Source organism: Enterococcus sp. NBRC 3427 (assembly GCF_007996925.1).
GTDB lineage: Bacteria > Bacillota > Bacilli > Lactobacillales > Enterococcaceae > Enterococcus_B > Enterococcus_B lactis.
The window spans coordinates 1-45,378 of sequence record NZ_BJLL01000017.1 but is presented as its reverse complement, the minus strand read 5'-3'; the positions used below and the strand labels follow the sequence as shown (position 1 = coordinate 45,378).

Below are 45,378 nucleotides of genomic sequence, written 5' to 3'. Positions count from 1 at the left end.
TTTTGCCGTTTTTTGAGCTAATATCGAGGAGTTGGCAGGAGAACACAGAAAGGGACTGTGACACGATTTTTGTCACAGTCCCTTTATTTGATGGGTCTTTCCTGAATATCTTCAAAATAATCGGGGTAATTATGAATTACGTATTCTTGCTCTTCGATAATCATATGTAAATGCATCGTACAAAGAAACCCGACTTCATCAAAATTATGATCAATCATTGATTGAAGCATTGTCTGATGTTCATCTAATACTCGCCCCCAATCTAATTCTGAAATCGTCAAACGCAACCATCTGAAACGGTTCAAGTGCGTACTATAACTTTCCAGCCAGTCCCAAATCTCTCGTTTTCCAGCAATTTCATAACAAATTCGGTGGAAATCAGTATCCAAATCAAAAAAAGCTTTTTTATTTTGAGCGATCACTGCCTGATCGGTTTGTTCTAATATTTTTTCTAGTTTAGCTTGATCTTGCGCTGTCATTTTCGCACTACATTCTTGCAGGATCGGCTTTTCCAGCTTTTCCCGCGTATAACGGGCTAATGAAGCAGATCGGATATCGATTTTTGAAACATAGGTGCCGGACTGTGGAATGGTTTTTACAAGTTCCTGATTACGAAGCTGGATCAGTGCTTCCCGAATCGGTGTGCGTCCGATAGCTAGTTGTTCTTCTAACACTTTATCGGAGATTTTACTTCCAGGTGCTAACTCGGAATAAATGATCTGTTTACGGATAGATTCATAAGCTTGCTGCTGCAAATTATTGATAACCATTAAAACTTCCTTTCTGTGTAGGTATAATCTATTATAACATAAATCGCTTACAAAACGTGTGGATGCAAAGACGTATTCTTCAAAAAAAGCCCTGATAGGGCATGCCTATTAGAGCCTCGAAAAGAAAATACTGAATCAATCTGGTCGTACCTCTTGGATCGGTTTGACACGACCGCCGATTCTTTTAGCAAAAGCTTCGGATTCTTTTTTGTCTTTGAAAATGAGCAGATTGTCTAAGTTTTTTTCCCGAGTGCGGCAGCCAGTTTTATCGATGTAACCGTGCATTACTTTAACGACATACATGGGGATCACCTGCTTTTTTCTTTTCATTATACGAACTACTCGACACAATACAAGAAAAATGCTTAGACGGTTTTTTATTAAGAAATAGCATTATCCAGAGAAGCGTACGCTTGGAATAACTGATCTAGCTCCGGATTGACTTTGCTCAGCTTCACTAATCGTTGCGAATCAGAAAGTAAGAAACAATGTTTACTGCTACCAATAGTTTTTAATTTTTTGTCTTCAGTTCCCACAATTTCGTAGCTAAAATCCAAACGTGTCCCCGTATATTTTTGGATAGTTGGATGGATGCTCACTTTTTCTCCGTAATGGATCATTTCTTTATAGCTGCAATTTACTTCCAGAACGGGGATAATGATCCCAGATTCTTCGATTTTTTTATAGGGAAACCCTAGATGTACCAATAAGGCTACCCGAGCCTCTTCAAACCAGCGGATATAATTGCTATGGTGAATAATCCCCATTTGATCTGTTTCATAATAAAAAGGTTCTCGTACATAACCTGTAAAATTCTCCATGATTCATGCCTCGTTTTCCATTGATTTTTTACAAAAATAATTCATCCACTTCGGAAGTGCTTCGCTGATCTGTGTAGGCAAAACGACATATTGTTCTTTTGCTAGCTGGTCTCCGATGAAACTATGAAGATAAACAGCTGCCGCAATCGTTTGGTCATTTTGAGGGAATTGGGCGAAGAATCCTGTGATCATTCCTGCTAAAGTGTCACCCATGCCGCCTGTTGCCATAGCAGCTGAACCTAAAGGATTGGTGTAGAAGTGTTGGTGACCATAAATTTTTGTCTCATGACTTTTCAAAACGACCGCAGCACCGATTTCCTGTTGCTTCTTTTTGTTTTCTTCATCTCGCTGTTCTTGTATCGGTAGAGCACTCAACCGTTGCCACTCCATTTGATGAGGTGTAAGTACTGTTTGTTCGGGATAGGGTAGCGAAAGATGGTTAGCAGCCAGTAAACTTAAAGCAGAGCCATCAATCACCAGCCATTGTTCTTTTGATTGGTTTTCTAGTACTTGTTTGAAACGTTCCAAACTCTTGGAAGAAGTGCCCAATCCGGGACCAATCAAGAGTACATCTGCTTGCTTTATCACGGAAAGAAACTGGTCAGTATCCGTCCAATCTACGATCATTGCTTCTGGCAGATGACTGTGAAGGGCACTCCGATTTTTTTCATCCGTTACTACTGTCGTGAGACCTGCTCCACTGTGTACGGCAGCTAAAGCACTCATGATGATTGCCCCGCCGTATTGTTCATTGCCGCCAATCAAAACGACACGTCCAAATGTTCCTTTATGTGAAATTTTTGGACGAGGTGTGATGACTCTTTTCATTAGTTGTTCGTCTATCAGCATCAAAAAACCTCCTTTTACTCATTATAACGTATATTTTTTTTAGAGAAAAACAGATAAGAAAAGGAATTGTCAGATTTTTTGAACTATTTTTTTCTGTAATTTGTGGTATCATGAACACGAAGACTTAAATAAGTGGAGGATTAACTTTATGACAATTGATTGGCAAAAAGAAGTAGAAGCACGTAAAGAAGATTTGCTTGAAGACTTAAAAAATCTTTTACGTGTCAACAGCGAGCGAGACGACTCAAAAGTAACACCAGATGCACCATTTGGACCTGGACCTCGCGACGCATTGAAACATATGTTAGCTTATGGTGAACGTGATGGATTTAAAGTAAAAAATGTCGATAACTATGCAGGGCATATTGATCTTGGCGAAGGAGACGAAACACTAGGGATATTTGGACACATGGATGTCGTTCCTGCAGGAGATGGCTGGGACACAGATCCTTATGAACCAGTAATCAAGGATGGAAAGATCTTTGCACGTGGATCAAGTGATGACAAAGGCCCAAGTATGGCAGCTTACTATGCGATGAAAATCATTAAAGAACTTGATTTGAAACTATCGAAAAAAGTGCGTTTCGTAGTCGGTAGTGATGAAGAAAGCGGCTGGGGCGATATGGCTTATTATTTCGAACATGAAGAAGAACCAGATTTTGGTTTCTCGCCAGATGCTGAATTTCCGATCATCAATGGTGAAAAAGGAAATGTTTCTTTAGCTTTACGATTCAAAGGCGACAATGCAGGAGATTATGTATTGAAATCTTTTGTTTCCGGACTTCGCGAAAACATGGTGCCAGGAACAGCAACTGCAGCACTTCAAGTACCAAGTGCAGATGCAGCTATCGCGATGGAAGAAGCATTTTACCAATTCATCGAAGCAAATCCAGTAAGCGGAACGATTGAAGCAGACAATACGTATGTAAAAATCGAATTAGTTGGTAAAGGTGCACATGGTGCAAGCCCACAATCAGGTATCAATGCAGGTTCTTTCTTGGCATTGTTCTTAGATAACTATGAATTCTTAGGATCTGCTAAACAATTTATCCATGTAGCAGCAGCTTATGTCCATGAAGATTTCTATGGAGAAAAACTAGGTGTCGCTTATGAAGATGAAAAAATGGGCAAATTGACAATGAATGCTGGACTATTTGCTTTTGAAGAAAATGGTACAGAAGAAGCGAACTTCATCAATATGAATTTCCGTTTTCCAAAAGGTGTAACAGTAGACGGATTGCAAAGTGACATCGAACAAACAGTGAGCCAAGAAGGCGCAACAGTTACTCGAGGTGCTCGCGTAATGGAACCACATTACGTACCGATGGATGATCCATTGGTGGCTACATTATTGCAAGTCTATGAAGACCACACTGGAGAAAAAGGCTACGAACAAATCATCGGTGGCGGAACTTACGGACGTTTGTTGAAACGTGGCGTTGCTTATGGAGCGATGTTCCCAGGATATACTGATACAATGCACCAAGCAAACGAATTTATGAGTCTTGATGACTTGTTCAGAGCAACAGCAATCTATGCAGATGCTATCTATCGTTTGGCGAAATAAAAATACTAAAAAACTCCGGCTATCTCTGATAGCTGGAGTTTTTATGTTTAAAAATGAATCAGTACATCGGTCTTCCTAAAAGTAATTCAGTTCGTCTTTTGATTTCTCAGGAGGGATCAAAAAGGCGAAAGCACTAAGTATAGCAAAACTTGTGATGATTTGCGTACGATACGTAAACCAATAATGAATCTGTGAGTGATTAGCTAAAATGTTGTACCAAATATACGGCGTTACAGCAGCTAAGACAAACAAAACTAGAAGTTGGAACGGACGCCAGCTATTTCGTTTACGATAAGCAAAATAGAGAAAAACAAGACAAGTAATCAATAGCAATAATATTGCTACTTTTGGATACATCAATCTAATATTGCTTTTCAGCATCTCTAATCGATGCAACGGGTATTTGTCGTTTCCTTCCGTTCGAAAGAGGATTTGGTTGATTGCATCTTTTACAATGTTTTTGTTCAATATGATCGATGATAGGATCCATTTAGTCACCCATGTCAAACCATAGCCTAATCCCCAAAAGATACCGGTAAAAACAAAACTGCCTACTTGTTTGCTCAATGAACTGCGTTTATCCATTAAATACTTATTTGTTACATAGTAAATAATGATCACGGGTATCCCCCAAGAGATGACCGGTGTTGTCAACAAGTCAAAAAAGTTAGCTAAAGAACCAATGACAAAGAAATACAAGAATAATTGTTGATTGGTCTTGAACAATTGCGGTTTTGTTAAAAATAGTAATACAGACAATAATGTCAAAATCCAAATATTTGAAAACTGCATACTGAAGAAAAAGATTGCGGCATTTCCTATAACAAGCGAGATTAATAAGGCTATCGCTAAATAGATGTCGCTACGCTTGATTAAAAAGTAGCTCGTTAACCCAATCAACAGAAAAAGAACAGCTGCGTAGATCATCCGAATGCTACCTAAACTCATCACTAGCAATAAAGGTCGCAAAAAGAGCTGATAACCATGCCAATAACGAGGATAATCCGCCATAGACATCGCATTCTCCAATGGGTTCAATTCAGGGTCTGCTTTTGTTTTTCGTATCATCAAATGATCAGTAAAGTTATCTAACCGAGTACCTAGCATATTTCCTTGATTGATAGAAGGATACATCCCTTCTTTTTCAACCATCTGTAGAGATTTTTCTGCATTTGATTCAATAGAATGCTGCGGAATGACAAAAGTAATTGTCAGCAGTACGCAATAGCTAGCAATCAAGAAAACAAAAGCAAAAAATATCTTTTTAAATAGTTTCATGAGTATCTCCTATATCTGTTTTCATTTTTTCTCTTTTATCTAGTAAAAAAGGAGAGAGGATATAGACAGGCAAACCTAATGCTAAAACAAACACATACCGTAAACTAAAAGCCACAGGAGTAGCAATCATAATAGTAGCAAAAACAAGCATACCGGGAAGAAAAAGGAGTAGATACCGATGTTTCTTCTTAAAGATTGCTAAAAGTGCACTGCCGATAGCTAACCACAGTAATGTGCCGGAACCAAAGAAATCACTAGCATCGATGATTCTTTTCATTCCTGACAATCCAGTAAGATGTTCAATCAAATCTACTTGTTTTATCCCATAATTATTCGTATTTACACGAGTATCTAAAAAGCCGTAACTATTTTTTGTACCAGGTACCCAGAACCCGAACGTTTCTAAAATATAAGCATCTGTATAAATTTTTATATTACTTGGTAAATTTCTTGCCCATAGTGATAGAAATTCTTTTTTATGTGTATTCAAAAATTCATTGTTAAAATTTTTATGCCACTTGATTGAGTCTGCGAGACTAGGAGAATACGCTTCATAATCTTTTATCGGGAGTAGCTGATTCATGAATGCTTTATCTTTCTTAGACAAGTCACCATCCATAACAATAGTTCTAGAAATTTGCTGCAAAGGAATACCTAATTGTTCAGCAGTTTCTGTAGGAATAGCATAACGAGCCATCAACGGGTGGATGAGTAGTCCAGCAATCACTGTATAACCGAGTACCACTTGAAAGAATGCTTGATACCTTTTTTGTTTCAAAACAATCAAGCCGCAAATCAAACCTGTGGCGATTACTACATAAATCCCATTATTTCTTAGATAGGTAGTCAGTAAAGCAAGGATGATTACGTAAATCTGATTGAGAATCGTTGGCTTTTCTTGTTGAAAAATAAAGTCAAACACCGCTAAGGAAAATAAAAAGCAAGCGATAGAGAACAAAGTATCTTTTTGCATGTTCAAGGCGTAAATTGGAAAAACCGGTGCAAATGCAAAATAGCATAAACTAATGAGTACCGGAAAAAAATGGATGTTTCTTTTTAACAGCCAGCAAAGAGAATAGCTTATCGCTGAAGCTGTTATCAATGTTTGGAAAATAGAAAATAAAAATACACCGTGATTGATCGTATCAGTTGGTAAATCATGAACAAATAGCTTGACCAGCAAGGTGAATAAGACGGGATGATGATTGCTTATAGGAACATCACCCATAGATTGGGCGACCGAACTTAACGAATCAGGCAAAACCACTCCAGGATACAATGCCAACAGATAAGGAAGCCAACACAGAACTAAAAAGACAGTAAAGAATAAAAAATATTTTCTTGAAGAGAAAGCCTGTGCGTTTTTAGCAGTAAAAAATGTTTCCAGTTTTGGCATTGATAAATAAATCGATTGTAAAAATAAAAAAGAATACACAAAAACGGAGAAAAAAACAAGAAAGTAAAAAATACTTCCATCAGCAATCGTTGTCTTTGTATAGTTTGCTGAGACATACTGAAATTGTATCTGTCTGCCAATAGAAAGTGTAAGAGCAAAAGCTGCAGAAAAAAACAATCGGGCAATAGCTGCCACTTTGTTTTTTATTGAAAACAACTCTATTCCATATTGCTTAAAAGCAAGTAGCAAAACCATGGCTAAACCAATGATTACTGCTGGATTCAAAGTTCCTAAACCATAAGAAGTAAAAAAAGCAAAACCTGACGCAAATAAAGTTGCAAAAAAAGCAGGAAATAGATTCTCCTTTTTCTTATGCATAAAAAAGGCCTCCTACTTCATTTCTTTATTTTGATATTCGTGGTAGACATGGTATAAATTCAATTCATATTCTTTCTTGGCATTTGTGACGACCGTATCCAAAATCAACCCTGTTACTAATGAAAGAAGGGCTAAAGTCATCAATCCCGTACTTAAAATCGCAGAAGGGATGCGTGTAATAAAGCTTGTCAGCATATATTCACGAATCACAGGAATCCCTGTGACCAATCCAAATAAAAAGAAGAAGATAGTCCAGATCCCAAAGAAAAGCAAAGGTTTATAATCTTTGCACATTTTGATGATCATCATGATCACTTTGAATCCGTCAGAGAATGTATTCAATTTTGATTCGCTACCTTCAGGACGATCGCGATAATCGATTGGAATCTCAACGAACTTGAATTTTTTATCTAAAGCATGGATCGTCAATTCTGTTTCGATTTGAAAACCAGAACTCATAATAGGGAAGCTTTTGACAAAAATTCGATTGAATCCTCGATAGCCGGTCATGACATCGCGAATTTTTGTTTTATATAAGTAAGTAATTGTATTTTTAACCAGATTATTCCCAAAATCATGGAAAGGACGCTTATTTTCATCAAAATAGGTTCCATTTGATAGACGATCGCCAATGACCATATCTGCTTCGCCAGAACGTAATTTCTCAAGCAAACCATGTGCAGCTTCTGCAGGATAAGTATCATCACCATCTACCATCAAATAATAATCGGCATCAATATCAAAAAACATTTGACGGATTACATTTCCTTTTCCTTGACGTGGTTCTTTCTTTACGATTGCTCCACCTTGAACGGCCAATTCGTATGTTCGATCGGTAGAATTATTATCATAGACATAAATGTCTGCTTCTGGTAATTCCCTTTTAAAATCTTCAATAACAGTTGAAATTGTCGCCTCTTCGTTATAACAAGGAATGAGCACGGCAATTTTTTCACGTGATTCCATTTGTCACTCTCCTTATATAATAAAACTAATCTTATTTCAAGAATACCGTATAATAACTATAAATACTAGCTATTCCAAGAGGAAATAGCCCTATTTTTGTAAAAACCACCCACTATAAAAGAAGGATAGGATACCTCTCTTTTAGATAGTGGGTGCGTATTCGTTATTTCATTTTTGACGTATTAATCTATTGCGCCCTTTTTTCTTGAAATGTCTAATACGGTTCCTGTATGAGCATCTGCTAAAAATTCATAATAAACAGTTTCGCCATCTTCTATCCGGGAAAGCCCACCCCGATAAGCACTCGACCGAACGGCGAATTTCCTAATAGGTTCTTTTTCAAAAGAGATCCAAGAACCTTCGATTGCGCCTTCTTTTAAAAAAGATGTTTTGATATTTTCAAGCACTTGGTCTGCTGATAACACTTTTTTGCGATGATACCAAATCGTTGAAGCTACCCCGCTCAATAATCCTAGACCGATCCCAACGGCTAACCCGCCTTTAAAATAGCTTAATTCGCTTTCTTCATACATGTGGATATACCTCCTTCTTCTCACTTGCTACTCCTTGTGCTTATTTTACCACACTCTCATATTTTCTTTGAAATAAATAACCGCTACCAGAAAAAATAAGCTATAATAAATACGATCGGTCTGCAGAAAAAATCATATTTTATCCGCAGATCAATATAAGTCTGAGAGGAGTTTAGTCTGAAATTTAGACGAATAGCATATGGAAGAAAAAACATTTCAACGAATCAAAGAGTTAACAGAATTACAAGGAACAAGCGGTTTTGAACAAGATATTCGCGCTTATATGGAAAGTCATATGGAACCGCTGGTAGATGAGTTACAGTTAGATGGTTTGGGCGGCATTTTTGGGCTGCGCCACCATGAAGAAGCGGATGCACCTCGTGTAATGGTCGCAGCACATATGGATGAAGTCGGATTCATGCTGACACAAATCCAAGAAAACGGGCTTTTTAAAGTCGTACCTCTAGGCGGCTGGAATCCTTACGTTGTTTCTGCTCAACGTTTTACACTTAAAACCTCTACTGGTAAGAATTACCCATGTATTTCTTCTTCCGTTCCCCCACATTTATTGCGAGGAACAAGCGGACAAAAATCAGTAGAAGTAACAGATATTTTGTTCGATGCTGGGTTTGAATCAAGAGAAGAGGCAATGAGTTACGGTGTCCTTCCAGGAGACACAATCGTTCCTTACGCTGAAACAATCAAAACAGCCAACGGAAAGAATATCATCAGCAAATCGTGGGACAACCGCTATGGCTGTACAATGGTATTAGAAGCTTTAGAAGCGTTACAAAATGAAACATTAGGTCATACATTGATTGCAGGCGCGAATGTCCAAGAAGAAGTAGGCTTGCGTGGTTCTAAAGCTTCTGTCAATAAATTCAAGCCAGATCTGTTCTTTGCAGTAGACTGCTCTGCAGCAGATGACACAGTGACGAAAAATGGCACATTCGGACATTTAGGAGAAGGTACATTGATGCGTATCCAAGATCCAGGTTTGATCATGCTTCCTCGTTTGCGTGAATACTTGCTGGATATCGCTGAAACAAACAATATCCCTTATCAATACTTTGTTTCAAAAGGCGGTACAGATGCAGGTGCTGCTCATACACAAAATGAAGGAATCCCAAGTACAGTGATTGGCGTAGTGGGACGTTATATCCATACGCATCAAACGATGTTCAGTATTCGCGATTTTGAAGCTGCACGAGAAATGTTGATTCAAACACTGAAAGGTTTGGATAAATCAACAGTGAATACGATCGTATACGGAAAATAACGCGATAGTGAAACTATAAAATCTGGCAAAAGAAACCTTTTGTCAGATTTTTTTTATAAAAAGAGGATCAATGTTTGTTAGTTCGTAAGAAAGGTGTATAATTTAATTGAAAAATACATAAAGAGAAAGTAGAGGACAAAGAATGATTATTCCAAATAGTTTAGAAGAATTAGCAGGCTACGTAGAAACTGGAAAGAGTATATTTTTCTTTACTGCCGGCTGGTGCGGAGACTGCCGTTTTATCAAACCGCAAATGCCTGAAATCGAAAATGACTTTTCTGATTGGCAATTTATTGAAGTAGACCGTGACAAGTACATAGATGTAGCCGCTGAATGGAACATTTTTGGTATCCCAAGTTTTGTCGTGATCCAAGACGGAAAAGAATTAGGTCGTCTAGTGAATAAAGATCGTAAAACAAAACAGGAAATTGAATCGTTCCTAGAAAGTGTAACAAAAGGCTGACATCTGTTAGGAGGGGTCAAGATGAATCAAGAATATAAGAACATTTTAGTAGGTATCGACGGTAGTGAACAAGCACTTGCTGCTTTCAAAAAAGCGGTAGAAGTGGCTCGCCGTAATAATGGGAAAGTATATGTAGCAAATGTAATCGATCAGCAATTTTATAACTTTATGGGCTATGCTCCTATTGATCAAAATCTAGTCGATCAGCAAACTGAAACAGCCAAGCAAATGATCGAAGAATGTAAAGAATATGGGAAATCTGTTGATTACACAAATATAGAAGGAATTATTGCCTACGGCTCTGTTCGTGAATCCATGGCAGTCAAATTGCCAAAAAAATATGCAATCGATCTAATCATGGTTGGGCAGTCTGGACTAAATGCAGTCGAACGCTTTATGACAGGAAGTGTAGCCAGCTACGTCATACGTCATTCACCTTGTGATGTCTTGATCGTTTCTGACGAAGAAGAACAGCCAAGTAATTAAGCAAGTGGAATTTGTATAACCTTTTTAATCAATTCACTAAAAACAGTAAAGGGACTGTGACAAAAGTCTTGTCACAGTCCCTTGTTACGAATAAATAGTGTTCCAGAAGTAGCTTCTTCGAAAAATAAGCCGAAATTTCACAAAAATTCGAGAAGCAATTTTCGTAAATTCCTTCTTATTTCTTGAAGCTGCCCACTTCTGTTACAGTCTCTTCTATTTTGTGAAAACTAGGAAATAAAGCATGAAAAAAATCTCATGCAGTGAATGCAATTTTTTGTTAAGATAAATCTCAGCAAAGGATAATGGAGGAAAGAACATGATTTTTGCTTATAACAAAGCACACGTCGGAGACACTTTGATGGTTATCATAGCCGACGATAAAGGAACAGAAAACACTGTTGAACGTAAATGGAATGTTGCTCGGATCAAAGATGAACAAGGTCAAGTTGTTGCTTGGAACTTTTTCCATATCTCCGATCATCTAACAATCGAAGGGAACGGCCAAGTAAGCTTAACAGATGAAGAATTAGCGAAATTGAATCGATTGATCAAAGAAGCAGGATTCGAAGAACAGCTTGAAGCTGACCATGAACCGAAGATCGTTGTCGGGTATGTCAAAACATGCGTTCCACATCCTGACTCTGACCATTTATCGATTACTGAGACAGAAGTAGACAATGGTACAGTATTGCAAATCGTTTGCGGTGCACCAAATATCGAAGCTGGACAAAAAGTTGTCGTTGCAAAACCAGGAGCCATGATGCCGGATGGAATGATGATCTGGCCAGGAACTTTGCGAGGGGTAGACAGCTATGGAATGATCTGTTCCGCTCGTGAATTGCATTTGCCAAATGCTCCAGAGAAAAAAGGAATTTTAGTATTGCCTGAGGATGCCGCAGTCGGAGAAGCATTTCCAAAATAAAGAGGTTGTGAGTCTGCCTTTTCACTCTGAGTCACAAGGAGCAATTTCAAAAAACAACTTCTCATGTTTGTTGAATATTGTGACTTGTGACCGAGGAGTTGGCAGAAGAACACCATTTAAAAAAGAGGTTGTGACAAGTCTTTGTCACAACCTCTTTTTTATTAATTTTCACTATTTTGATTTTGTTTTAATGCCGATTGATCGATCGTCAATTCAACAGTAGTTGTTTTTTCTTTCGAGCCTTCATAGTAAGTGATTTTGACAGAATCTCCCACTTTTTTCTTATACAAAGCAGATTGAAGTTCTACGCCAGAAGAAACTTCTTTGTCATCGATCTTAGTAATGACATCATATTGTTTCAATCCAGCTTTTTCAGCCGGTGTAGCTGTTTGGACATTTGTCACGATGACACCGTTAGTTACAGATGAAGGAATCTTCAAGATTTGTTCTTGTTGCTGAGTAGAAACGGCAGATAAGTCGACCATTGTGATACCTAGAGCTGGACGTGTCACTTTTCCGTCTTTTTCCAGTTGATTGATGATATTCACTACATCGTTACTTGGGATGGCAAATCCCATTCCTTCTACATTTACGTTAGAAGTAGATTCAGAAGTACTTGCGATCTTACTTGAGTTGATACCGATAACTTGTCCTTCGATATTCACTAAAGGACCACCAGAATTTCCCGGGTTGATCGCTGCATCTGTTTGGATCGCATTGATATTGACTGTTTCGTTCGATTCATTCGTACTTGTTACTTGTCGGTTCAAGGAAGAAATGATTCCTGAAGTGACAGAATTCGCATATTCAGATCCTAATGGGGAACCAATCGCAATCGCAGGTTCACCAACCTTCAGAGCACTTGAGTCACCAAAAGAGGCAACTGTTTCGACTTTATCTGAATTGATCTTCAACACCGCTAAATCTGAATAAGCATCTGTTCCAACTAATTCAGCTTTTACCTTCGTACCGTCTTTCATCAAGACTTCAAGACCTTGCTGTCCATCTACTACGTGGTTGTTTGTGACTATATAAGCAGTATTTCCGTCTTTTTTGTAGATCACGCCGCTTCCTTCACTATAAGCTTCCAAATTACTATCATCTGAGCTGCTACTTTCTTCTTGCTGCCCGAATAGTCCGCCAAAACCGCTTGATTGGTTTTGACTTTGTAAGTTGATAACAGAAACGACAGCGTCTTGAACTTTATCTACCGCTTTGGTGATATCAGAATCTACATTGACTTTGACATTTTCCACAACTGTTTCACCGGCAGAATTCTGATTGCCGCTTGTAGCAGTAGAACTATTGTTGCCAGTGCCCATCGCTGCATAAAAAATGCCAGCTGTCAGTAGTCCTCCAACGATCCCTCCAACAAGCCCCAGACCTAACTTACGCCAGAGGCTATTATTTTTATTTTTTTTCATCTTTGGTGTCACATTTTTTCTATCCATGTGTTCCTCCTCCAATTACATTCATTTATCTACTGTTAGTATAGTCTTATTTGTTGACTTTAGTCTACTTTGAGACTGTGAACTTTTTATGAAAAACTTTAGGAAAAATCATTGTTTTCAGATGAAAATATTTGATTTTCTTTTTCCACAGATACTGTGTAAAACTACGCGGATAGGATTGGAAAAATAAGGGATAAAACATATCCACAGCCTGTGTATAAAGTGGATAAATTTTTATAAAACGTATGTTTGCCTAATGAATGTGATGAAATAAGGTAAAATAACACTGTTTTCTGTGGATAAACCTGTGGATGTTGTGCATAACTGTTGGGGAAATCTTTTTAACAAAAATAGCCAAAATAAACATATAGACGAAAAAATTGATTATAATAAACAAAGTGAGCGTGAAGATCAAAGGAGAGAAAACATGAATATCAAAATTATTTCAGTAGGAAAATTAAAAGAAAAATACTTGATTCAAGGTATCAATGAGTATGTCAAACGGCTGAATGCCTATGCAAAAATCGAATTGATCGAAGTTCCTGACGAAAAAGCCCCAGAGAATTTAAGCGAAGCGCAAATGAGACAAGTAAAAGAAAAAGAAGGAGAACGGATCTTAGCGAAAATCAAAGAACAAGAATACGTCTATGCCTTAGCAATTGAAGGGGAAAATCCCACAAGCGAATCTTTTGCTAAACAAATCGACCAATTAGGTATCCAAGGAAAAAGCCACCTTGTTTTTGTTATCGGCGGCTCTTTAGGACTCAGCGAAGCCGTCATGAAAAGAAGCAATGCTCAGATCTCTTTTGGAAAAATGACGTATCCACATCAATTGATGCGTCTGATCCTTGTCGAGCAAATCTACCGTGCCTTCCGGATTAATGCGGGGGCGCCGTATCATAAGTGATGATATTTTTTAGAGACAGGGAAAAAATAGTAAAACAGAGGAGTAACAAATGAGTGAACTTAAAAAATTTTCTACGTCTACTTTAGCTGAGTTGCAAAAAGACGAGAAACATCTTTACTATGTCTACTGCTTGGTTGATCCTAGAAACAACCAGACTTTTTACATTGGAAAAGGAAAAAAAGATCGTATTTTTGCCCATCGCCAAGCGGCACTGGGTACGCTGAGAAAAGACGATTTACTTGAAGAAAATGAAACAGCTAGAACCTTGAAAATAAGAACCATCCAAGAAATAAACAGAATGAATCTACAAATACTAAGTTACATACTTAGTTATGGTTTAACTGAGAGCGAGGCTTATGCCAGTGAGAATGCATTGATCAATTATGCTCAACTGGTTCAAGGACTTTCGTTGACAAATTTGGTAAAAGGGCATGGTTCTAAGGCAATGTTAGTTGAAGAGATAGAAGAACAATATGGATTCCAAGAGATGTCTATAAGTGAAATAGCGACAGATGAGTTGATTTTAGCGGTAAAAGTGAGAGATGCTTTTAATCTTTGTAAAGATGAGTCAGAAGAATATCCGATTGACGACAGATTTCGTGATGATAATAATTTAAAATCTCGTACGCTAGGTAACTGGGTAATTGGGCGCGATAAAATACATCGAATTCGCTATGTTATAGCTGTTAATACAGGAGCAGACAACGCGGTTGTTGCTGCGTATAAAGTTTCTTCTCAATATTCGGAGTCGAAGAAGTTTGAAAATGGCCGAACACGCTATGCGTTTCAGGCATTATCTAAAAGAGAGGATACTTTGCGAGAACTTAATTTATATAAACGATCTTTGCCAGATATCAAATTTGGTAGTGGGAGTGCAATTGCTTATATTAATAATTAGAACGGTGTTTCAACTATAACTTAAAATTAAAATAGTATTAAGGAAAAACTTTAATAATAAAGCTTACTTATAATTGATATTTTAAGAAAAAAATCTTATAGGTAATAGATATTAATGAAATTTACAAACAGAAAGAAGAAATGATTTGGAAAAAGTATTGCTAGGGATATTTGCTGTCTATAGTTCTTTCAACATATCTTTATTAACCTTAATTCGAAGGTTCTAGTAAAATAATAACTCAACGATTTCTGTTGATGATTTTATCCTTTCCTTCTTAATATAAGAATTATACCTCCAGAACTGATAACTTTATGATGGAAAAGCGTCGAATGATCTTCAACGTATTGCGATTCAAACCAAAAGAAATAATATCCGTTCATATTATGAAGATTGTGCTCGTGAAAGACTAGGATATGGTGGAGATATTGTCGCATTAATAGAATCTCAAATTTATTCATTTGATTCGGAACAATTATTGAAAAAAGTGTTGCTTGATTTTATTTTCGATCAAACCCTTGAAGGTGGAATAACACAAACTGCTCCATTTATGGGTATCCAGACGTTTGGACCTAGTAATAACGCTGGTTCGTTAGGATGGCAATTAGTGCTTCCGATCATTGTCTTAAAATATATGAAATATTATGGAATGTCCATTATTGAGGACAAAAGAATTTCAGTATCTTTGAATAGACATCTGAATTATCTTTTGAAATTTGATTATGAGTACATTAAGTATTGTTGTTTGGGTGATTGGGGTTCTGTAGATACTGTTCTTATTAATAACAAAGAAACACCGCCAGATAAAGAATTTTGTTCAGCAGCAATGTATTTAATAGTATTGCAAAGCTATCAAAAATTAGCTGTGTTTACCAAAGGAATGAGCTTTGAAACAGAAAAGTTAGAAGAAAAAATCAGGTATGTAAAAGAAAAACTAATAAAGGAATATTACAATTCTAAAGGTTATTTTCAAGGTGGCAGCCAATCAAGCTATATTTTTTCTCTCAAAGCTGGATTAGATAAAGAATTCCCAGAATTATTACAAAAATTCAAAAACCAAATTAGGGAAGATGATGGTGTCTTTAAGATGGGGATTTTTGGCATGGCGTGGTCATATGAAATTCTAGATGATCAAGATTTAATTTATCAATGGCTCACAAGGAAAAGTTATCCAAGTTTTTATTCTATGGTATCTAATAATAGTGGAGCGTTGGGCGAGTATTTTAAAAAAATGGATGGATCTTCTTTAAATCATGCTATGTTCACATCATACAGTCAGTGGTTTATCTCTGCTTTATTGGGAATCAAATTTGATCAAGAGACACAAGAGTCTACTGATTTATTAATTGATCCTTATATTCCTGATGATATAGAATTTGCAGAAGGGACTTTAAGAACGATTCATGGAGAAATTGGAATAGGATGGAAAAAAACGCAAGAAAAAACGATGATAAAAGCCCAGATTCCTTCAACTATTAATTATAGATTCTCAAAAGAATTTAAAGTAAACTCGAAAACAATCATCGATAGCAGTTGGTTAATTGAAGCCATCAAAAGATAATTAAGTAATAGTGTACAATCATTATTTTTGTTACAAAATTTGTATGGTTGAAGCAACTAAATATATTTCACTCTTATAAAAAAATTCGAAAAACAGCATAGTTTTTCAAGAATTTTTTCATCTATTATTACCGAAAAAAGGGGCTGCGACAAGATTTTTGTCACAGCCTTTTTCTATTCAAGGCATGATTTTCTCTATGTGATCATTCAGTTTCTGTAAGAGTTCTAATAATTCTTTTTTAGAGTACTTGTAATTGCTTTCTACCCACCGATTGAGAACGGATAGACAACCTTGGACGTGGTACGTAGTGAAGAATCTCATTTCTTCTGTGATAATCGTTTTCTTGTCTTCATATAGCCATATGCTCAGATAGTTTTCTTCAATAACTTGTTTAACTTTCTTCTGAAACGAAATATCACCATGGTTGAGGATAAACAAGCGATATAAAAAAGTATTTGCGTAAACATAGTCGATCAAGCGAGTGTATAGTTCCTCATAGCTATGGGCTGGATCATAAGAGAGAATTTCAGTTAGATCCCGAAAAAAGTTGCTTTCTAATTGATCATATAGATCATAGATATCCTTATAATGTGTATAAAAAGTCGAACGATGTACGTCTGCCGTTTCTGTTAGCTCGCGTATAGTGATTGCTTGAATCTTTTTATTTACTAATAATGTGGATAGTGCTTCAGCCAAAGCTTTTTCTGTTTTTTTGACGCGTCTATCTGTCTTTTTCATTTACCTATCTCCTTATCCGACATATCAAAGCAAAGCTGTCGCTTAATCGACAATCTTATAGATGATTGATTATAGATAGTAGACACTGTGTCTATTATAATGTAAGTATAACACAATCATTGAAGTTAAGGAGGCGAAATGATGAAACTAACTTTTAAACCCTTAGAAAAGAAAGATTACAAAAAAGCGATCTATTTTGCTGTTGAAGGAATGAACTTTGAGAGATATATGGGAAATGAACTTCTGCTGAATCTTTACGGAAGATATTTTTTGTATATGGAGTTGAATCGAGCTACTCAAATTCTTGCTTTGTATGCAGAGGACGAGTTGGCAGGTGTTTTGCTGGCGGAGATAAAAGGAGAAAAAAAGAAACATCGTTCTTTTGGACAGCAAATATATGTTAAGATATTCGATTTTTTACAAAATATATTTGCTAAAGAAAGTAAAGGAGCTTACGAGACAGCAAATGAACAAATGCTTGCAGCATATTTAAAAAAGCATTCGCCAGATGGAGAGATCATTTTTTTAGTTGCAAATCCTGATTTGAAAATAAAAGGCATCGGCACCAAGTTGCTAACAGAATTTGAAAAAAGAGAGAAAGGAAAAGAAATATTCCTTTTTACAGATAGTGGCTGTACGTATCAATTCTATGAACGACGTGGATTTGAAAGACTAAAGGAAAAAATTAGCAAGATAAAAATCTTAGATAAAGAAATAGATCTCCGATGTATGCTGTACAGGAAAATCATTCAATGAAAATTTCGATAGAATCGACAATAGTTGGCAAGAACACTTTTAGTGAGTCTTCTTGCTAACTATTTTTTTGTAGTGTATTCTGCCAAAAGAAAACCGCCTTTTTGACTAAACTTGATAGTGGTCAATTTTTTATGATGGATAAGTATCTATACTTAGTCTCGTAAGAACGAAAAGGAAAAGAGGGAGAAAGATGAAATTTCAAAAGTGGATCCAAGAGCATCGAAATCATATTACCGCCTTATCAGCTGTGTTGATTATTTTTGGTTTTATCGGAAAATTTACTGGATTTGTCTTGTTCTATAACATTGCTCTAGCCATAGCTTCTATTATTGCGGTCATACCTATTATGATCCATGCGTATCAGGCAGTAAAATTCAAAGTTATCTCAATTGATTTACTCGTTACTATTGCTGTGCTTGGTGCCTTTATGATCGGAGAATACAAGGAGTCAGCTATCGTTACATTCTTGTTTTTGTTTGGTAGTTATCTGGAACAAAAAACATTGACCAAAACGCGGGAATCAATCAAGGCTTTGACCGAGATGGCCCCATCGACTGCCAGCGTTGTCCAAGAAGATGGAACAACCGAAGAAGTGGAAATCGATGACGTGGAAGAAGGCGATATCGTCTTAGTAAAAACTGGTGGAGCTATTCCTGTGGACGGACGAGTCATTGACGGGAAAGGGTATGCGGATGAAGCCGCAGTGACGGGTGAATCACGACAAGTCGTCAAAATCAGTGGAGATGACGTATTTTCTGGAACGATTTTAGCAGATGGCTACGTGACGATCGAAGCAACTAAGGTTGGAGATGATACGACCTTTGCCAAAATTATCGAATTAGTAGAAGAAGCACAAGATACCAAATCCCATGCAGAAAAATTCATTGATCGATTTTCTCAGTATTATACTCCAACCGTTTTACTTATTGCGTTGCTTGTTGGTCTGATCAGCCGTGATTTTCGTTTAGCAATCACTGTTTTGGTTCTTGGTTGTCCTGGCGCTTTAGTCATTGGTGCGCCTGTTTCGAATGTAGCAGGAATCGGTAATGGAGCAAAACGGGGCATCTTAGTCAAAGGCGGTGAAGCAATGGATACTTTTTCCAAAATCGATACTTTTGTCTTTGATAAAACCGGTACATTGACCAAAGGAACTACTGCTGTATCCACTATCAAGAACTATACAGAGGATGAAGGTGACAGCTTAGCTTTAGTGGCTCGATTAGAAACGTTATCCGATCATCCTCTGGGGCGCGCCGTGATCCATTATGCTCAGGAGAAAGAAATTGATTTTCAACAATTAGTAGTCAAAGATAATCAGACAATCAAGGGACAAGGAATCACAGCTGAGATTGATGGTCATGCAGTTTGTGCGGGCAACACCAAATTGATTGCCGCTCACAAACTTTCTCTCACACCAAAGCAAGTACAAGATTTACATCAATTACAACAAACAGGCAGCTCGGTCATTATTGTAGCAATCGACAAAAAAATCACTCAAATCATTGGTGTGTCAGATGTGATTCGACCAGAAGTCGCTGAACAATTAGCTGAGTTGAAACAAGCAGGAGCAAAACATTTAGTGATGCTGACAGGTGATAATCAGATGACTGCTGATTATGTAGCTGATATGTTAGGTATTGATGAAGTCCATGCTGAATTATTACCAGACGAAAAGGTTCAATTTGTGAAAAAATACCAAGAACAAGGATTGCGCGTTGCTTTCATTGGAGATGGAATCAATGATTCTCCCTCTTTGGCTGCGGCTGATATCGGGATTGCTATGGGATCAGGAACGGATGTCGCTATCGAAACGAGTGACGTTGTCTTGATGCAATCTAGTTTTGGATCGTTGGTTCATGCCTACCGTTTGGCTAAGAAAACTGTTTTGAATACCCGTGAAAATGTAGTGATTGCCATTGGTGTCGTCTTATTTTTACTCATCGGCTTATTTGCCGGGTTTATTTACATGGCTAGTGGGATGTTCGTTCACGAAGCTAGTATCTTGATCGTTATCTTTAACGCGATGCGTTTATTGTATTTTGGTCACGAAAGCAAAGAAGAAAAATCGTAAAACTTGATAAGAATCAATTTTTTTATGGAAGCTGTAATCTAGAATAAGACTATCAAGAAAAAGGAAGGAAGAACTACGATGAAAAAAATTATTATGCAATTAGATACACTAGCTTGTCCAAGCTGTATGCAAAAAATCGAACATGCGGTTTCTCAACAGCCTGGGGTAAGCAATACGAAAGTTTTGTTTAATGCAAGCAAAATCAAAGCAAACTTTGATCCAGATGAAGTCCACCCTGAACAATTAGCTGCAGTTGTGGAAAAATTAGGTTATGAAGTCCAATCAACAAAAGTAAAAGAGGCGTAAATCAATGAATATAGTGGAAGAAAAATTTGCTCAAGAAACAAAACAAGCAGATATCGACCATCATAAACCAACTGCTGGCGCCATGGTGGGGCATGTATTAGCAAATTTTAAATTAGAAGAAATGAAATTGATCCAAGCACAATTGTATGTTTTGGGTACATCTTCGCAAGAATTAAGTACCCTTTTTTCGGAATATGCTGATCAAGAAGCGAGATGGTTCAATAAAATCTCTCATGAGTTAGTGATTGATAATGAAATCGTTCCGTCTACTTTAGAAGAAGTCATGCGTTATGGAAAAATTTACGAACATGGTCAAAACAAATATTTACCAGCTTCAACAATGTTGGAAAACTTTGCAAAAGATTTTGATTTCCAAAATGTCTTTATCACACGGGCAATCAAGTTAGCTGAAAAAGAAGAAAAATATGGCTTGCAACAATTGCTTGTTGAACTTTTAAGTTTCAATAAAGAAATCATCTACCAAGTACAAAGACTCCAAGGAAAAACTGTCCGACAAGATTTGGATGAGGAAGACGATGATGACTAAAAGTCTATGTTTCTTCAAATACAAATATAAAGCGTGAGAAAAACAGAAAAAAACACGAAGTTTTGTCTTAAAAATAAAATAAAAAGAAGCACCCGCTGATGTTGTCTATAAGACATCAGCGGGTGCTTCTTAGTGTTTAAATGGTTTAAAAGATGGATGAGAAAATACAACAAATCAATAAAATCACATTGCTTATTTGATAGAATAAAGAAGTGGGGGAGTAATTGAAAGGAGTTTTTTAATTGAAAAAAAGGATTTTATTAACAATGGGTCTAGCTTTTTTGTTAGCTGGTTGTACCAACGGGAATGATCCAAGAAAAGAATCAACAAAAGAAACAGCGAAAACAACAATTGCAACTACTACAACGACTAGCACAGAGAGCAAGTCAACTGCAACAAGTACAGAAACAGTAGATACCTCTACTTCGTCAGAGTCTTCCAAAACGACTGAAACAACTCAAACATCTACTTCAAGTTCTTCTGTAGAGGCTTCATCTTCCTCTTCAGAAAGCAGCGAACAAGTCGAACAAACACTGTGGAATGCAGACAAAGCCGCACAATTAGAGGCATTTATGACCACATGGGGCCAAACAATGGGACAACAATACAAAAGTTATACGAATCAAATGAGTGTGGACTTATATGGTCTTAAAGTCCCTCAAGCTATTTTGAATGGGGAGTGGAAGATGGCTATTGGTGGAGTGCCTGTTTCTGCAGAATGGTCAGAAAGCGGGACAGGTCAAGCAGATTATCAAATCACAGCCGTCTATTCCGATGCAGAGACAGAACCATATCTGAAAAAGCACGTCTATCTATTCGGGTTTCAGCAAAATCAGCCAAAAGTATTGGTTACACAACAAAATCAGGGGAATCCCGATAATTATCTTTACTTCAACGAGACAGCGAATAATGAATTGAAAAATGGCTTTAATCAAATCATTTATGGGTAAGTAAACCAGTGAGAGTGAGAGAAAGAAGAGACTCAGTGGAAAATATTAATTGATTGCTATGTCTAAGAATTAAGATGAAGGATGAAATTTCTAGTTTCATCCTTCATCTTAATTACGTTTTACTTGGATAACTTTAATAATATAACGATAAATAGTTTTCTCTCGACTTCTTTAGAGATTGAATAAACCCTCCAATACTAAAATTGAATGTTGTAAGAGCATGAATTGCCAATTATATTATTAGAATTTTTAGAAAATTGCACCTTTAGTTTCTTTAGATAAAATGATACAATGATTGTTAAAATTGTGAAAGGGTGGTCATTTGTTAGAGAAGTTTTTGGATATGTCGTTAGTTCAACGTATTGTTGTTGGTATTTTAGTCGGAATATTGTTTGGTATCTTTTTCCCCACGTGGACATTTATTTCAATATTGGGGACGTTGTTTGTCAGTTGCTTGAAAGCAATTGCGCCTCTTCTAGTTTTTTTCTTGACGATGGCTTCAATTGCCAAACATAAAATAGGAAATAAGACATTTGTGAAGCCTATTTTAGTCTTGTATTTAGTAGGAACATTGCTTTCTGCACTTGTAGCAGTGATTATAAGTTCAATTTTTACTGTTCCTATTACTTTACAAGAAACAGTATCTGAACAAGCACCGCAAAATTTGGAAAGTGTTTTATCTACGATGTTGACAAATGTCACACAAAATCCTGTTCAATCGCTCATTGATGCGAATTATCTTGGTGTCTTATTCTGGGCTGTGTTGTTAGGTCTAGCTTTTCGAGCCCGTTCAGAATCGACAAAAGAATTGGTGGATCAAATATCTGTAGCATTATCACAAGTCGTACAAGTGATTATTGCATTCGCTCCGATAGGGATTTTAGGATTGGTTTATCAATCGATTGCCACGACTGGAATCGCTGGATTGGCAGAATATCTGCAGCTTTTACTTGTGTTGATCGGCACGATGCTGTTTGTCGCATTAGTTGTGTACCCGTTCCTCACGTTTTTGTTTATTAAAGAAAACCCCTATCCATTGATTCTCTTTTGTTTGAAAGAAAGTGCGCTTCCCGCTTTCTTTACCCGAAGTTCTGCCGCAAATATCCCGATAAACATGATGCTGGCTGAAAAATTGAAATTGACGAAAGAGTCTTATTCCATATCGATCCCATTAGGTGCTACGATCAATATGGGCGGTGCTGCGATTACTATTTCCGTGATGTCATTGACGGCTGTACATTCCTTAGGGATTGAAGCACCATTTGTTTTGAAAGTCCTTTTATGTATTTTGTCTGCTTTAGCTGCTTGTGGGGCTTCAGGTGTTGCGGGCGGTTCACTGTTATTGATTCCATTAGCATGTAGTTTGTTTGGTATCTCTAATGATGTTGCGATGCAAATCGTCGGTATCGGATTTATTATCGGTGTTATCCAAGATTCAATGGAAACTGCCTTAAATTCGTCAAGTGATCTGTTGTTTACTGCAATAGGAGAATTAGGCGCGCGTAAAAGAAGTGGAGAAAAAATCAAATTGAAAGACCGATTAGACGGATTAAATGAACGTTGAACATTAGATATTTAGGGATGAACCTTAAGACGATTCAAATTTTTAATGAGTTATATAGATGATCCTGTAAAATAGAGGTTCCTGTTAAATCGAGATAAAGTCGTTTATAATAACAATTAAAAGCATAGGTAATTGTTATTGGAGGCGCATCATGGATTTTTTACGTAAATTTGGTTTTTTCTTTTTACTATTAGGCGTGTTGAGTGATTTTTTGACTCCGTACGTATTAGGATTGTATTATCCTGAATTAGATCAAATGAAGAGTGTGATCAGTGTATTTGGAGAGATTTCCAGTCCTGTAAGAAAGGCGTTTCTTATTTGGTCAGTGGTTTCAGGGATTTTTTTCATCCTGTCATTGCCTGCATTGTATGCTGCATTTGCAAGTACATCTCGTGTGCTAGCTACCCTAGTTACAGCATCTATCGGTTTTTATGGTATAGGTGATTGTATCTTTACAGGTTTGTTCAGTATCAATACCCATGAATCTTCGTGGAATGTCTCGACATGGGTCCATAATATCGGATCAGGTTTAGGTTACAGTGGTTTTTTATTGTTTCCAATTCTTCTTTTCTTGATCTATCGAAAAAATGGGCAAATGGACGTAAGCCACTTATACCTTGGACTGTCTGTGATCAGTTTGCTTTTTGCGGCGATTTATGGTCTGGCAAGAATTCCTTCTATAAATTCTTGGCCATTACTGAATAAAATAGGATTTTGCCAAAGAATCAGTTTTTTCTTTAATTATGTGCCCATTGCCTGGTTGAGTATCTTGCATCTCAAACAGTAAAACTTGAGCCGTCAAATTGAACAGTCAGCGGACATTTCGTCCGTTGGCTGTTTTTTTGTTTTTCTGAAATAAAGTTCCATAAATTTCTTGTAGAGCTTTTGTTTTAGCGTATATTAACTGAGAAAGAGTAGTGTATGATTTCTCAGGTTATTTTAATCTTTTATTTGGTCTAGTTCTCCTTATAAGAAAAAATTATAGTGAATATAGAAGGTGATGGAAATGAGTGTAATACAATATCAAGAAAGCAAACTTCGAAGAGTAGCGATCCTGAACAGACTGTCCAATTTCGAGCATGTAAGTTACCAGCAACTTTCTGAAGAATATTATGTTTCCAGAAGCAGTATCGCAAATGATATTTCTTACATCAAATATGTATTTGCGAAAGAAGGGTTGAATCTCAGTTTTGATCGTTTCGGGACATATTTTGAAGGAAATGAAATACAGGTTCAGAAGGTACTAAAGCGTATGATCCTGAATCATTTTGATGAATTGGAGATCGTAAGAGAAATAGTGGATCGAAAGCTTCTAGCAATAGTCGAACGATCTTTTCGCGAGAGCATTGCAGACAAGCAAATTGAGATACCAGAAAGCTACTTTTCAAGTATCATTGTTTCGATCTTATTGATGATCCAGCGTTCAAGAGAAGGGAAGAAAATCAGTTTAAAAGGTAAAAATCAATATGGAAAGTATTTTTTAGAATTCAACAAATATCCCCTCGTTTGTGAATTGCTGCATCAGTTAGAGGAACAGCGTATTTACCAATTTTCGCAAGAAGAAGTACAGTATTTGACTTATGTTATTGTGGGAAGTGGTTTACGCTTTTTCATGAAAAATGAAACGATCCCTTTGGTATTTCGAGAAAAAATCCGGCAATTGATCCAAAAAGTGAGTAGAGGCATTCAGATAGATCTTACCCAAGATAGTCGTTTAGAAGAAGATCTGCTTGTACATCTGTATCAGCTACTTTTACGTATTGAGGCTCAAACGACCATCGTAAATCCTTTGATAGAGGAGATAAAACAAAATTATCCTTCTTTGTATGGTGTTGTCTGGTTTGCGTTAAATGATTTTCGCTGGCCTTATCAAGTAAGCTTGTCCGAAGATGAAGTAGGTTTTGTAGCTATCCATTTCCAAGCAGCAATCGAGCGTGTCAAACGATTAAATAGACTCTTATTCGTATGTCCCAATGGCATGGGAACCAGTTCATTTGTCTCTGCAAAAATCAGAAGAATCTTACCTGATATCGATAGTATCGAAACAGCATCTGTCGATAAATTGAACAGACTAGATTTGTTTGACGTAGATTTGATTATCTCCACTGTCGATATACCTAAACAAATTAGACCAGTAGTAAGAATCTCGCCAATGGTTACTGCTAGAGATATGAAACGTATCATGAATCATTATATCGATCTGGTCATAGATAACGAACAAATAAACATCGAAGGCTCGATATCTGAAAAAGTGAAACATCTTATTTCCTCTAATGTCTATTTTGATCACTTTGATTCAAAAGAAGCTGCTATCCGTTTTTTGGTTGATCAGCAACAGTTTGAGAATGAAGATTCGAAACAGCGATTTCTCCACTCTATTTTTGAGCGTGAGGAAATCCAATCAACATACTTGGAGAATGGTTTTGCTATTCCTCATGGCAATCCTAATGGCGTTAAACAAACTTCGGTTGCTGTATTGATAGCAGACAAGCCATTTTCATGGGGATATCAAAAGGCAGATATCGTTGTTCTGCTAATGATCCGAGAAGAAGATGTGAAAGAAGTCGAACCTGTGATGAAAATGGTCATGCAAGGAATAGAGGATAAAAATTGGTTTATTTCAAAAATGTTGGAGGTCAGAGAATGAGTAGTATCAATAAATTGCTGCCGAAAAATCAAATCCAAGTAATAGAAACGGCTGAAAATTGGATGAAAGCAGTCGAAATCGCTAGCAATCCATTATTAAAAAACAAAATGATAACGCATACGTATTTAGAAAACATGATCAGAAGTGTAGAGGAAAATGGACCATATATGGTGTTGGCTGATTATTTTGCGCTGATGCACGCAAAACCAGGTCTTGGAGTAAACGAGCAAAGTATGAGTCTTTTAGTCGTAAAAGATGCCGTAGATATGAAAGGGAAACCAATCCATATTTTTTTGGTTTTAGCTGCCAAAAACCACGAAAGCCATCTGGAGAGATTAAAAGATATCATGGAAATATTTATGGACAATGAAAAGTATCAAACGATTTTATCAGGAAATAAAGAAACAATCATTCAGTTATTTGCATAAGGAGGAAGAAAAATGAAAATTTTAGCAGTATGTGGATTTGGTGTAGGGAGTTCTATGGTTTTGAAAATGTCTCTTGATAAAGTAATTAAGGAGTTTGGTTTAAAGGCAACAGTGGAAAATACAGATTTATCCACTGCCAAAGCAACGATGGCAGATGTTTATTTTACAAGTCATGAATTACTTCCAGAACTAAAAGCTTCTGTAAAAGCGCCTGTTTATCCTATTAAAAAGTATATGGATACTTCAGAAATAAAGGCGCAATTGGAACAATATCTAGCTGATAAGGGGGAATAAAAGAATGAATTTCATTAGTGAACACATCTTGAAGAATCCGCCCGTCTTGTTAGGTTTGATTGCGATGCTCGGGCTGATCATCCAGCGAAAATCATTTTCAGAAACGGTTAAGGGAGCTTTGACCGCTGCATTTGGTATGGTTGCTTTGACCGCCGGAGTCAATATGCTGGTCGGTACGATTTCTCCAATCAATATAGCTGTCCAAACACAGTTGGGTGTAGAAGTGACAGAAGGACTATCTGATGTGACGTTTACTGCAGAATATGGCGGGACGGTCGGATTAGCTATGTTTTTAGGATTGGTTATCCATTTATTGATTGCTCGGTTTACACCTGTGAAGACGATCTTTTTAACAGGTCATATGCTTTGGTGGTTTCCTTTCGTATTTGTAGCAGCTGGTGTGGAAGCAGGACTGTCAGGGGGAGCATTGATTGGAATCAGCGGGATTTTATCGGCTTGTTATTGGTCTTTCATGCCGTGGATCATGCGCAAATATGTCTGGGATGCTACGGGAGATGATTCTTTCCTGATTGGTCATCCAACGGGTGTTTTGTCTTTAGTTTCGGGATTTGTAGCAAAACGAGTAGGAAATAAAGAAAAATCGACAGAAGATATCAAAGTACCTGAGAATCTTTCATTTTTCCGAGAAATCTCAATTACAGGTGCACTCGTCATGTTCTTGATGAATACCGTAGTTGGGATCATCGCACCTGTTTTGATACCAGAAGGGGATAATCTCCTGATGTTTTCGATTGAAGCAGGGTTGAATTTTGGTGCAGGACTACTCATTATGCTATATGGTGTCCGACTACTGATCAATCAAATCATTCCAGCGTTTCAAGGGATTGCAGAAAAAGTCGTACCGGGAGCGAAACCAGCATTTGATGTGCCTATTTTATTCAATTATCGACCAAATGCAGTGATTATCGGTTTTATCGTGGCAATGATCACTTCTACGATTTTAGTTGTTTTGGCGAATTCATTCCATCTATTCGGCGTGTTGCTTGTGCCATTAGTAATCACAAGTTTCTTTGAATGTGGTGGTGCAGCAGTCATCGGTGAAGGTCAAGGTGGCTTTCGTGGAGCGGTTGTCGGAACAATCGCAGCTTCATTTGTCATGGTCGTATTAGCTGGTTTTTCAGCTATTGTTTTTAGTACGACGATCCAAAGCTGGATATTGATTTTCGGCGGAAATGATTTGTCGTTATGGGGAATGATCGGTAGAGGATTCAGCGGTTTGTTTGGAGGGTTCTAGATGTTCAAATATATGGATAAAATCAAACAGTTATTAGATTTGGTTGAAAAGGAAGAAAAAAAGTCAATCAAAGAAGCAATCGATGTATTGACCCAAGCGAATCTGCAAAAAAGTTCGGTCTATATTTTTGGTGCTAGTCATGCTGGTATCTTAGCGGAAGAGATGTATTATCGGGCAGGTGGGATGATGACCATCAATGCTATCTTTGGACGAGAAGTAATGCTAGATCGTTCCCCTATCACCTTTACCAGTCAAATGGAACGTTTAGAAGGATATGGAACGAATTTAGCAAAAACAGTTTCATTTAAAGATCAAGATGTATTGATCCTTCACTCAGTATCGGGAAGAAACCCAATCATTATTGATTTAGCGTTAGCTGCCAAAGCGAAGGGCGTAAAAATCATTAGTTTGACGAATGTCCAATATTCACGATCGGTGACTAGTCGTCATTCATCAGGGAAACGATTGTTTGAGGTTTCTGATATAGTTATCGATAACCATGGGGATATAGGAGATGCTTGCTGTGAGCTGACAGGTATCGTACAAAAAGCTGGTCCTTCCTCTACTGTAATCGGTGCAGCCATCCTCAATACGATCATCGTGGAAGTTTGCGAACAGCTTATTGCAAATGGGATAAAACATCCTCCTATATTTTATTCGGCGAATTTAGATGGGGGCGATCTGCGAAACGCAGAATTATATGAGGAATATAAAGAAGTGATTCATTATGAATTCATGTAATTCATAATGGCAATTTATCTTTTAGAATATAAGTGAAATAAAATGGGACTGCGACAAAAGTATTGTCACAGTCCCTTATTCCGAACAAAGGGTGTTCCAGAAGTATCTTTTGGAAATAAACCCAAATTTCTTGAAGTTGCCACTTCTGACACAATTTCTTGAATTATTTAAAAGAAAATCGTTTTTTCAAGATAATAGTGAATAAGAAGATGATCCATCCAACGATAGTGAGTATCCAACCTGTCATTAAACCAGATGTATGATAGATCAGTTTGATTTGATGATTACCTGGATTGAGGAGTAATCCTGTATACATATAATTCGATTGGATAATTGGTATTTTCTTTCCGTTATCATAAGCAGTCCATCCTTTTTCATAAGGGATGGTTAATAAAAGCAGTTTTTCTTTTTCCAGATTTAGTTCACCAGATACTTCATTTGCCGAAAAATGAACATTCTGAAGTGTGTTTTCCCTTAATTTAGCTATTTCCGTACTTAATTGACTATAGTCACGCGTATATAACTCAATAGAATCAAATGTATAGACTCCTTGATTTCTAAAGCTGACTTGAATAGTTTGATTAGGTTGCACTGCCCCTAAATTAAGTAAGGAATTTTTGATCCCTACGTACCATCCTTGATATTGATTTCGAAAATTAAACTCTTTTGACAGTTGTCCATAAGTTACTTTTAAATACGTGGCAGTCTCAGTTGGAAGAAATAATCCTGGTTGTGTATTAGGATAATTTATTCCCTTAAACCGTAGAAACAAATAATTATTTGTCAAATCAGATGGAGCGTCTACAGAGAACGTAACAGTTGCATTGTTCTTAGAAACGATATACTGATTTCCTTTTATCTCTACTCCATCCGTTTGCTGTATATGATCGTTCAGTTTTTTGATTCCTTTATCGGTAATCTGATTTTTCTTTAGACCAGAGATATCTTTATTTACAATAACACTTTTTGTCATACTATCCATAATAGCTAATGAACTAGTTTGAGTATCATTTTGTTTGATATAGGAATCGTACGTATAGCCAAAAGGTAGGAAATTTGTATTCTGATAGATTTCTACATCTTGACCATTTTTATTGATTGTTTGTAAATAAGTATAACCAAAAGGAACATCTTGATTAGTGTCAGTTTTTAGTTTTGCGTAATATTTGCTATTTGCTAAAGTGCCTAATTCTGCACGACTATCTAGCCCATAATATTCATAGTCACTGTTGATATTGTTCTCAATAGACTTATTGAAGGAAAAAATATTTTTATTTGCTAAACTAAAATAAAAATTCGTACTATTTATTCCCCTTAACAAAGCATTGTTTTCTTCGGAACGAGGATTTCCAGTTTTAGACAATTCATACCGAGACCAGTCAGTATCTTTATTGATAATATCTGAGATAGCTGAACTTTTTGGTGCCCAATAATCATTTTCTACGATATTTTTATCAGTATAACTGTTAATGATAAGGGGATTGATTTTGATATTTGTTTGAAAGACTCCATAAACTAGAGCATTCAAAAATACCAGTATACTCAACGCGATTTTTGTTTTTTTCGAATTAGCAAACAATAAAAAGATAGTTGAATAGAGCAACAGGAAGATCAAACCGATATAAGGCGGTACATTTCGCTTATAGTTTGCAAAAGTGAAAAGGATAAAGAAAAAGAAAACAATAGAAGAAATATGCACAAACCGTTTTCTTTTTGATAAATCAGTTGCGGATTCAACTAAAACAGGTAAGTATTTTGCTGTTAGAAAAGCCCAAAAGAATGCATAACCAAACATCCAACGATTCGTGCTATAAGAGAATCCGTTGAAAAGACTACCAAAAAATGGAAAGAATAAGAAAATAGTCAACAAGCTAATGGCAAAAAGATCAAGTCTTGCAAAATTACTTTTTTGCTTAGAACGATATAAAATAACGGATAATACAAAAATGATGATTGGGAAAAAGGCTGTGACAGTTGAGGCTTCTCCTCCGTAAACTGGTGAAATAAAGTTTTTCACAAAATTCAAATAAAATGATTTCGTGTAAAAAGGTAAGAGCGTTGAATGAATCTCCCCGCGTCCAGCATTGAAAAATTGATTAATTACGGGAATGAAAATAACGGAGCCCATCATTATTCCTAATACGTAACTACCAATAGATTTGAATAAAAGAGAAAACAACACTTTATAGTCTTTTAAAGTATAAAGTTCAAAATATCTGTAAACAGCGTATAAAAAGATTAAGATAGAAAGCATATAAAAGAAATAAAAGTTGCTGATAACAGAAATGAAAATCATAAACGTAAAGAGTTTATATCCTCTTTTCTCGAAGATATACTCAAGCCCCAAACATAGCAATGGTAGATAAATCATCGGATTGATGAAGTAAGGGTGTTTCCAAGCAGAACTTAGTACGAAACCAGAGAATACATAAATGAATGTGGCGATAAAAGTTTGATAGTTGGCCATTTTCTTATATCGAAGAAAGATCGATATAGAGATTCCGGAAAAGAAAATGCGTAACATGATTGCTAATGAAAAGGCAAATTCTGCATACTTTGGTTTAGCAAATACTGCTAATAGTGAAAAAGGATCACCAATGATATAGTAATGTAATGTTCCTAAAATATCTTGACCATAACCAATACTAAAATCATAAGTTGGGATAGAAAAGTTATGATCAATCAAAATATTTTTGATTATTTCCCGAATATATTCGCCAAAATAAACAAATGAAACAAAGTGTTGGGATTGACCATCCCATAGCTCAACAGGGGCTTTTCCAGCAATAGGCCACCACATATAAAGACTAACGATAACGACCCATAAGCAGATGCTTAAAATAGAATAGTAAGTGAAAGCATCTTTTTTTAACAGTTTTTTCAAAACAAGTTCCTCCGATAATAGATTAAAGAATATATATCAAGTATAGACAATGAGAATTAGGAAAACTAGCATTATTTTAAAATGAGTATCTGAAAATCAAGGAGACATCAATAGTTTGCAAGCTACGCTATTTAGATTATGTTATACTCATGAAGCAAATAAATTGTAACTGATCATAAAGGAGTTAAATAAATATGAGAAACATCAAGTTGACAATCGAATATGACGGAAAAAGATATTCAGGCTGGCAAAGACTTGGAGATGACGATAAAACCATCCAAGGGAAAATCGAAAAAGTGTTGCATCAGATGACAAATGAAGAGATAGAAATTATTGGATCAGGAAGAACAGACGCCGGCACGCATGCGCGAGGACAAGTGGCAAATTTCAAAACAAACACAGAAATTGGACTGGCAGAAATGATCGACTTTATGAATCGTTACCTTCCGCGGGATATTGTCATCAAAAGAATCGAAGAAATGCCCGAGCGTTTCCATGCAAGATATAATGCGGTGGGCAAAAAATACAGCTATTATGTTTGGAACAACGTGATTCCTTCAGCATTTGAACGAAATCACAGCTTTTATTTTCCTCAAGAGTTGGATATGGATAAGCTGAATGCAGCTTGCGAAAAATTGATGGGTACACATGATTTCATTGGTTTTTCTGCATTGAAAAAATCCAAAAAATCTACGGTACGTACGATTGATGAATTATCTATCGAACGAAAGGGAGAAATGCTTCATTTTACTTTTGTCGGAGACGGATTTCTATATAAAATGGTGCGAATCATCATGGGAACATTACTAGAAATCGGTACAGGTGCCATGCCGATAGAAACAATCGATGAAATATTCGAAAGCAAAGTGCGGCAACATGCAGGAGAAACCGTCCCTGCACAAGGTCTGTTTTTGGATGAAGTTTATTATCGTTCATAAAAAAAGAATCATCTTTACTCGACTTCTGAGAACTGGAGAACATCCCTTTTTTCAGAGGTCGTTTTTTAGTTAAACCAAACCATAGAGTATGCTTTTTAAGATAAAGATCATCTTATATCATCTGAAGCCGCTTATCTTCTTTGAATAAATACGATTCAATCGCTTATTTCCTCACTTTATGATAAATTACAGCTAAAGTCACTAGCTTGTCTTCTTCGGAAAGGAGGAGAGTCTATGGATAAGGAACAGGTATTCATTCAAACACTTTATAATCTGATTTTAAATCCGAATACACGAGATTGGGAACGAAAAGTATTGATTCAGACAAAGAATGACATAAGAGAAAATACATCCGCTAAAGAACAGTTATCAAAACTAGAAGCAACACTACGTCCATTAGCTATCCGAATGAATCTAACGCCTGACGTAATGGATTTTTATTTATTGCTTACAGAAGGATTTGACACGCAGCAAAAATATGACTTTTCCAAGCATGCTATGCAAGATGCTGACTATCAAGAACGTGCAGTATTTGCAGGGGGATGTTTCTGGTGTATGGTCGAGCCGTTTGAATCGAAAAAAGGGATCCTATCTGTTTTGTCAGGATACACGGGCGGACATGTTGAAAAACCAAATTATGATCAAGTGAGCGGTGGCTACACAGGTCACATGGAAGCTGTGGAGATCATTTATGATACGAGAGAGATAAGTTATAGCGATTTATTGACAATCTATTGGCAAATAACTAATCCTACAGATGCCTTTGGACAATTTCAAGATAGAGGGAAGCAGTACCGTCCGGTGATTTTTTATCAAGACGAACGTCAGAAAAAATTAGCGGAGCAATCGAAACAGGAACTAGTCAGTTCAGGAACGTTCCGCCAACCAATCGTCACAAAAATTGAACCAGCTAGTACGTTTTGGCCAGCAGAAAATTATCATCAGCAATTTTACAAAAAACAACCGAAACGCTATAAAAAAATTCAGCAAGCACGTAAGCAATTTCTGATTTATCAACGAATAAAAAACAAATGGTAAAAAAATACAAGAAAAAAACATTTTGACTAACTCCTTTTCTTTAAAATGTAGTAAACTAAAAGCAGAATAAAAGAAAACGTTTTAAAAATGGTAAGGAGGAGAAAATTTGTATATTGTAGATAGTGCACGTTATGAAAAAATGGAATATCGTAAATCCGGTCATTCAGGTTTGAAATTACCGATTTTATCTCTCGGATTATGGCAAAATTTTGGTGATTATGATCCTATCCATAACCAAAGAGAGATTTTAAGAGGCGCATTCGACATGGGAATTACCCATTTCGACCTTGCGAATAATTATGGAGGCCCTGCTGGAGCTGCAGAGAAAAACTTCGGGCGTATTTTTAGAGAAGATTTTCAAGCCTACCGTGATGAACTGATTATTTCTAGCAAAGCAGGTTATCATATGTGGGAAGGTCCATACGGAGAATGGGGCTCTCGTAAATCTATCATTTCAAGTTGTGATCAGAGTCTCCAAAGAATGGGGCTAGATTATGTCGACATCTTCTATCATCATCGTCCAGACCCTGATACACCTTTGGAAGAAACAGCAGAAGCATTGATGCAACTTGTAAGACAAGGAAAAGCATTATATATTGGTATATCCAACTATAATGGAGAAGATACCAAAAAAATGACTGAAATTTTAAAAAGAAAAGAAGCACCATTCATTATTCATCAGATGCGCTACAATATGTTTTCTCGTGAACTACTAGAAGACGACTTATCTCCAGTATTAGAAGAAGAAGGTCTAGGAGCAATCACGTTCAGCCCGCTTGCCCAAGGTTTGCTGACAAATCGTTATCTGCATGGGATTCCTGAAGATTCTAGAGCACATCGTAAGGAAATACCATTCCTTTCAGAAGAACAAGTTGGATCAACTCTGGAAAAAATCAAAGCACTGCAGACAATCGCCGTATCACGAGGGCAATCATTAGCGCAAATGGCCCTTGCATGGAATTTGCGACAAAAATCTGTTACGAGTGTACTGGTTGGCGCAAGTCGGTTAAGTCAGTTACAAGAAAGTGTTCGAATGATGGATAATTTAGATTTTTCACCAGAGGAAGAATTGAAAATCGACCAAATTCTAGAATAGATACGATGTAATCAAATTTTTTATCCATCTATCAAAAAATGAACAAAAAAATGTCATCAAGAATCGAATGAAGATCATCTATTATTGAACATCATACGTTTTGTTGTTCAAAATAAAAATGATCGAAGGCTAGGAGTGAATTTTATCCTAGTCTTTTTTTATGGTAAATAGCTTCGTTTGTATATCCATGAACGGATTAATCGATTTTTTATACAAAAAATCATCAGATGATTCAAACGTGTTATAATAATTACGAAAAAATACGTCAGATGAAAAGGAGGTATGTGGTTTGGAAGAAAATAAAACCCTAGTAGAAGTAACCACGGACAAGATCCTCAGATATTTAAAGGAAAAGCAGTTGCAAGTAGGGGATAAGTTGCCGAATGAATATGAGTTGTCCGATTATTTAGAGGTAGGACGCAGCACGGTGCGAGAAGCTGTCCGAGCGCTTGCTTCTAGGAATATTCTTGAAGTTCGGCAAGGAGCGGGGACATTTGTCAGTGATAAGCGAGGGATTGCTAATGATCCGCTCGGTTTTTCTTTGATTGAAGATCAGGACCGGATGATACGAGACTTGTTTGAGCTGAGATATTTACTGGAGCCAAAGATGGCAGGGTTAGCGGCGGAATATGCAACGAAAAATCAAATCAGCCGAATGAAAAGCTTAACGCAAAAGATTGAAACGTCTTTTCGAGAAGGTACACAAGATCATGTTCAATTAGACATCGATTTTCATACGACGATTGCAGAAGCTAGCGGAAACGTAGCGTTACTGCATATCATTCCAATCATTAATGAATCGATTGCTTTATTTAATAAAAATTATGATATCCAGCATTTGAAAATCGAGACGATCGATATCCACACAGAAATCGTTCAGGCTATCGAGAGGCGGAATGTACTTGCGGCATTTGATGCGATGACTGTCCATATGGCAACAAATCGGAGAGAATTACAGAAAATAATTGGGAAGAAAGAAACTAATTGACAGTTCATCTGATGTATTTTATGATAAATACATCAGATGAATTTTTGTTTTATATTTGGTAAAACGGACAAGCAAATAGTTTTTATTCACCGAAATGTAAGCGCTGACTAACGGGCAAAAAGAGATGACGCAAGGAGAAGAAGCAGGAATGAGGGGATCTGGAATGAGTTTTATGGATAAATTAGCCAATGTTTTAGGGAACGTGGCAACGAGAATCAATAATTTAAGGTATATCATGGTGATAAAAAACGCATTTGCTGCATTGATTCCGGTAATTATTACGGGTGCTTTTGGCACGTTGTTTTCAGCAATGGTCTTTGATTCGGAAAATGGGTTAGCACAGATAAGTTTTTTGCGTTTTTTAGAAGAATTAAAACCTATCGCATCTGCCATCAGCTATGTCACACTAAGTTTCTTGACCATCTATGCTGTTTTTCTGATAGGGATCGAATTAGCAAAGCTGAATAAAGTGGATGGTGTATTCCCTGGTATCATCGCAGTGATGTCTTATTTATCTGTTAATCCAACTGTTTATGAATTAGTGAATGAAAATCAGACTGTTATAGTCGAAAACGTATTGGCTAAACAATATACAGATACGAAAGGGTTATTTTTGGGAATGTTGGTCTCCATCCTTTCCATTGAACTTTATTGCTGGTTGAGGAAACAGAAGAAACTACAGCTGAGAATGCCTGATACCGTGCCAACGAATGTTTCTGCCAGTTTTTCTGCGTTATTTCCCACGATTCTGACAGTATCAGGTATCGCGGCTGCGGGATTTATCATCAAAGAACTTACAGGGATGTACCTTTATGATATCATTTACAATGTCGTGCAACGACCATTAGAAGGTGTCGTTCAAGGGTTACCGGGTATTTTGTTACTGATGTTCATTGCGCAAGTCTTTTGGGTGATTGGTATCCATGGGAATCAAATGGTGAAGCCAATTCGAGAACCGTTGCTTTTAGCGGCAATTGCTGTAAATACGGAAGCTTTTGAAGCTGGAAAAGAAGTACCAAACATTATCACTATGCCATTTTGGGATATGTATATGAGTATGGGCGGGTCTGGAGTCACGATAGGTCTACTGATAGCAGTATTGCTAGTGGGAAAGCGAGAAGATATGAAACAAATCACCAAGTTATCTCTTGCTCCTGGGATATTCAACATCAATGAACCAGTTATTTTTGGTATGCCGATCATGCTGAATCCTATTTTAGCTATCCCGTTTATCTTAACGCCGCTTGTTACAGGAACGATCGGTTATTTTGCAACCGCTTTAGGATTTGCGGCAAAAGCAGTTGTAATGGTTCCTTGGCCAATGCCGCCGATCGTCAATGCTTATCTGGCCACAGCAGGAAATATCGGTGCAGTTATTACGCAACTTGTTTGTATTGTTGTTTCTATTTTGATCTATCTGCCATTCGTAAAAGTAGCAAATCGTGTGGAAAATGATGGGATCTAAAAAAAACAGGAGGAAATCATGAAAATTACTATTCCAGAAAATTTTATTCTTGGTGCAGCATCTTCTGCTTGGCAAACGGAAGGTTGGAAAGGAAAAAAAGAAGGACAGGATTCGTTTATAGATAGCTGGTATAAAAATGAACATTTTGTTTGGCATAATGGGTATGGGCCAGCCGTAGCAACTAATTTTATGGAGCAGTACCAACAGGATGTAGATTTGATGAAATCCATCCATCTGACACATTATCGGACTTCTATCAATTGGGCTCGTTTTTTCACTGATTACGAGAATTGTATAGTAGATGAAGAATATGCTCAGCATATAAGTGAAATGATCGACTCTTTGATCGAAGCAGACGTAGAACCGATGATTTGTTTAGAACACTACGAAGTCCCTGCTTTTCTTTTGGAAAAATATGATGGCTGGTCTTCAAGAAAAGTGGTTGATTTTTATGCTAAGTACGCAAAGATTGCTTTTGATCGTTACGGTGACAGGGTAAAAAACTGGTTTACATTCAACGAACCAATCGTTCCCCAAACGCGTTGCTATTTGGATGCTGTTCGCTGGCCGCATGAACAAAACACAAAAAAATGGATGATGTGGAATTATCACAAAGTTTTAGCAACGGCTAAAGCTGTAGAAATTTATCATAGTGGCAATTATGGCGGAAGGATTGGCTGTATTTTAAATCCTGAGATGGTCTATGCTCGATCCAGTTCTCCAGAAGACCAAAAAGCTGCTTATATGTATGATCTGTTTTATAATCGAGTATTTTTTGATCCGATGGTAAAAGGGTACTACACAGAAGAGTTCTTGGAGTTGTGTCGAAAACAATCGATTTATTTCGATCCTGCAACAGAGGATTTAGAAACGATCCAGCATCATACAGTAGATTTCCTTGGGATCAATCAATATTACCCTAAACGCGTTCGTGCCCCTCGTTATCAATGGAATGAAGAGACACCGTTTCATCCAGAACGATATTATGAAGTCTTTGATTTGCCTGGGAAGAAAATGAACAATTCCAGAGGGTGGGAGATCTATCCAAAAATCATGTATGATATAGCTATGTATCTAAAAGAAAATTATCGTAATATTCCTTGGCTGATAACAGAAAACGGTATGGGAAGAGAACATGAAGAACAGTATATGGATGAGAAAGGGATCGTGCAAGATGACTATCGTATCGAATTTATCGGACAGCATTTGCGTTATTTGATCAAAGCAGCAGAAGAAGGTGCAAATTGTGAAGGCTATATGCTATGGGCATTCACTGACTGTGTTTCACCAATGAATGCATTTAAGAATCGATATGGATTAGTTCGAATCGAATTGAACGATGAACGAAGCAGAACATTGAAAAAGTCTGCTTCATGGTATCAATCTCTGATTGATAAGAGAGAATTAAGTTTACCTGATGAAGCCTATAAATAACTAGAAGTTTTTCGAAGATATTGATTGTATTTGCTGGTTATTTGAAATAAAAGAGGTTGTGAAAGTAGCATTTTAACCTCTTATTCAAAAAAAGTTATGACAGAAGACTTGTCATAACTTTTTTTGTGCACGTTAAAAGAAATAAACACAATAAAAAAGAATTTGTGTGTTTAGTGTGCGCTTTCTTTTTTAGTGTGTATGTAACTTGGTATAGACCATAAACGTGATAATATCAACTTTTTAAAGCGCTTTTAAAGTTGGCACACTACTTGCTTTATATACAAGTGTAAGAATAGAAAGGAACGTGTTTAAAATGGAAAAGAGAACAATCATGCTTGTATGTTCAGCTGGAATGAGTACAAGCCTCCTAGTCACAAAAATGCAAAAAGCAGCAGAAGCAAAAGGAATGGAAGCAGATATCTTCGCTGTCTCTGCCTCAGATGCAGATAATCAACTAGAATCTAAAAATGTAGACGTTTTACTTTTAGGTCCGCAAGTACGTTTTATGCAAAATCAATTTGCTGAAAAGCTAGCACCTAAAGGGATTCCTTTAGATGTGATCAATATGGCTGACTATGGCATGATGAATGGTGAAAAAGTACTCGACCAAGCAGAAAAACTAATAAACAAATAATAAAAATATCGGAGGAAACAAGAAATGGAAGATCAAAAAAATCTAGAAGCCATCATGGGTCTGATCATGTTTGGCGGAAATGCAAAAAGCGATGCAATGGAAGCGATTGCTGCTGCAAAAAAAGGAGATTTCACTTTAGCAGATGAAAAAATCAAAGATGCAGAGGAATCTTTAGTCCAAGCACATCACTCTCAAACAGAGATGCTGACGCAAGAAGCACAAGGAAACCACGTTGAAGTAACACTTTTGACAGTCCACAGTCAAGATCACCTGATGACATCTATTGCTTTTACAGATTTAGCAAAAGAGATCATTGACCTGTATCGTCGGTTGGACGCGTAATCCACAGTAAAGAAAAGAGGGAAGATTTATGGATAAATTTGTTGCATTTATGGAGAAACATTTTATACCTGTCGCATCAAAAATTGGTGCACAACGGCATTTAGTTGCGATTCGGGATTCATTTATGGTGAGTATGCCGTTAATGATTTTAGGAGCATTAGCAGTAATGATCAATAACTTACCGATTCCCGGATTCCAAGAATTGATGAATTCAATTTTTGGCGGTGAATCATGGAAAGGATTCGGGGCTGCAGCTTGGAACGGCACATTTGCCATTCTTTCTGTCTTGATTGCTTTCTTACTTGCGTATCATTTAGCTAACGGCTACCGAAAAGACGGTGTTTCCGCAGGTGTGATTTCTTTAGGCTCTTTCTTTGCTTTAGGCGGAGCATTAGGTATGAGCTCAAACGGTTTGTTTATTGCTATTATTGTTGGGATTATTTCAACAGAAATCTTTGTACGTTTAAGCGGAAATGAAAAATTGATCATCAAAATGCCTGATGGTGTGCCACCAGCAGTTGCGAAAGCATTTGCTTCATTACTGCCAGCAATGATCACTATCTCTGCCTTTGCTTTAGTTGCTGCAATTTTTGCTGCATTTGGGGTTGATGATATCGTAGGTTCGTTCTATACAGTGGTCCAAGAACCATTTATGGGACTTGCGAACTCTTATCCATCTGCATTATTGCTTGCATTTATCACACCATTCTTATGGTTCTTTGGTTTACACGGGGCGAATATGGTCGATCCTTTGATGCAAACGATCAATGCGCCAGCAATCGAAGCAAATGTCAATGCGATCGCAGCTGGACATAGCGCACCATTTATCGTGAACAAACCTTTCTTCGACAGCTTTGTCAATTTAGGAGGAACAGGTGCAACATTAGGTTTACTGTTAGCTATTTATTTAGTAGGACGTAAAAACAAACCGTATATGGTTGTAACAAACTTGTCGATTGCGCCAGGTGTTTTCAATATCAATGAACCAACGATGTTTGGTTTACCGATCGTATTGAATCCAATTATGTTCATTCCATTTATTTTGACACCAATGGTCTTAGTTAGTGTTGCGTACTTTGCGACTTCTACAGGTTTAGTGCCAGCAGCTACCGTTATGCCACCATGGGTAACGCCACCAATTATTGGCGGTGTATTGGCAACGAAGAGTATTGCAGGTGGTGTACTGGCCGCTGTCAATCTGATCCTTTCTATTTTGATCTATCTGCCGTTCGTCAAGGTAGCTACGATCCAAGAAAGAAGAAAAGAAGCTTTGGATGCTTAATGAAAAAAGAAAGCAGAACCGGTTATCTGGTTCTGCTTTTTCTTTTGGTATAGTCAGTGTAAAAAAACGAATCGTGCATATTGCAAAACAGTTTTTACTAGCGTTTCTTATTCACAGCAGAAATGATCAGCATCATTGGGCGGCGCAATTCGTCTTTCATTCCTGGTTGTTCCAACATGTTTTCTGAGGGAATGGGCTCTGCTACATGTTGAATATGAAAGTCGTTAGATAAAAGAGCTTCAAGATAGGTTGTCAACGTTCGGTGATATTTTTTTACAGGCGAATCTAAGAAATTTGTTAATCGTTCTCCTTCATAGAAATAGTCATTTATAGGAAAGTGTTTTATGTTGCCATCTTCGTCATATATCCAATCCTGTTCAGCAATAGAAGTGAATACTGGATGTTCAACTGAAAAGACAAAATGACCGTCTGCTTTTAAATAATTTTTGATTTTTTTGACCAGTGGTTCAAACGATTCGACGTAATGGAAAGCCAGTGAACTTATGACGACATCAAATTGATTTTCTTGAAAATCAACCAGAGAAATATCTTCGTGAAGATAGTCAATAGTTGTAAAAGGTGTATTTTCTTTGGCAACTTGCAACATTTTTTCGGACAAATCAACACCAATCACTTTTTTCGCACCGTTTTCTGCAGCATAACGACAGTGCCAACCATACCCACATCCTAAATCCAATACTTGCTTATCCCTGAAATCAGGGAGTAATTTTTTCAGGACATGCCATTCCCCAGCGCCTTGCAGTCCTTGTTGGCTACGAGCCATTTGTTTGTATTGTTCAAAAAATTCTTGATTATCGTAGATTGTTTTTTTCATTCATTTTTCCTCCATGCAATAGTTTTTAGATCTAAGAAAGTAGTATTGCATGGAGCAAATCTCTTTTATGTGCAATCATTCTGATCACCCTTTCTTCTGTATTTTAACGAATTTTACTCTACATTTGCAATTAGAATAAAAAATCAAGCGATTGAAAAGCTATTTGAAATACAAGGTGCTATAATAGACCAAATATGAATGGGAGAGAGTACAAATGGAAAGAAGAACAGTCATAAAATTGCGGGATCGACCGACGTTGATAAAAGAAACAGCCGAATGGTTTGCTTCAAAATGGCATCTGCCAGTTGCTGTTTATGAAGAAAGTATCCAAGCAAGCACGAGAAAAAACACATCGGTTCCGCAATGGTATGTGGTGTTGGATGAATTGGGAAAGATTATTGCAGGTGCAGGTGTTGTTGACAATGATTTTCATGATCGAGTAGATTTGACTCCGAATGTCTGTGCGCTGTTTGTTGAAAAAGACTACCGAAACCAACGGATTGCTAAAATGATTTTAGAAACGATCAAGCAAGACTTTGCAGAAATGGGCGTAAAGATGCTTTATCTTGTGACGGATCATACGGATTTTTATGAAAAATACAATTGGCAGTTTATCGGGATGGCTCAGGATAATGAAGGAATTCCTGTGCGAGTGTACCAAATGACGCTGTAAGAGTAGGTACATGAAACAACATAGACGTGAGTATATAGAGAAGGAAACCGAAAAATTGTTCTATACTTAGAAATTTTTTCGAATCGCAGTATGCGAAATATGCACAACACAAGAATAACAAAAAAGCATGGAGAAGGCTAAACTGCCTTCCCATGCTTTTTCCTTGTTCTTTTCTCGTCGTAAATAAAAATGTTCCTAACGATTCTGAGAATAGGACGAATCGTCAAGAAAACAGCACCAGCCAAATAAAAATAGGTGCCATATCGATCGGGGATTTTAGTTAAGGAAGCAAGGCTTCCAAAAATATAGAAAATCCCGGTTAATAAATCGACAGCTAGTGAGATCAATGTGTAACGGTTTTGGAAATAGAAGCGGAAGCGACGTCCTCGTATTTCGATATCTTCTTCTTTTCCTATTTCGATCTCATGGGTATTTCGTTTGATTTTGGGCATAAAGAAAATCACCTGTATTTTTTACTGATTTCAAGGTTTCAAAACAACTTTTATATTTTTATCTTCTTTTTTGTCAAAGATCTCATATGCTTGTGCGGCTTCTTCCAGTGGTAGCGAATGAGTAATGATTTGTGTAGGATCAAATAGTCCTTCTGCAATCATTTCGTAGATTTTCGGCATCAGATGGATAATGGGTGCCTGTCCATGTTTGACCGCAATATCTCGCATGAAAAACTCTTGAAGCGGGTAAGAAGAAGCTGGCGTCATATACACACCAGTTACTTGGACGGTTCCGAATTTTTTGACAGCTTGCGAAGCCATCTGTAATGGAGAAATCGTGCCGCTTTGTAGGCTCACCAAATTTTTTGCTTTTTCTTTTACAGGTTCTAACCCGTCCATTCCTACACAATCGATGATGACATCGGCACCACCTTTAGCTAACTCATATAATTCCGTTCCAGCTTGGGCTGTGTCTTCTAAGAAATAAGTTTCCACGCCGTTGTAATTAGCCGCTTTATCTAAACGATGTTGTACTGGATCCACTGCAATCACGCGCTCTGCTCCAGCCATTACAGCGAATTTTTGAGCAAATAGACCGACTGGACCAGATCCTAGAATCACAACTGTATCGCCTTTTTTTACGCCTGCATTTTCAACGCTCCAATAAGCTGTAGGCAAAATATCTGATAAAAACAAAACTTTTTCATCAGGAAGATTATTATCTGGAACGACAAACGAAGTAGAGTCTGCATAAGGTACTCTTAGGTATTCTGCTTGCCCTCCCCAATGATTGCCATTCAACTTGCCAAAACCGAAAAGCCCGCCATATAACTGATCTGGATTTGATTCATCACATTGGCTTTCCATGTGATTCAGGCAGAAATGACAATGACCACAACTGATATTAAAAGGAATAACCACTCGTTGCCCTTTTTTCAATGTTTGAACTTGTGATCCTACTTCTTCAACGATTCCCATAGGTTCGTGGCCTACAACATACCCTTTTTCCAAAACTGCTTCACCATGATGGTAAAGATGCAGATCGGAGCCGCAAATGGCGGTTGCTGTGATACGGATGATTGCGTCTGTTGGTTCTAATATTTTTGGATCATCTACGTTTCTGATTTCCATTTTCTGTTTTCCTTGCCAAGTGACTGCTTTCATTGGAGATGCTCCTTTCAGATTCACAAAATTGTCTGCATTATTGGTACTACAGATAATTTCATTCTAAAGGAGTTCTTATCTTTTTGATAATGAAACGCTTTTTTCTCAACATAAAAATCCTCAAAAAAGCAAGAGTTCCAAAATTTTTTTTTATTAGAAAAAGAAGGAGTGTGCCTTCATTGTATCCTTACGTACAGTAAAGTATAGTTGAACTATTGAATCATTTTAACTATTTAAACAATAACCAGCCATCATTCGTTTCAGTGAAAAAACAAATACGAGGAGGCGTAATGAAACAAATTCAAAATAAATGGAATAAACGGATCATTGTTATGATTAGTTCTGTCTGCCTGTTTTGCCTGACTGTTATGCTTTGTTTAATAAGCACCTTGGCAAATCAACATTTTATGTTAGAGCAAAACATGCAATCGGACTATGCGAAAAAAGTAGCTGCTGAGATCAATCGAGAGATCCAAAGCTATCATTATGAGATCGGAGCTCCGGCTGAAGCATTGGAAAAGATTGTTTCTGAAGAACTAGTACAAAAAAATATCGAGCTTTTCATCCGCAACAGATATGAAAAAGAACCAGTAGAACTGATCGGAGAAAAAGAAGTAGAAGAAAAGCTCCAAGAGATAATCAATACATACAAACAAGAAGAAGCAGAGGATGATCCATTTGCTAGTGAAGAAAACAATTTACTCATCTATATGACTTCTGGGATTTTTCGACGAGGAATACAATCAATTTATTTGATGTCGTTCATCGATCAGATATTGACGATACGAGAGCGAATGGTTTCTTTTCTTCCAGTGATCAGTAGTATCTTACTTGTATTGCTGAGCGGAGTGTTTTACTTATACAGAATGTCTTGGAAAAAAGTTCTTTGGTCATTTGCAGTGGTGATAGGAGGTGCGGGCTTCCAATTATTAAGTCTGTCAGTCAGTCTCTATTTGTACGATATGGCCAGTCAGTTAGATATTCGAACCCAAGCACTGCAACATTTGTTAGACACATATATTTTGTCATTCATCCACTTTTTTAGTGTAGTAGCAATCGTTGAAGTAGCGATAGCAGCTGGGTTATGGTGGATTGGCAAGAGAGTGAATACTGAAAAAAGGTTTTTTCAAAAAGAAACGAATATAAATAACAAGAGGTTGTGACATGAAATCTGTCACAACCTCTTGTTATGAATAAACGGTGTTCCCCCCTACCAAATCCTCGGTCACAAGTCACAATATTCATAAAATATAGGAAGCTATTTTTTGAAATTGCTTCTTGTGACTCAGAGCTAAACGGTAGGCTCACAACCTCTTGATAAACGGTGTTCAAAA

The 45,378-nt window shown here is 37.0% G+C and carries 44 protein-coding genes and 1 pseudogene; 31 read left to right on the top strand and 14 right to left on the bottom strand.

Annotation, left to right across the window (positions count from 1 at the left end):
- Positions 1-83: 83 nt before the first annotated feature.
- The 4 genes from ESP02_RS05880 to ESP02_RS05865 all read right to left on the bottom strand — a co-directional run bounded on the left by ESP02_RS05880 (position 84) and on the right by ESP02_RS05865 (position 2,440).
- Positions 84-770: a GntR family transcriptional regulator gene (locus ESP02_RS05880; protein ID WP_002374310.1), complete on the bottom strand. Its 687-nt coding sequence runs from the start codon at positions 768-770 to the stop codon at positions 84-86.
- A 135-nt stretch (positions 771-905) separates the two neighbouring features.
- Positions 906-1,100: a hypothetical protein gene (locus tag ESP02_RS05875; protein ID WP_002315615.1), complete on the bottom strand. Its 195-nt coding sequence runs from the start codon at positions 1,098-1,100 to the stop codon at positions 906-908.
- A 50-nt stretch (positions 1,101-1,150) separates the two neighbouring features.
- Complete coding sequence (locus ESP02_RS05870; RefSeq protein WP_002374311.1) at positions 1,151-1,591, bottom strand: thioesterase family protein; 441 nt, start codon at positions 1,589-1,591, stop codon at positions 1,151-1,153.
- A 3-nt stretch (positions 1,592-1,594) separates the two neighbouring features.
- Complete coding sequence (locus tag ESP02_RS05865) at positions 1,595-2,440, bottom strand: NAD(P)H-hydrate dehydratase (protein ID WP_002374312.1); 846 nt, start codon at positions 2,438-2,440, stop codon at positions 1,595-1,597.
- 148 nt (positions 2,441-2,588) lie between these two features.
- Here ESP02_RS05865 and pepV point away from each other — a divergent pair, with 148 nt between their 5' ends.
- Positions 2,589-4,007, top strand: a complete 1,419-nt coding sequence (gene pepV, locus ESP02_RS05860) for a dipeptidase PepV (RefSeq protein WP_002374314.1) — start codon at positions 2,589-2,591, stop codon at positions 4,005-4,007.
- A gap of 75 nt (positions 4,008-4,082) precedes the next feature.
- Here the strand turns inward: pepV and ESP02_RS05855 are convergent, their stop codons facing one another.
- The 4 genes from ESP02_RS05855 to ESP02_RS05840 form a co-directional block, all read right to left on the bottom strand.
- Positions 4,083-5,285 carry a hypothetical protein gene (locus ESP02_RS05855; RefSeq protein ID WP_002374316.1) on the bottom strand — a complete coding sequence of 401 codons (1,203 nt, stop codon included), beginning with the start codon at positions 5,283-5,285 and terminating at the stop codon, positions 4,083-4,085.
- On the bottom strand, positions 5,272-7,059 hold the full coding sequence (locus tag ESP02_RS05850) for a DUF6020 family protein (RefSeq protein WP_002374318.1): 1,788 nt from the start codon (positions 7,057-7,059) through the stop codon (positions 5,272-5,274). The genes ESP02_RS05855 and ESP02_RS05850 overlap by 14 nt, the downstream gene beginning before the upstream one ends.
- 12 nt (positions 7,060-7,071) lie before the next feature.
- Positions 7,072-8,025 (bottom strand): glycosyltransferase family 2 protein, encoded by a 954-nt coding sequence (locus ESP02_RS05845; protein ID WP_002374319.1) that lies wholly within the window; start codon positions 8,023-8,025, stop codon positions 7,072-7,074.
- Positions 8,026-8,207: 182 nt separating this feature from the next.
- Complete coding sequence (locus ESP02_RS05840; protein WP_002292629.1) at positions 8,208-8,558, bottom strand: PepSY domain-containing protein; 351 nt, start codon at positions 8,556-8,558, stop codon at positions 8,208-8,210.
- A 199-nt stretch (positions 8,559-8,757) separates the two neighbouring features.
- Here ESP02_RS05840 and pepA point away from each other — a divergent pair, with 199 nt between their 5' ends.
- The 4 genes from pepA (at position 8,758) to ytpR (ending at position 11,708) form a co-directional block, all read left to right on the top strand.
- A complete protein-coding gene (gene pepA, locus ESP02_RS05835; protein WP_002374321.1) occupies positions 8,758-9,837 on the top strand; it encodes a glutamyl aminopeptidase in 1,080 nt (359 codons plus the stop codon).
- Positions 9,838-9,979: 142 nt separating this feature from the next.
- Positions 9,980-10,300, top strand: a complete 321-nt coding sequence (locus tag ESP02_RS05830; protein ID WP_002374322.1) for a thioredoxin family protein — start codon at positions 9,980-9,982, stop codon at positions 10,298-10,300.
- Between the two features lie 21 nt (positions 10,301-10,321).
- Entirely contained in the window at positions 10,322-10,786 is a 465-nt protein-coding gene (locus ESP02_RS05825; RefSeq protein WP_002292633.1) for a universal stress protein, read from the top strand.
- Positions 10,787-11,102: 316 nt separating this feature from the next.
- Positions 11,103-11,708, top strand: a complete 606-nt coding sequence (gene ytpR / locus ESP02_RS05820) for a YtpR family tRNA-binding protein (RefSeq protein WP_002374324.1) — start codon at positions 11,103-11,105, stop codon at positions 11,706-11,708.
- Between the two features lie 161 nt (positions 11,709-11,869).
- Here the strand turns inward: ytpR and ESP02_RS05815 are convergent, their stop codons facing one another.
- Positions 11,870-13,159: a S1C family serine protease gene (locus tag ESP02_RS05815; protein WP_002374326.1), complete on the bottom strand. Its 1,290-nt coding sequence runs from the start codon at positions 13,157-13,159 to the stop codon at positions 11,870-11,872.
- 427 nt (positions 13,160-13,586) lie between these two features.
- Between ESP02_RS05815 and rlmH the strand changes: the two genes are divergently transcribed.
- From rlmH to ESP02_RS05800, 3 genes and pseudogenes are all read left to right on the top strand, one after another.
- On the top strand, positions 13,587-14,066 hold the full coding sequence (gene rlmH, locus ESP02_RS05810; protein ID WP_025478483.1) for a 23S rRNA (pseudouridine(1915)-N(3))-methyltransferase RlmH: 480 nt from the start codon (positions 13,587-13,589) through the stop codon (positions 14,064-14,066).
- 49 nt (positions 14,067-14,115) lie between these two features.
- Complete coding sequence (locus ESP02_RS05805) at positions 14,116-14,964, top strand: hypothetical protein (protein WP_002375160.1); 849 nt, start codon at positions 14,116-14,118, stop codon at positions 14,962-14,964.
- Between the two features lie 337 nt (positions 14,965-15,301).
- Positions 15,302-16,522 (top strand): annotated as a pseudogene (locus ESP02_RS05800) (alpha-L-rhamnosidase); the annotation flags it as partial.
- Positions 16,523-16,699: 177 nt separating this feature from the next.
- On the opposite strand, the gene ESP02_RS05795 reads toward ESP02_RS05800, so the two are convergent.
- Positions 16,700-17,260: a TetR/AcrR family transcriptional regulator gene (locus ESP02_RS05795; RefSeq protein WP_002326412.1), complete on the bottom strand. Its 561-nt coding sequence runs from the start codon at positions 17,258-17,260 to the stop codon at positions 16,700-16,702.
- A 141-nt stretch (positions 17,261-17,401) separates the two neighbouring features.
- Here ESP02_RS05795 and ESP02_RS05790 point away from each other — a divergent pair, with 141 nt between their 5' ends.
- The 12 genes from ESP02_RS05790 to ESP02_RS05735 all read left to right on the top strand — a co-directional run bounded on the left by ESP02_RS05790 (position 17,402) and on the right by ESP02_RS05735 (position 28,819).
- Complete coding sequence (locus ESP02_RS05790) at positions 17,402-18,016, top strand: GNAT family N-acetyltransferase (RefSeq protein WP_025478569.1); 615 nt, start codon at positions 17,402-17,404, stop codon at positions 18,014-18,016.
- 190 nt (positions 18,017-18,206) lie between these two features.
- Complete coding sequence (locus tag ESP02_RS05785; protein ID WP_002375155.1) at positions 18,207-20,087, top strand: heavy metal translocating P-type ATPase; 1,881 nt, start codon at positions 18,207-18,209, stop codon at positions 20,085-20,087.
- Between the two features lie 78 nt (positions 20,088-20,165).
- A complete protein-coding gene (locus tag ESP02_RS05780) occupies positions 20,166-20,393 on the top strand; it encodes a heavy-metal-associated domain-containing protein (RefSeq protein WP_002328330.1) in 228 nt (75 codons plus the stop codon).
- Between the two features lie 4 nt (positions 20,394-20,397).
- On the top strand, positions 20,398-20,940 hold the full coding sequence (locus ESP02_RS05775) for a ferritin-like domain-containing protein (RefSeq protein ID WP_002375152.1): 543 nt from the start codon (positions 20,398-20,400) through the stop codon (positions 20,938-20,940).
- 242 nt (positions 20,941-21,182) lie between these two features.
- The gene (locus tag ESP02_RS05770) at positions 21,183-21,890 is read left to right on the top strand and encodes a DUF4767 domain-containing protein (RefSeq protein ID WP_025478568.1); all 708 of its coding nucleotides are present in this window, start codon (positions 21,183-21,185) and stop codon (positions 21,888-21,890) included.
- Between the two features lie 343 nt (positions 21,891-22,233).
- The gene (sstT, locus tag ESP02_RS05765; RefSeq protein WP_002316020.1) at positions 22,234-23,454 is read left to right on the top strand and encodes a serine/threonine transporter SstT; all 1,221 of its coding nucleotides are present in this window, start codon (positions 22,234-22,236) and stop codon (positions 23,452-23,454) included.
- Positions 23,455-23,605: 151 nt separating this feature from the next.
- Complete coding sequence (locus ESP02_RS05760) at positions 23,606-24,241, top strand: DUF998 domain-containing protein (RefSeq protein WP_002375148.1); 636 nt, start codon at positions 23,606-23,608, stop codon at positions 24,239-24,241.
- Between the two features lie 219 nt (positions 24,242-24,460).
- Positions 24,461-26,101: a PRD domain-containing protein gene (locus tag ESP02_RS05755; RefSeq protein ID WP_025478567.1), complete on the top strand. Its 1,641-nt coding sequence runs from the start codon at positions 24,461-24,463 to the stop codon at positions 26,099-26,101.
- Positions 26,098-26,529 carry a PTS sugar transporter subunit IIA gene (locus ESP02_RS05750; RefSeq protein ID WP_002329674.1) on the top strand — a complete coding sequence of 144 codons (432 nt, stop codon included), beginning with the start codon at positions 26,098-26,100 and terminating at the stop codon, positions 26,527-26,529. Before ESP02_RS05755 ends, ESP02_RS05750 begins: the two co-directional genes overlap by 4 nt.
- A 12-nt stretch (positions 26,530-26,541) precedes the next feature.
- Positions 26,542-26,823: a PTS sugar transporter subunit IIB gene (locus ESP02_RS05745; RefSeq protein ID WP_002375144.1), complete on the top strand. Its 282-nt coding sequence runs from the start codon at positions 26,542-26,544 to the stop codon at positions 26,821-26,823.
- 4 nt (positions 26,824-26,827) lie between these two features.
- A complete protein-coding gene (locus tag ESP02_RS05740; protein ID WP_002329672.1) occupies positions 26,828-28,078 on the top strand; it encodes a PTS ascorbate transporter subunit IIC in 1,251 nt (416 codons plus the stop codon).
- Positions 28,079-28,819: a sugar isomerase domain-containing protein gene (locus ESP02_RS05735; RefSeq protein WP_002375142.1), complete on the top strand. Its 741-nt coding sequence runs from the start codon at positions 28,079-28,081 to the stop codon at positions 28,817-28,819. It begins immediately after the preceding gene.
- Positions 28,820-28,982: 163 nt separating this feature from the next.
- Here ESP02_RS05735 and ESP02_RS05730 read toward each other — a convergent pair whose 3' ends face one another.
- Positions 28,983-31,703: a YfhO family protein gene (locus tag ESP02_RS05730; protein ID WP_038398387.1), complete on the bottom strand. Its 2,721-nt coding sequence runs from the start codon at positions 31,701-31,703 to the stop codon at positions 28,983-28,985.
- Positions 31,704-31,897: 194 nt separating this feature from the next.
- Between ESP02_RS05730 and truA the strand changes: the two genes are divergently transcribed.
- From truA to ESP02_RS05685, 9 genes are all read left to right on the top strand, one after another.
- Positions 31,898-32,641 carry a tRNA pseudouridine(38-40) synthase TruA gene (gene truA / locus ESP02_RS05725; protein ID WP_002375139.1) on the top strand — a complete coding sequence of 248 codons (744 nt, stop codon included), beginning with the start codon at positions 31,898-31,900 and terminating at the stop codon, positions 32,639-32,641.
- A gap of 234 nt (positions 32,642-32,875) precedes the next feature.
- Positions 32,876-33,679 carry a peptide-methionine (S)-S-oxide reductase MsrA gene (gene msrA / locus ESP02_RS05720; RefSeq protein ID WP_002375138.1) on the top strand — a complete coding sequence of 268 codons (804 nt, stop codon included), beginning with the start codon at positions 32,876-32,878 and terminating at the stop codon, positions 33,677-33,679.
- Between the two features lie 139 nt (positions 33,680-33,818).
- Positions 33,819-34,775, top strand: coding sequence for an aldo/keto reductase (locus tag ESP02_RS05715; protein ID WP_002348342.1), 957 nt, complete (start codon positions 33,819-33,821; stop codon positions 34,773-34,775).
- Between the two features lie 289 nt (positions 34,776-35,064).
- Positions 35,065-35,763 (top strand): FadR/GntR family transcriptional regulator, encoded by a 699-nt coding sequence (locus ESP02_RS05710; protein WP_002316012.1) that lies wholly within the window; start codon positions 35,065-35,067, stop codon positions 35,761-35,763.
- Between the two features lie 148 nt (positions 35,764-35,911).
- Positions 35,912-37,228 carry a PTS sugar transporter subunit IIC gene (locus ESP02_RS05705; RefSeq protein ID WP_016853121.1) on the top strand — a complete coding sequence of 439 codons (1,317 nt, stop codon included), beginning with the start codon at positions 35,912-35,914 and terminating at the stop codon, positions 37,226-37,228.
- An 18-nt stretch (positions 37,229-37,246) separates the two neighbouring features.
- Positions 37,247-38,662: a glycoside hydrolase family 1 protein gene (locus tag ESP02_RS05700; RefSeq protein ID WP_002375132.1), complete on the top strand. Its 1,416-nt coding sequence runs from the start codon at positions 37,247-37,249 to the stop codon at positions 38,660-38,662.
- Positions 38,663-38,975: 313 nt separating this feature from the next.
- Positions 38,976-39,296 carry a PTS sugar transporter subunit IIB gene (locus ESP02_RS05695; RefSeq protein ID WP_002292494.1) on the top strand — a complete coding sequence of 107 codons (321 nt, stop codon included), beginning with the start codon at positions 38,976-38,978 and terminating at the stop codon, positions 39,294-39,296.
- Between the two features lie 24 nt (positions 39,297-39,320).
- Positions 39,321-39,638: a PTS lactose/cellobiose transporter subunit IIA gene (locus ESP02_RS05690; protein ID WP_002292496.1), complete on the top strand. Its 318-nt coding sequence runs from the start codon at positions 39,321-39,323 to the stop codon at positions 39,636-39,638.
- A 28-nt stretch (positions 39,639-39,666) separates the two neighbouring features.
- Entirely contained in the window at positions 39,667-40,920 is a 1,254-nt protein-coding gene (locus tag ESP02_RS05685; RefSeq protein ID WP_002310633.1) for a PTS sugar transporter subunit IIC, read from the top strand.
- Between the two features lie 97 nt (positions 40,921-41,017).
- On the opposite strand, the gene ESP02_RS05680 is transcribed toward ESP02_RS05685, so the two are convergent.
- Positions 41,018-41,755 (bottom strand): bifunctional 2-polyprenyl-6-hydroxyphenol methylase/3-demethylubiquinol 3-O-methyltransferase UbiG, encoded by a 738-nt coding sequence (locus tag ESP02_RS05680; protein ID WP_002375128.1) that lies wholly within the window; start codon positions 41,753-41,755, stop codon positions 41,018-41,020.
- 214 nt (positions 41,756-41,969) lie between these two features.
- On the opposite strand from ESP02_RS05680, the gene ESP02_RS05675 reads away from it, so the two are divergent.
- A complete protein-coding gene (locus ESP02_RS05675; RefSeq protein WP_002375126.1) occupies positions 41,970-42,428 on the top strand; it encodes a GNAT family N-acetyltransferase in 459 nt (152 codons plus the stop codon).
- Between the two features lie 137 nt (positions 42,429-42,565).
- Here ESP02_RS05675 and ESP02_RS05665 read toward each other — a convergent pair whose 3' ends face one another.
- Together ESP02_RS05665 and ESP02_RS05660 are read right to left on the bottom strand one after the other, a co-directional pair.
- A complete protein-coding gene (locus tag ESP02_RS05665; protein WP_002292499.1) occupies positions 42,566-42,880 on the bottom strand; it encodes a YrhK family protein in 315 nt (104 codons plus the stop codon).
- A 30-nt stretch (positions 42,881-42,910) separates the two neighbouring features.
- Entirely contained in the window at positions 42,911-44,044 is a 1,134-nt protein-coding gene (locus ESP02_RS05660) for an alcohol dehydrogenase catalytic domain-containing protein (protein ID WP_025478563.1), read from the bottom strand.
- A gap of 290 nt (positions 44,045-44,334) precedes the next feature.
- Between ESP02_RS05660 and ESP02_RS05655 the strand changes: the two genes are divergently transcribed.
- On the top strand, positions 44,335-45,207 hold the full coding sequence (locus ESP02_RS05655; protein ID WP_025478562.1) for a hypothetical protein: 873 nt from the start codon (positions 44,335-44,337) through the stop codon (positions 45,205-45,207).
- The last annotated feature ends 171 nt before the right edge of the window (positions 45,208-45,378 follow it).

What these genes read in the sequence shown, in the direction of transcription:
- ESP02_RS05665 (WP_002292499.1), bottom strand. Translation starts at nt 42,880, where the DNA reads ATGCCCAAAATCAAACGAAATACCCATGAGATCGAAATAGGAAAAGAA.
- ESP02_RS05790 (WP_025478569.1), top strand. Translation starts at nt 17,402, where the DNA reads ATGAAACTAACTTTTAAACCCTTAGAAAAGAAAGATTACAAAAAAGCG.
- ESP02_RS05830 (WP_002374322.1), top strand. Translation starts at nt 9,980, where the DNA reads ATGATTATTCCAAATAGTTTAGAAGAATTAGCAGGCTACGTAGAAACT.
- ESP02_RS05740 (WP_002329672.1), top strand. Translation starts at nt 26,828, where the DNA reads ATGAATTTCATTAGTGAACACATCTTGAAGAATCCGCCCGTCTTGTTA.
- ESP02_RS05660 (WP_025478563.1), bottom strand. Translation starts at nt 44,044, where the DNA reads ATGAAAGCAGTCACTTGGCAAGGAAAACAGAAAATGGAAATCAGAAAC.
- msrA (WP_002375138.1), top strand. Translation starts at nt 32,876, where the DNA reads ATGGATAAGGAACAGGTATTCATTCAAACACTTTATAATCTGATTTTA.
- ESP02_RS05680 (WP_002375128.1), bottom strand. Translation starts at nt 41,755, where the DNA reads ATGAAAAAAACAATCTACGATAATCAAGAATTTTTTGAACAATACAAA.
- ESP02_RS05865 (WP_002374312.1), bottom strand. Translation starts at nt 2,440, where the DNA reads ATGCTGATAGACGAACAACTAATGAAAAGAGTCATCACACCTCGTCCA.
- ESP02_RS05715 (WP_002348342.1), top strand. Translation starts at nt 33,819, where the DNA reads ATGGAATATCGTAAATCCGGTCATTCAGGTTTGAAATTACCGATTTTA.
- ESP02_RS05755 (WP_025478567.1), top strand. Translation starts at nt 24,461, where the DNA reads ATGAGTGTAATACAATATCAAGAAAGCAAACTTCGAAGAGTAGCGATC.
- ESP02_RS05760 (WP_002375148.1), top strand. Translation starts at nt 23,606, where the DNA reads ATGGATTTTTTACGTAAATTTGGTTTTTTCTTTTTACTATTAGGCGTG.
- pepA (WP_002374321.1), top strand. Translation starts at nt 8,758, where the DNA reads ATGGAAGAAAAAACATTTCAACGAATCAAAGAGTTAACAGAATTACAA.
- rlmH (WP_025478483.1), top strand. Translation starts at nt 13,587, where the DNA reads ATGAATATCAAAATTATTTCAGTAGGAAAATTAAAAGAAAAATACTTG.
- ESP02_RS05690 (WP_002292496.1), top strand. Translation starts at nt 39,321, where the DNA reads ATGGAAGATCAAAAAAATCTAGAAGCCATCATGGGTCTGATCATGTTT.
- ytpR (WP_002374324.1), top strand. Translation starts at nt 11,103, where the DNA reads ATGATTTTTGCTTATAACAAAGCACACGTCGGAGACACTTTGATGGTT.
- ESP02_RS05745 (WP_002375144.1), top strand. Translation starts at nt 26,542, where the DNA reads ATGAAAATTTTAGCAGTATGTGGATTTGGTGTAGGGAGTTCTATGGTT.
- truA (WP_002375139.1), top strand. Translation starts at nt 31,898, where the DNA reads ATGAGAAACATCAAGTTGACAATCGAATATGACGGAAAAAGATATTCA.
- ESP02_RS05805 (WP_002375160.1), top strand. Translation starts at nt 14,116, where the DNA reads ATGAGTGAACTTAAAAAATTTTCTACGTCTACTTTAGCTGAGTTGCAA.
- ESP02_RS05785 (WP_002375155.1), top strand. Translation starts at nt 18,207, where the DNA reads ATGAAATTTCAAAAGTGGATCCAAGAGCATCGAAATCATATTACCGCC.
- ESP02_RS05750 (WP_002329674.1), top strand. Translation starts at nt 26,098, where the DNA reads ATGAGTAGTATCAATAAATTGCTGCCGAAAAATCAAATCCAAGTAATA.
- ESP02_RS05795 (WP_002326412.1), bottom strand. Translation starts at nt 17,260, where the DNA reads ATGAAAAAGACAGATAGACGCGTCAAAAAAACAGAAAAAGCTTTGGCT.
- sstT (WP_002316020.1), top strand. Translation starts at nt 22,234, where the DNA reads ATGTCGTTAGTTCAACGTATTGTTGTTGGTATTTTAGTCGGAATATTG.
- ESP02_RS05845 (WP_002374319.1), bottom strand. Translation starts at nt 8,025, where the DNA reads ATGGAATCACGTGAAAAAATTGCCGTGCTCATTCCTTGTTATAACGAA.
- ESP02_RS05735 (WP_002375142.1), top strand. Translation starts at nt 28,079, where the DNA reads ATGTTCAAATATATGGATAAAATCAAACAGTTATTAGATTTGGTTGAA.
- ESP02_RS05775 (WP_002375152.1), top strand. Translation starts at nt 20,398, where the DNA reads ATGAATATAGTGGAAGAAAAATTTGCTCAAGAAACAAAACAAGCAGAT.
- ESP02_RS05705 (WP_016853121.1), top strand. Translation starts at nt 35,912, where the DNA reads ATGAGGGGATCTGGAATGAGTTTTATGGATAAATTAGCCAATGTTTTA.
- ESP02_RS05655 (WP_025478562.1), top strand. Translation starts at nt 44,335, where the DNA reads ATGAAACAAATTCAAAATAAATGGAATAAACGGATCATTGTTATGATT.
- ESP02_RS05825 (WP_002292633.1), top strand. Translation starts at nt 10,322, where the DNA reads ATGAATCAAGAATATAAGAACATTTTAGTAGGTATCGACGGTAGTGAA.
- ESP02_RS05780 (WP_002328330.1), top strand. Translation starts at nt 20,166, where the DNA reads ATGAAAAAAATTATTATGCAATTAGATACACTAGCTTGTCCAAGCTGT.
- ESP02_RS05870 (WP_002374311.1), bottom strand. Translation starts at nt 1,591, where the DNA reads ATGGAGAATTTTACAGGTTATGTACGAGAACCTTTTTATTATGAAACA.
- ESP02_RS05875 (WP_002315615.1), bottom strand. Translation starts at nt 1,100, where the DNA reads ATGAAAAGAAAAAAGCAGGTGATCCCCATGTATGTCGTTAAAGTAATG.
- ESP02_RS05880 (WP_002374310.1), bottom strand. Translation starts at nt 770, where the DNA reads ATGGTTATCAATAATTTGCAGCAGCAAGCTTATGAATCTATCCGTAAA.
- ESP02_RS05855 (WP_002374316.1), bottom strand. Translation starts at nt 5,285, where the DNA reads ATGAAACTATTTAAAAAGATATTTTTTGCTTTTGTTTTCTTGATTGCT.
- ESP02_RS05685 (WP_002310633.1), top strand. Translation starts at nt 39,667, where the DNA reads ATGGATAAATTTGTTGCATTTATGGAGAAACATTTTATACCTGTCGCA.
- ESP02_RS05840 (WP_002292629.1), bottom strand. Translation starts at nt 8,558, where the DNA reads ATGTATGAAGAAAGCGAATTAAGCTATTTTAAAGGCGGGTTAGCCGTT.
- ESP02_RS05675 (WP_002375126.1), top strand. Translation starts at nt 41,970, where the DNA reads ATGGAAAGAAGAACAGTCATAAAATTGCGGGATCGACCGACGTTGATA.
- ESP02_RS05700 (WP_002375132.1), top strand. Translation starts at nt 37,247, where the DNA reads ATGAAAATTACTATTCCAGAAAATTTTATTCTTGGTGCAGCATCTTCT.
- ESP02_RS05850 (WP_002374318.1), bottom strand. Translation starts at nt 7,059, where the DNA reads ATGCATAAGAAAAAGGAGAATCTATTTCCTGCTTTTTTTGCAACTTTA.
- ESP02_RS05815 (WP_002374326.1), bottom strand. Translation starts at nt 13,159, where the DNA reads ATGGATAGAAAAAATGTGACACCAAAGATGAAAAAAAATAAAAATAAT.
- pepV (WP_002374314.1), top strand. Translation starts at nt 2,589, where the DNA reads ATGACAATTGATTGGCAAAAAGAAGTAGAAGCACGTAAAGAAGATTTG.
- ESP02_RS05695 (WP_002292494.1), top strand. Translation starts at nt 38,976, where the DNA reads ATGGAAAAGAGAACAATCATGCTTGTATGTTCAGCTGGAATGAGTACA.